General features: G+C 63.3%; 42 protein-coding genes and 1 riboswitch. Of the genes, 23 read left to right on the top strand and 19 right to left on the bottom strand.

All coding sequences use genetic code 11. From position 1 onward, the window contains the following. Positions 1-316: 316 nt before the first annotated feature. Entirely contained in the window at positions 317-1411 is a 1095-nt protein-coding gene (locus AB0N65_RS19335) for an alanine--glyoxylate aminotransferase family protein (RefSeq protein ID WP_364165448.1), read from the bottom strand. A 170-nt stretch (positions 1412-1581) separates the two neighbouring features. Between AB0N65_RS19335 and AB0N65_RS19330 the strand changes: the two genes are divergently transcribed. The 6 genes from AB0N65_RS19330 (at position 1582) to purM (ending at position 6855) form a co-directional block, all read left to right on the top strand. Then, positions 1582-2415, top strand: coding sequence for a phosphatase PAP2 family protein (locus tag AB0N65_RS19330; RefSeq protein WP_364165445.1), 834 nt, complete (start codon positions 1582-1584; stop codon positions 2413-2415). Positions 2416-2610: 195 nt separating this feature from the next. After that, positions 2611-3120: a 2-oxo-4-hydroxy-4-carboxy-5-ureidoimidazoline decarboxylase gene (gene uraD, locus AB0N65_RS19325; RefSeq protein ID WP_364165442.1), complete on the top strand. Its 510-nt coding sequence runs from the start codon at positions 2611-2613 to the stop codon at positions 3118-3120. Beyond that, positions 3117-3458, top strand: a complete 342-nt coding sequence (gene uraH, locus AB0N65_RS19320) for a hydroxyisourate hydrolase (protein ID WP_364165440.1) — start codon at positions 3117-3119, stop codon at positions 3456-3458. Before uraD ends, uraH begins: the two co-directional genes overlap by 4 nt. Positions 3459-3538: 80 nt before the next feature. Then, positions 3539-3904, top strand: coding sequence for a hypothetical protein (locus tag AB0N65_RS19315; RefSeq protein ID WP_364165437.1), 366 nt, complete (start codon positions 3539-3541; stop codon positions 3902-3904). A 147-nt stretch (positions 3905-4051) separates the two neighbouring features. After that, positions 4052-5695 carry an amidophosphoribosyltransferase gene (purF, locus tag AB0N65_RS19310; protein WP_364165434.1) on the top strand — a complete coding sequence of 548 codons (1644 nt, stop codon included), beginning with the start codon at positions 4052-4054 and terminating at the stop codon, positions 5693-5695. Further along, positions 5692-6855 (top strand): phosphoribosylformylglycinamidine cyclo-ligase, encoded by a 1164-nt coding sequence (purM, locus tag AB0N65_RS19305; protein ID WP_364165431.1) that lies wholly within the window; start codon positions 5692-5694, stop codon positions 6853-6855. Before purF ends, purM begins: the two co-directional genes overlap by 4 nt. A 79-nt stretch (positions 6856-6934) precedes the next feature. Here the strand turns inward: purM and AB0N65_RS19300 are convergent, their stop codons facing one another. The 3 genes from AB0N65_RS19300 to AB0N65_RS19290 all read right to left on the bottom strand — a co-directional run bounded on the left by AB0N65_RS19300 (position 6935) and on the right by AB0N65_RS19290 (position 8949). Beyond that, positions 6935-7705, bottom strand: a complete 771-nt coding sequence (locus AB0N65_RS19300) for a VOC family protein (protein WP_364165428.1) — start codon at positions 7703-7705, stop codon at positions 6935-6937. Next, positions 7702-8484, bottom strand: coding sequence for a VOC family protein (locus tag AB0N65_RS19295; RefSeq protein WP_364165425.1), 783 nt, complete (start codon positions 8482-8484; stop codon positions 7702-7704). Before AB0N65_RS19295 ends, AB0N65_RS19300 begins: the two co-directional genes overlap by 4 nt. Positions 8485-8724: 240 nt before the next feature. Beyond that, positions 8725-8949 (bottom strand): DUF3073 domain-containing protein, encoded by a 225-nt coding sequence (locus tag AB0N65_RS19290; RefSeq protein WP_364165422.1) that lies wholly within the window; start codon positions 8947-8949, stop codon positions 8725-8727. Positions 8950-9191: 242 nt separating this feature from the next. Between AB0N65_RS19290 and AB0N65_RS19285 the strand changes: the two genes are divergently transcribed. Further along, entirely contained in the window at positions 9192-9941 is a 750-nt protein-coding gene (locus tag AB0N65_RS19285; RefSeq protein WP_364165419.1) for a septum formation family protein, read from the top strand. A gap of 9 nt (positions 9942-9950) precedes the next feature. On the opposite strand, the gene clpB is transcribed toward AB0N65_RS19285, so the two are convergent. The 5 genes from clpB to AB0N65_RS19260 form a co-directional block, all read right to left on the bottom strand. After that, a complete protein-coding gene (clpB, locus tag AB0N65_RS19280; protein ID WP_364165416.1) occupies positions 9951-12608 on the bottom strand; it encodes an ATP-dependent chaperone ClpB in 2658 nt (885 codons plus the stop codon). Between the two features lie 182 nt (positions 12609-12790). Further along, positions 12791-13885, bottom strand: a complete 1095-nt coding sequence (locus AB0N65_RS19275) for an ATP-binding cassette domain-containing protein (RefSeq protein ID WP_364165413.1) — start codon at positions 13883-13885, stop codon at positions 12791-12793. Continuing rightward, positions 13882-14694, bottom strand: a complete 813-nt coding sequence (locus AB0N65_RS19270; RefSeq protein ID WP_364165410.1) for an ABC transporter permease — start codon at positions 14692-14694, stop codon at positions 13882-13884. The genes AB0N65_RS19275 and AB0N65_RS19270 overlap by 4 nt, the downstream gene beginning before the upstream one ends. 22 nt (positions 14695-14716) lie before the next feature. Next, entirely contained in the window at positions 14717-15535 is an 819-nt protein-coding gene (gene modA / locus AB0N65_RS19265; RefSeq protein WP_364165407.1) for a molybdate ABC transporter substrate-binding protein, read from the bottom strand. Beyond that, positions 15532-15936: a TOBE domain-containing protein gene (locus tag AB0N65_RS19260; RefSeq protein ID WP_364165404.1), complete on the bottom strand. Its 405-nt coding sequence runs from the start codon at positions 15934-15936 to the stop codon at positions 15532-15534. The genes modA and AB0N65_RS19260 overlap by 4 nt, the downstream gene beginning before the upstream one ends. A gap of 233 nt (positions 15937-16169) precedes the next feature. On the opposite strand from AB0N65_RS19260, the gene AB0N65_RS19255 reads away from it, so the two are divergent. From AB0N65_RS19255 to AB0N65_RS19240, 4 genes are all read left to right on the top strand, one after another. Then, positions 16170-17504, top strand: coding sequence for an FAD-binding oxidoreductase (locus tag AB0N65_RS19255; RefSeq protein WP_364165401.1), 1335 nt, complete (start codon positions 16170-16172; stop codon positions 17502-17504). A gap of 175 nt (positions 17505-17679) precedes the next feature. Next, a complete protein-coding gene (locus AB0N65_RS19250; protein ID WP_364165399.1) occupies positions 17680-18549 on the top strand; it encodes a DUF4031 domain-containing protein in 870 nt (289 codons plus the stop codon). Next, positions 18546-19301 carry a 2-phosphosulfolactate phosphatase gene (locus AB0N65_RS19245; protein WP_364165397.1) on the top strand — a complete coding sequence of 252 codons (756 nt, stop codon included), beginning with the start codon at positions 18546-18548 and terminating at the stop codon, positions 19299-19301. Before AB0N65_RS19250 ends, AB0N65_RS19245 begins: the two co-directional genes overlap by 4 nt. An 8-nt stretch (positions 19302-19309) precedes the next feature. After that, on the top strand, positions 19310-21007 hold the full coding sequence (locus AB0N65_RS19240; protein WP_364165394.1) for a sialidase family protein: 1698 nt from the start codon (positions 19310-19312) through the stop codon (positions 21005-21007). A 22-nt stretch (positions 21008-21029) separates the two neighbouring features. Here AB0N65_RS19240 and AB0N65_RS19235 read toward each other — a convergent pair whose 3' ends face one another. The 3 genes from AB0N65_RS19235 to AB0N65_RS19225 all read right to left on the bottom strand — a co-directional run bounded on the left by AB0N65_RS19235 (position 21030) and on the right by AB0N65_RS19225 (position 22719). Continuing rightward, positions 21030-21431 carry a YccF domain-containing protein gene (locus tag AB0N65_RS19235; protein WP_216926600.1) on the bottom strand — a complete coding sequence of 134 codons (402 nt, stop codon included), beginning with the start codon at positions 21429-21431 and terminating at the stop codon, positions 21030-21032. Positions 21432-21514: 83 nt separating this feature from the next. Continuing rightward, positions 21515-21964, bottom strand: a complete 450-nt coding sequence (locus AB0N65_RS19230) for an SRPBCC domain-containing protein (protein ID WP_364165390.1) — start codon at positions 21962-21964, stop codon at positions 21515-21517. A 158-nt stretch (positions 21965-22122) separates the two neighbouring features. Further along, a complete protein-coding gene (locus tag AB0N65_RS19225; protein WP_364165387.1) occupies positions 22123-22719 on the bottom strand; it encodes a phosphoribosylanthranilate isomerase in 597 nt (198 codons plus the stop codon). Positions 22720-22817: 98 nt separating this feature from the next. Between AB0N65_RS19225 and AB0N65_RS19220 the strand changes: the two genes are divergently transcribed. The 5 genes from AB0N65_RS19220 to AB0N65_RS19200 all read left to right on the top strand — a co-directional run bounded on the left by AB0N65_RS19220 (position 22818) and on the right by AB0N65_RS19200 (position 26066). Further along, positions 22818-23465 (top strand): HutD family protein, encoded by a 648-nt coding sequence (locus tag AB0N65_RS19220; RefSeq protein ID WP_364165384.1) that lies wholly within the window; start codon positions 22818-22820, stop codon positions 23463-23465. A gap of 49 nt (positions 23466-23514) precedes the next feature. After that, a riboswitch (guanidine-III (ykkC-III) riboswitch) is annotated at positions 23515-23580 on the top strand. Between the two features lie 9 nt (positions 23581-23589). Further along, positions 23590-23904 carry an SMR family transporter gene (locus AB0N65_RS19215; protein ID WP_364165381.1) on the top strand — a complete coding sequence of 105 codons (315 nt, stop codon included), beginning with the start codon at positions 23590-23592 and terminating at the stop codon, positions 23902-23904. A gap of 14 nt (positions 23905-23918) precedes the next feature. Continuing rightward, positions 23919-24293 (top strand): multidrug efflux SMR transporter, encoded by a 375-nt coding sequence (locus AB0N65_RS19210; RefSeq protein WP_364165379.1) that lies wholly within the window; start codon positions 23919-23921, stop codon positions 24291-24293. Positions 24294-24406: 113 nt separating this feature from the next. Next, on the top strand, positions 24407-25411 hold the full coding sequence (locus AB0N65_RS19205; RefSeq protein WP_364165377.1) for an aldo/keto reductase: 1005 nt from the start codon (positions 24407-24409) through the stop codon (positions 25409-25411). Positions 25412-25415: 4 nt separating this feature from the next. Next, on the top strand, positions 25416-26066 hold the full coding sequence (locus tag AB0N65_RS19200; RefSeq protein WP_364165374.1) for an MBL fold metallo-hydrolase: 651 nt from the start codon (positions 25416-25418) through the stop codon (positions 26064-26066). 66 nt (positions 26067-26132) lie between these two features. Here AB0N65_RS19200 and AB0N65_RS19195 read toward each other — a convergent pair whose 3' ends face one another. Both AB0N65_RS19195 and AB0N65_RS19190 read right to left on the bottom strand, forming a co-directional pair. Further along, entirely contained in the window at positions 26133-27851 is a 1719-nt protein-coding gene (locus tag AB0N65_RS19195) for a DEAD/DEAH box helicase (RefSeq protein WP_364165372.1), read from the bottom strand. A gap of 331 nt (positions 27852-28182) precedes the next feature. Then, positions 28183-29589, bottom strand: coding sequence for an MFS transporter (locus AB0N65_RS19190; protein WP_364165369.1), 1407 nt, complete (start codon positions 29587-29589; stop codon positions 28183-28185). Between the two features lie 68 nt (positions 29590-29657). Between AB0N65_RS19190 and soxR the strand changes: the two genes are divergently transcribed. After that, positions 29658-30113, top strand: coding sequence for a redox-sensitive transcriptional activator SoxR (gene soxR, locus AB0N65_RS19185; protein WP_364165366.1), 456 nt, complete (start codon positions 29658-29660; stop codon positions 30111-30113). A 5-nt stretch (positions 30114-30118) separates the two neighbouring features. On the opposite strand, the gene AB0N65_RS19180 is transcribed toward soxR, so the two are convergent. Next, entirely contained in the window at positions 30119-32083 is a 1965-nt protein-coding gene (locus tag AB0N65_RS19180; protein ID WP_364165364.1) for an FG-GAP-like repeat-containing protein, read from the bottom strand. Positions 32084-32235: 152 nt separating this feature from the next. Here AB0N65_RS19180 and AB0N65_RS19175 point away from each other — a divergent pair, with 152 nt between their 5' ends. After that, positions 32236-32976, top strand: a complete 741-nt coding sequence (locus AB0N65_RS19175) for a class I SAM-dependent methyltransferase (RefSeq protein ID WP_364165361.1) — start codon at positions 32236-32238, stop codon at positions 32974-32976. Between the two features lies 1 nt (position 32977). On the opposite strand, the gene AB0N65_RS19170 is transcribed toward AB0N65_RS19175, so the two are convergent. After that, the gene (locus AB0N65_RS19170) at positions 32978-34015 is read right to left on the bottom strand and encodes an AsnC family transcriptional regulator (protein ID WP_364165359.1); all 1038 of its coding nucleotides are present in this window, start codon (positions 34013-34015) and stop codon (positions 32978-32980) included. A 139-nt stretch (positions 34016-34154) separates the two neighbouring features. Here AB0N65_RS19170 and AB0N65_RS19165 point away from each other — a divergent pair, with 139 nt between their 5' ends. Together AB0N65_RS19165 and AB0N65_RS19160 are read left to right on the top strand one after the other, a co-directional pair. Continuing rightward, a complete protein-coding gene (locus tag AB0N65_RS19165; protein ID WP_364165356.1) occupies positions 34155-35372 on the top strand; it encodes a M20 family metallopeptidase in 1218 nt (405 codons plus the stop codon). Between the two features lie 27 nt (positions 35373-35399). Next, positions 35400-36692 (top strand): MFS transporter, encoded by a 1293-nt coding sequence (locus AB0N65_RS19160; RefSeq protein ID WP_364165353.1) that lies wholly within the window; start codon positions 35400-35402, stop codon positions 36690-36692. 71 nt (positions 36693-36763) lie between these two features. Here AB0N65_RS19160 and AB0N65_RS19155 read toward each other — a convergent pair whose 3' ends face one another. The 3 genes from AB0N65_RS19155 to AB0N65_RS19145 form a co-directional block, all read right to left on the bottom strand. Beyond that, positions 36764-38053, bottom strand: coding sequence for an MFS transporter (locus AB0N65_RS19155; RefSeq protein WP_364165351.1), 1290 nt, complete (start codon positions 38051-38053; stop codon positions 36764-36766). Positions 38054-38115: 62 nt separating this feature from the next. Beyond that, positions 38116-38361 (bottom strand): hypothetical protein, encoded by a 246-nt coding sequence (locus AB0N65_RS19150; RefSeq protein ID WP_364165348.1) that lies wholly within the window; start codon positions 38359-38361, stop codon positions 38116-38118. A 280-nt stretch (positions 38362-38641) separates the two neighbouring features. Next, the gene (locus AB0N65_RS19145) at positions 38642-39232 is read right to left on the bottom strand and encodes a recombinase family protein (protein WP_364165345.1); all 591 of its coding nucleotides are present in this window, start codon (positions 39230-39232) and stop codon (positions 38642-38644) included. 340 nt (positions 39233-39572) lie between these two features. On the opposite strand from AB0N65_RS19145, the gene AB0N65_RS19140 reads away from it, so the two are divergent. The 3 genes from AB0N65_RS19140 to AB0N65_RS19130 all read left to right on the top strand — a co-directional run bounded on the left by AB0N65_RS19140 (position 39573) and on the right by AB0N65_RS19130 (position 41253). Then, positions 39573-40238, top strand: coding sequence for a hypothetical protein (locus tag AB0N65_RS19140; protein WP_364165342.1), 666 nt, complete (start codon positions 39573-39575; stop codon positions 40236-40238). A 92-nt stretch (positions 40239-40330) separates the two neighbouring features. After that, positions 40331-40717: an Imm10 family immunity protein gene (locus AB0N65_RS19135; protein WP_364165450.1), complete on the top strand. Its 387-nt coding sequence runs from the start codon at positions 40331-40333 to the stop codon at positions 40715-40717. 56 nt (positions 40718-40773) lie between these two features. Next, entirely contained in the window at positions 40774-41253 is a 480-nt protein-coding gene (locus tag AB0N65_RS19130; RefSeq protein WP_364165339.1) for a hypothetical protein, read from the top strand. Positions 41254-41433 lie beyond the last annotated feature (180 nt).

The raw sequence follows: 41433 nt of genomic DNA, 5'->3' as shown, positions 1-41433 counted from the left end.
AAGCCCACACCAACCACCAAACCCGCGCCCAGCAACCACTGGCCGCCTAACCAAAACAAACAACGAACCTGTCTCAAAAAGTTGACGACCGCAGTCACGTCACCTTGGGGGTGAGAGAGCGACCGGCCCAAAGGGGCCATCGGTGAGAGAGCGACCGACCCAAGAGGGCCATCGGTGAGAGAGCGACCGACCCAAGAGGGCCATCGGTGAGAGAGGGACCGGCCCAAGGGGGCCATCGGTGAGAGAGCGACCGGCCCAAAGGGGGCCATCGGTGAGAGAGCGTTGGTGGTAGGCGCGGGTGGTGAGGCACGAAGGGTCAGGCGCGGGCGATTGCCTCTTTCAGCGCGCCCAGCACCAGGGTCACGGATGCACTGTTCGCGTTCGGACCCATCATGCCGATGCGCCAAACCGTGTCCGCGAACTCGCCCACACCGGAACCGATTTCCATACTGAAGTGCTCCAAAAGGTAAGCGCGGACGGCGGCCGAGTTGACGCCGTCGGGCACTTTCACGGTGGTGAGGCTGGGCAGCCGCGACCCTTCTGCAGCAAACAGTTCCAGGCCCATCTCCTGCAAGCCGTCCTGGAGCGCGGTTCCGGCGGCCCGGTGGCGAGCCTGAACGGCGTCGAGGCCCTCGGCAAGGATGCGATCGAGCGCCGCTTCGAGGCCGGCGATCATGGTGACCGGCGCAGTATGGTGATATGTGCGCGCTCCGCTGGCCGCGCCGACGTAGCCGCCCAGCAGCCCAATGTCGAGGTACCAGGAGCGCGGATCCTGGACGCGCCGCTCGAAGGCGCGGTCCGAAACTGTGAAAGGCGAAAGTCCCGGAGGCACGCCGAGGCACTTCTGGGTTCCGGCATATCCGACGTCGATGCCCCAGTCATCTGCAAGGAGCTCCAGTCCGCCGATGGACGTCACAGCATCGGTAATCAGCAGGGCGTCACCCTTGCCGGCGCCAAGTGCCCCGATGTCGGATAAGACGCCAACCGATGTTTCAGCGTGTACCGCGGCAATTACTTTGGGATTCGGGTGGGCCGAGAGTACACGATCGGCATCCACAGGCTGACCCCACTCATGATCGACGCGCACCACAGTTGCCCCACAGCGCCGGGCAACCTCGCACATGCGTGCGCCAAACAGCCCGTTCACCGCGATCACCGCGACGTCGCCGTCGCTCACGGTGTTGACGAACGCCGCTTCCATCCCGCCGGAACCCGTTGCGCTCAAAGGCAGCGTCCTGGCGTTGGACGTTCCCCAAACCTTCCGAAGTCCCTCGCAGGTGCGATCCAACCGCTCGATGAAGGCCGGATCGAGGTGGCCCAGCACTGGGTACGCCAAGGCTGCCATCGCTTCGGGGTAGCAATTGCTCGGTCCGGGGCCGAACAGGAACCTGGACGTCAGAATGTCTGGCATGCGCGCAACTCCTTCAGCTGGATGAGGTCATTCTGCCTCAATCAACGCTGTGGGGCCCGCTCTGCGTGCCAAGATCTCCCCATGGGGCGCAGAGCGGGCCACACAACGCAAAGCCTCAAATGCTAAGGTTACTCACCATTGTGGAGGCCCACCCCGAGCAAAGGACGAGAGTGACGACTGAAGGAAAAGAGTCGCCGGAGACGGGTGTCCGCGGCGAGGTCAGCCAGGACAGATTTGTTGCCGGAAAGGATCTGACCCGCTGGAAATCGCCTGTCGGCCGGATCATGGCCAGCGGCGCTCAACGGGTCACAAGACTTCTGGGGCCGTACGCTGCCTTGGTCATCACCCTGGGCGTGGGATTGGTGATCGCCCTCTCCCTGGCGTTGATATTCGGTGAAGTCTACGAATCCGTGGTCGAGGCCAATGGCGTGGCTGGCCTGGATCATCCTTTCCTCGATGCCGCAAAGACAGTCCGCTCCCCCGAACTCGACTCCGCAGTGACGGGTTACACGAACGTTGGCGGAACTGTCGGGATGCCCGTCCTCGCCGTGGGCATCATGGTTGGCTTGGCCACACGCCGCCGGTCCTGGACCCCGGTCATCCTTATGCTCACTGCGGGTCTTGGGTCCCTGCTGATGACCGTGGCCGGCAAGCGCCTTTTCGGGCGGACCCGTCCGGACCTGCTGGATGCCATCCCGCCCTTCGAACACTCGCCTTCCTTCCCCAGCGGACACACCTTGAACGCCACTGTGATCGCCGGGATCGTGGCGTACTTGATCATCCTGCGACTCAAGACGGCGAAAGCCCGGATCATCACGGTGCTCGTGGCCGTAGCCTTCGCAACAACCATGGGCATCAGCCGCGTGTACCTTGGGCATCACTGGTTGACGGACGTTCTGGCTGCGTGGGCCTTGGGTATAGCGTGGCTGTCACTGGTGATCACTGCCCACCGGCTCTACCTCACCGTTCGGACGCGCCGGACCAGCGCAGCCGCTCCGGCGTAGCAGCCGGCATAGCTACTCCAGCAGGGTAATGTCTTGACACCGGGCTCACACCTCGGCTTAACTAATTACGTATGCTGAAATAACAGTTCCATGATGCGGAATGAGATAGAAGCCGCACGCTTCCTCCGGCTCACAGGCCGGAGTTCCGCATAGCCCACACCATGGATGCCAGCATTTGCACGAGGACATACAAGCATGGAGCTTGCAGTATTCAACAGTGTTGACCGGGACGAGGCGATCAAACTCCTGACCCCCTGCCTGGATATCGACCGCTGGGTGGAAACCATCGCAGATGCCCGCCCGTTCAACAGCGTGGACGAGTTGCTGGAGCAGGCAAGCAAAGCCGCCGAGCCGCTCACGCCGGCGGAGGTCGAATCCGCACTCGCCCACCACCCAAGGATCGGCGAACGACCCAAAGCCCAAACCACTGAGGCAGCCATGTCCCGCTCGGAGCAGTCCGGCGTGGACCCGGCAGACCAAACGGTGGCGTCAGCCCTTGCAGAGGGCAACCTGGCCTACGAGGAGAAGTTCGGCCGCGTGTTCCTGATCCGGGCCGCCGGACGCAGCGCCCGGGAAATCCTCGACTCACTCCAGGAACGCCTCACCCACACCCCCGCAGAAGAAGACAAAATCGTGGCTGAACAGCTGCGCGAGATCGCACTGCTGCGCCTCTCGGGCCTGGTCAGCGAAGGAGCCAACGCATGAGTGTTTCACAGGTTACAACCCATATCCTCGACACCGGTTCCGGGCGCCCGGCGGCGGGTGTCGCCGTCGTACTTTACGTCCGCGAAGGTGACAACTGGACACTGGTGGGCAAGGGCGAAACCGACGCCGACGGCCGCATCAAGAACCTGGGCCCGGAGCGGATTCCAGGCGGCGCGTACCGGCTGAACTTCGCCACCGGCGACTACTATGCAGGCCTGGGTACCGAGACGTTCTTCCCCGAAGTGGACCTGAACTTCACGGTCTCGGACGCCGGCGAGCACTACCACGTGCCGCTGCTGCTCAGCCCGTTCGCGTTCTCCACATACCGCGGCAGCTAGCGCGGTTGCTGACAGCACATGCCCCTTAGCCATCGGCCAGGGGGCATTTCCTGTACACCCGGAACGGTAGGCTGGAAGACATGGCTTCTGAGGACACCACCCCCACTTCCGGAAACGAACCTGCAAACACCACCGGCTCACAGGCACGCCGGGACATCACCGTCCGCAGGGCACCCAGGTTCGTCCCGTTCATGATCCTCGGCGCGATCGTGGGGGCGATCGTGGCTGCCATCATCGCGTACGGCCGCCCCGCCGACCCCGCTTTCGACGCCAGCACGGTCTTCGGCTTCTTCCTGGTGGCCTGCGCGGCCGGTGGCGTCATCCTTTTCTCGATTCTCGCCCTCGTCCTGGACCGCCTCAGCGTCAAGCGCGCGCAACGCGCGGTGGTGGAGGCCGTCCCCGATTCGGTTCCGGATGAGGGACCAGAGCACGACGGCGGACGCTGAGTCAGGCGGGATACCCGCCTCTTCGCCGGGGTACTGAGCAGGGCACCAATGTGAGACATGCCGCATTTTCTGCGTGTCGCGCCTGATGTAGGGGTCACAAAGCCGGAGCGGGAACTTACCACGGCCACAACATGAGACAATCGACCAGTGGCACGTGGCGACGGAAAACTTTCTCATGATCTTCTCCCCGGCGAAAAAGGCCCCCAGGACGCTTGTGGCGTCTTCGGGGTATGGGCTCCCGGTGAAGAAGTAGCAAAACTCACCTATTACGGGCTGTATGCGCTACAGCACCGCGGACAAGAGTCGGCTGGTATTGCTACCAGTGACGGCAAGCGCATCAACGTCTACAAGGACATGGGCCTCGTATCCCAGGTCTTTGACGAGACTACCCTCAACACCCTCACCGGACACTTGGCCGTGGGCCACTGCCGGTACTCCACCACCGGTGCAAGCCACTGGGCCAACGCGCAGCCCACCTTGGGTGCAACCGCTACCGGCACGGTTGCCTTGGCTCACAACGGCAACCTGACCAATACCGCTGAGCTCCGCGAGATGATCCTTCAACGGAACGAAGGTCAGCTGACTGGTGAGATGAAGCAGGGAAACACCTCGGACACCGCCCTGGTGACCGCGCTGCTTGAAGGCGAAGAGGGCAAGACCCTGGAGCAGACGGCGCTGGAACTGCTGCCCAAGATCAAGGGTGGCTTCTGCTTTGTCTTCATGGACGAAGGAACGCTTTACGCAGCCCGCGATACCTACGGCATCCGGCCGCTGTGTTTGGGCCGCCTGGACCGCGGCTGGGTTGTTGCCTCCGAGCAGGCCGGCCTGGCGACTGTGGGCGCGAGCTTCATCCGCGAGATCGAGCCCGGCGAGTTCATCGCCATCGACGAAGAGGGCGTCCGCTCGCAGCGCTTCGCCGAGCCGACACCTGCCGGCTGCGTATTCGAATACGTCTACCTCGCCCGCCCGGACGCCGCGATCGCCGGACGCTCCGTGTACGAATCCCGTGTTGAGATGGGTCGCCAATTGGCCCGCGAGAACACCCACGAGGCCGACATCGTCATCCCCGTGCCCGAGTCCGGCACGCCGGCTGCTGTTGGCTACGCCGAACAGTCCGGCATCCCCTTCGCGCACGGCTTCGTCAAGAACGCCTACGTGGGCCGTACGTTCATCCAGCCGTCGCAGACCCTGCGTCAGCTCGGTATCCGCCTCAAGCTCAACGCTCTGGAATCCGTGATCCGTGGCAAGCGCGTTGTGGTGGTGGACGACTCGATCGTTCGCGGCAACACCCAGAGGGCCATCGTCCGGATGCTCCGTGAAGCCGGCGCCAAGGAAGTCCACGTCAAGATTTCCTCGCCGCCCGTCCAGTGGCCCTGCTTCTACGGCATCGACTTCGCCTCCCGCGCCGAGCTCATCGCCAACGGCGCCACCATTGACGAGATCTCCCAGGCCATCGGCGCGGACTCGCTGGCTTACATCTCCGAGGACGGCATGATCGGTGCAACCCAGCAGCCGCGGGAACGTCTCTGCACCGCATGCTTCACGGGCAAGTACCCCATCGAGTTGCCGCATGCGGACAAGTTGGGCAAGAACCTGCTGGAGCGTACGGACCTGGGCGGTCTGGCTCCCATCGAGCCCACCGCTGACGCGGTCTCGGATCCCTCCGACACCCAGGACCCCGCCGAAAAGCCGGGAGCCACAGGCTGCGATCCTGGACCCGACGCCGAATTCGAGAACCTCCTGACCGACGCTGATCGTTTGACCGACGCCGACAAGAAAGAGTCTGTATGACCTCCGCAAACCCAGCCGCTGAGAGCACCCCGAATGCAACAGGCATCACGTACGCCTCAGCGGGTGTCGACGTCGAAGCGGGCGACCGCGCAGTCGAGCTCATGAAGGACGCCGTCAAGGCGACCCACAACACCTCGGTGATCGGCGGCGTCGGCGGTTTCGCCGGCTTGTACGACGTCTCCAAGCTGCTGACCTACAAGAAGCCGTTGCTGGCGACTTCCACGGACGGTGTCGGCACCAAGGTTGCCATCGCGCAGGCCATGGACATCCATGACACCATCGGTTTCGACCTCGTCGGCATGGTGGTGGATGACATCGTCGTGGTGGGCGCTGAGCCGCTCTACATGACCGACTACATCGCCTGCGGCAAGGTCGTCCCGGAGCGCATCGCTGACATCGTCCGCGGTATCGCCGCTGCCTGCTCCGTTGCCGGTACCGCCCTGGTGGGTGGCGAAACCGCAGAGCACCCGGGCCTCCTGGGTGAGCACGAGTACGACGTCGCCGGTGCCGCTACCGGCGTAGTCGAAGCTGACGCTTTGCTCGGTCCGGACCGCGTCCGTGCCGGCGATGTCGTGATCGGCATGGCGTCCTCCGGCCTCCACTCCAACGGCTACTCCCTGGTCCGGCGCGTCATCAACCACGCCGGTTGGGCCTTGGACCGCCAGGTTTCCGAACTCGGCCGCACGCTCGGCGAAGAGCTCCTGGAACCCACCCGCGTTTATGCAGCCGATTGCCTTGACCTGGCGCGCACCTTCCCCGTCACGGCAGGTGCCGCCGTGCACGGCTTCAGCCACGTCACCGGTGGCGGCCTGGCCGCCAACCTGGCACGCGTCCTGCCCCAGGGACTCGTCGCCACCGTTGACCGCGCCACATGGGAACTCCCCGCGATCTTCAAGCTGGTTTCCGAACTCGGCAACGTGCCGCTGGCAGACCTCGAGCGCACACTGAACCTCGGTGTGGGCATGGTCGCAATCGTGTCCCCGGAGGCTGCAGACGCTGCAGTTGCCCGCCTCAACGAGCGCGGCCTGCCGTCCTGGATCATGGGAACGGTAACTGCCGACACTGATTTGGTCTCCATCGACAAGACCGGCCCGGACTACGTCCAGGGTGCCAAGGGCGTCGACGGCGGCGCCGTCCGTCTGGTGAACGCCTACGCCTAAGCGGGTTGTCGCCTCAGCAAACGCGCGGGCGGGCAGTTGATCACCTCAACTGCCCGCCCGCGCTTTTGCTTTGCCCGCCCTAGATTTGAATGAGGCTCAGCACCCCGCCTTGCGGATCCTCAATGGTGGCCAGGGATCCGGCTTCCGGCTGGTCCTCCGGTTCCACCAAAACGTGGCCACCAGCGGAGGTGGCCGTTTCAACGGATTTCCGTACGTCCGCAACACCAAAGTAGATCTGCCAAACGGCCTCCTCGCCTTCATCGGCAGGGACTATGCCGGCCACTTCGTCACCGTTGACGATCAGCGTGCTGTAACTGCCGCCGTCGTCCTGGGCGTATTCGGTGACCTCATGACCGAAAAGCTGCTGGAAGAACGCCACGGCTGATTGTGGTTCAGGAGTCGACAACTCCGCCCACGCCAGGGCACCGGCCTGGTTGTAGAGTCGGCTCCCGACGTGTGTGCCTGCTTGCCAGATTCCCGTGGTTCCACCGGCAGGCGGTGCAATAAACGCCAGTACTCCGGTGTCGGCTACCTGCTCCGGTCCGAACTCGAGCTTCCCTCCTGCGTGCACGGCGTCTTCGGCGATCTCCTCGGCGTCCGTGGCAGCCAGGTAGATATTCCACTGACCCCGCGTCCCCGCGGCCTCCTGCTGCGGATTCTGGGGTGCAATGACCGCCACCAGGTCTTTGCCGATGAACGCCTGGGCATAGGTGCGGCCATCGGGCGTCGGCAAGTCCGTAAACGTCCAGCCGAACAGCTTCCCGTAGAAGTCCTTGGCCGCGGCAACATCCTTGGTCTGCAGGTCCGCCCAGCACGGCTCGCCGCTTGCATACTTGGTCCTCGTGGTCATTCCGGCAGTCCTGACATGATGCTGAAGGCTGCGCCTGCCGGATCCATGAGTACGGCCATCCGACCGATCCCCGGGACGTCGAAAGCCGGTGAAATCACGTGGCCTCCCATCGCGACGGCTTGCTCAACCGTGGCATCAACGTCCACCACGCTGAAGTACGTCATCCAGAACGGCGAAAGACCCTCAATGGGCAGCTTCAGAGCGCCGCCCACCCGGGCGCCGTCGACGACGATGCTGGTGTATTCCTGAAGGTCGCCGGCAGGCGCGGTAGTACTAGTGCAGCCGGTGACTGCCTCATAGAACGCCAGGGCCTTGGGGACGTCGTCCGTTTGGAGTTCGTTCCAGATCATGGTGCCGGGCTCGTTGACGATGCCGGAGCCATGGTGGGACCCTGCCTCCCAAAAACCTATCTGCGCCCCGGTGGGATCTGCGGCAAAAAACATCCGTCCGCCCCCGTTTGGCACGGTGTCAGGAGGGAACAGGATGGTGCCGCCGGCAGCCTCGGCGCGCTGGGCTGCCTCGTCTGCGGAATCCACGGCGATGTAGTTGGCCCAATAGGAAGGCATCCCTTCCGGTGCGTCCGGCATCTGCTGCATCATGCCGGCCACGTAACGGCCCCGGAGTTTGGCCATGAAGTAAGTCATGCCGTTGCCGGCGTCCATGGCGTCCAACTCCCAGCCGAAAAGGTCGCCGTAAAAACGCTTGGAGACGTCAATGTCTGTGGAGGACAGGTCAACCCAACACGGCGTTCCCTGCTTGTAACTCTCGACCTCCGGCATTGGCGTTCCCTTTCGATGAGCTGCGTCCTTCATCAACTTAGTACCGGGTTTTGACAAGGACAACGCACCGGCCCAATTCGCGGGAGAGCTTAAGCGAAAGCAGGCCCGTAGGTACGCCAATGAACGGCGTGCCCTACGGGCCTTCTTCAGAGATTTTCGGCATCCGGAGATGCACGACGACCTTGATGTACGACGGCGGTACGCAACTCAGTGCCCAAGGGCACCTGCTGGCTGCGACAGCTATCCGATACGGCGGGTGTCTACCTCGTCGTCATCGTCTTCCGCGTACTTGTCCTCATAAGCCGAGTAGTCCGGCTCCGGAGGATCTTCTGGGAAGTGGCTCTTTGCACGACTGGATGGGCCCGTGAGCTCACGCTCAAGTGCCGAGTAGTCAGTGTTCGGGGAGTAGTACTTGATATCCCGAGCCTGCTTGGTAGCTTTTGCCTTTTGACGGCCGCGCCCCATGGCGTGACCCCCTTTTGTACTTGGACCGGAGGTGGTCACCTTGGCGATCGGTGAGGCCCCGGAATGTTTGGTCAATTTGTCGTATGTCTAGATTACATGGTTTCGGGAGTGCCTGCGTGCCACCGACGCCCCTCGCACCTGCGAGCCGCGGGCAAAAGCACGGCCAAGCACCTCCGCTGCACCCAAATATTGGGTAGAGTCTGCCTCAATGCGGCTCCGAAGCAGGAAGGCACCCCTGAAACATGAGCGAGGATAAGACTCCCCCACGTGACGGAACACCACGCGATGACGGCGAGGAACGGGTGCCGCCTGCGCCCGATGTGCCACCGGAAACTGCTCCTCCCACCCAGCCGGTGTATCCCAGCCAGCCTGGATACCCTCCCGTGCCGGGCTTCCCCGACCAGCCGGGGCATGGCGACCAGCCGGGGTATGGCGCCCAGCAACCGGACCCTGCCTATCAGGAACAGCCTGCCCCGCACGGAGACCCGGTAAAACGTCAACGATGGGTCATCGGTGGGATTGTAATTGGCGTCCTGATCCTGATTGGCGTGGTCATTTGGGTGCTTTTGAACCTGCTCGGCACCCGGCCGGAGGCGGTTGTCGCTACGCCCAGCCCCACCGTATCGCTCGGACCGCTCCCTCGTGACACGGAGGCGAAGGACTTCCAAGTTGGCGACTGCTTTGCCGACTTCGATCCCAACACCTCGAAGGCCCGTGCAGTAGCGTGCGACACCGAGCATTCAGCCCAGCTCGGCGCCATTCACACGTACGCCCAGGACGACTCGTTCCCCGGCACAAATGCGCTGCGGGAAAAGGGCCGTGAGGTCTGCGGCACGGTGAAGCTGGACAGGGCGGCTGCCGACAAGTACGTCCTGCTGCAACAGAACGTCTACCCGAGCACTACCAGTTGGGACCGGGGCGACCGCAGGGTGGACTGCTTCATCGTGGTGGAGTCAGGCAACACCATCACCGAAGACCTCCTCGAGCGGTAGCCCCGCTGACTACTTCCGGCGAACGGAGAGTCCCGTGCCCACCGAATCGCCGCCGTCGGAATCCGCCAGTGCCTCAAGTCCCGCAATGGTGAGCTCATCGACGTCGGCGGCAGTATCCACCAACACGGTGTCACCGTCGCTGATCTCCCCTGCGAGGATCTCCCTGGCCAGGCGGTCACCGATCTCGCGCTGGACGAGGCGGCGCAGCGGCCGTGCCCCGTAGGCGGGGTCGTAGCCGGACATTGCCAACCAGGCGCGGGCACTGTCCGTGACTTCCAAGCTCAGGCGACGGTCGTGAAGGCGTCGACCAAGTTCGGCCACGTGCAGTTCCACGATCCGCGCAAGCTCCTCCACCGAGAGGGGATCGAACAGCACGATCTCATCCAAGCGGTTGAGGAACTCCGGCTTGAACGATGCCTGCACCACAGCCATCACAGCTTCCCGCTTGGCCTTGGCATCCAGTGATTGATCTACAAGGAACTGGCTTCCGGAGTTGGATGTCAGCACCAGGATGGTGTTGCGGAAATCCACTGTGCGGCCCTGGCCGTCGGTGAGGCGGCCGTCGTCGAGGACCTGCAGAAGGATGTCAAAGACCTCAGGATGGGCCTTTTCCACTTCATCCAGCAGCACCACGGAGTAAGGCCGACGACGGACGGCTTCGGTCAGCTGCCCCCCTTCCTCGTAGCCGACGTATCCCGGAGGTGCACCGACCAGGCGGGCCACAGAGTGCTTCTCGCTGTACTCGGACATGTCGATGCGGATCATGGCGCGCTCGTCGTCAAAGAGGAAGTCCGCAAGGGCCTTGGCCAGCTCGGTTTTGCCGACGCCTGTGGGACCCAGGAACAGGAAGGAGCCCGTGGGGCGGTTGGGATCGCTGATGCCTGCGCGGGCACGGCGAACGGCATCGGATACAGCCTGAACGGCCTTGGTCTGGCCGATGAGCCGCTTCCCGAGTTCCTCTTCCATGTGCAGGAGCTTCTGTGATTCGCCCTGCAGCATGCGACCGGCTGGAATGCCCGTCCATGCCGAGATGACCTCGGCGATATCGTCCGCCGTCACTTCCTCGGCCACCATGAGCTCGGGTTCTCCCTCGCTCCGGGCAGATTCCTCTTCCGCAGCCGCGTTCAGCTCGCGTTCCAGGGCGGGGAGCTCTCCGTAAAGAATCCGCGAGGCCGATTCCAGGTCACCTTCGCGCTGATGTTTTTCCGCGGCGGATCGCAGTTCGTCGATCCTGGCCTTGAGGTCACCAACCCGGTTGAGCCCGGCTTTCTCGGCCTCCCAACGCGCATTCAATGCATTGAGGGCTTCCTTCTTGTCCGCCATGTCGGCCCGGAGAGCGGCCAACCGCTCAACAGATGCGGGGTCGGTCTCGCCCTGCAGGGCAAGCTCCTCCATGGTCAAACGGTCAACGGCGCGGCGAAGCTGGTCAATCTCTTCCGGCGCGGAATCGATCTCCATACGCAGCCGGGACGCCGCTTCATCAACGAGGTCGATAGCCTTGTCCGGCAATTGGCGTCCGGAGATGTAGCGGTTGGACAGTGTTGCTGCTGCCACCAAGGCAGAGTCGGCGATGGCCACTTTGTGGTGTGCCTCGTAACGTTCCTTGAGTCCGCGGAGGATACCGATGGTGTCTTCCACGCTCGGTTCGCCAACATACACCTGCTGGAACCGGCGCTCCAGAGCAGGATCTTTCTCGATGTTTTCACGGTACTCATCCAGTGTGGTGGCACCGATCAACCGGAGTTCACCGCGAGCGAGCATGGGCTTGAGCATGTTGCCGGCGTCCATGGCGCTTTCGCCGGTAGCGCCGGCACCCACCACCGTGTGGATCTCGTCGATGAACGTGACAATCTGGCCGTTCGAGTTCTTGATCTCTTCAAGGACTGCCTTCAGGCGCTCCTCGAATTCACCGCGGTACTTGGCTCCGGCAACCATCGAGGCAAGGTCCAGGGCAATGAGGGTCTTGCCTCGCAGGCTCTCCGGCACGTCCCCCGCCACCATACGCTGGGCGAGGCCTTCGACGACGGCCGTCTTGCCAACGCCCGGCTCACCGATGAGCACCGGGTTGTTCTTGGTGCGACGGCTCAGGACCTGGACTACGCGACGGATCTCGCTGTCCCGCCCGATCACGGGATCCAGCTTGCCGGAACGGGCAACTGCGGTGAGGTCCGTTCCGAACTTTTCCAAAGCCTGGAAAGTGTTCTCGGGATCCGGCGAGTCCACCCTGCGGTCGCCCCGGACACCAGGCAGGGCGGCGAGAAGTGCTTCATGGGAGGCACCGGCGTCGCGCATTAACTTTCCGACGGCGTCACTTCCGGCCGAGAGCCCCAGCAGCAGATGCTCCGTGGAGACAAAGGAATCGCCGAGTTTGTCGGCCTCGTTTTGGGCGGCCTGGATGGCCTGCAGCGATGGCCGGGAGAGCTGGGCCTGCTGGACCGAGCTGCCTGACGAAGATGGCAGCGCCTTGATAGCTGAACTTGCCTGAACGCTCACGGCGTCCGGGTCCGCGCCCGTGGCGCGCAGCAGCGCGACAGCGACACCCTCGCGCTGATCCATGAGGGCCTTGAGCAAGTGCGCCGGCTCCACCTGGGGATTCCCCGCAGTAGAGGCGTTCATGGCGGCCGCAGAAAGGGCCTCCTGGCTCTTGGTGGTGAATTTGACGTCCAAAAGAGTTCCCTTTCTGGAGTAGGTCCAATGCTTTCAAAGTTGAGTCTACTACGCTCAACTTTGATTTTTGGTCCACTGGGTTCCATGTTTGCCCACGGCGAAACTGCTGTCCACACGAAACCATGGGTATGTGGATTCCGGGGTCGCCACGTCTACGAAGCCCTCGACCTTCCCGGCATGAGTCAGCCCGGGTAGATCGACACCAGCGCCGACTTCACCACGAACCTCACCTGCATTCCGGGAGCCAACCCGAGATCGGCCGAAGCCGCCGGGGTGATGTCCGCGGACAACGCCCGCTGCGTGCTACCACCGGCGCGGTCAGCCCCCGCGGCCACTGAACGGACCCGGATCTGGTCGCCGTGCGGCTCCAGGTCCGTGATGGTGACTGGGAAGGAATTGCGGGGGCTTCCGTGCACATCACCCAGGAAGACGGAAACGGCCGACGGCGGGAACGCCGCCACGGCTGCCTGGCCGGGGCGGGGTGACCACTCGGGATCGTGCTGTCCCGCGAAAACCCGGCCATCCGGCGTGGTCACTCCTTCCTCGGTGATGGTTCCGCTGACGAGGTTGAGTCCGGCGAGTCCGGCTGCGAAGTGGCTTCTGGGCCGTTCCAGGACTTCGCGGGTGGGGCCCTCCTCGGCTATGCGGCCGTCCTCCACCACGATGACGCGGTCGGCAAGCATGTAGGCGTCCAGGACGTCGTGCGTGACGATGATGGCTTTGCGGTCCTGGAGCACGCGTTTGAGCACGCGGCGCAGCAAGGGTGCGGCGTGGATATCGAGCGCTGCCATGGGTTCGTCCAGAAGCAGGAGTTCCGGTTCAGCTGCGAGCGCCCGGGCGACAGCCACGCGCTGCGCCTGTCCACCGGAAAGCTGAGCGGGTTTCCTTGCAGCCAAGTCAAGAGCATCGACTTCGGTCAGCCAGTGCCGTGCAACCTCGCGGGCCTTGACGTGCGGTGTTCCCTTGCTTCGCGGCCCGAAGGCCACATTGTCCAGCACGTTCAAGTGGGGGAACAGCAACGCGTCCTGGGCAAGGAGCGCGGTTCCCCGAAGGTGGGGTGCGCTCCAACGGCGCGTGCCGCCGTCGAGGTTGAACAGCTCCCTGTTGCCGATCCGGGCGGAACCTGATTCCGGCCGCAGCAGCCCGGCGATGACTCCGAGCAGCGTGGATTTGCCGGCACCATTGGGACCGAGGATGGCTACGGTTTGGCCCTCTGCGAGGGTGACGGACATGTCGAAGTTGCGCGAGGGAAGGTGCGCTGTCAGTTCGAAGGTCATACCAGCGCCTTCATCGGCTGGCGCTTCCTGCCGTAGCTGAGCCCGACCACCGCCGCCGCGACGGCCACCAGCACCAGGGAAAGAGCGACGGCGGCGTCCGCGTCCGTCTCCCGCTGCAGGTAGATTTCCAACGGAAGCGTCCTGGTCACGCCTTCCAGGCTTCCTGCGAATGTGAGAGTCGCACCGAACTCGCCCAGGCTTCGCGCAAAGGACAACACAGCCCCTGAAGCGAGCCCGGGCAGGACAAGCGGTACAGTCACGCGGCGAAGCACCGTGGTGGGCCGGGCGCCGAGGGTCGCGGCAACCGCTTCGTACTTGCTTCCGGCCGTCCGCAAGGCTCCTTCGAGGCTGACCACAAGGAACGGCAGGGCCACGAAAGTCTGGGCGAGGATCACGGCCGTGGTTGAGAACGCAATCTGGATTCCGGCGAGTTCGAGGGACTTCCCCAGCAGGCCTTGCCGCCCGAACGTGTACAGCAAGGCGATACCCCCGACGACGGGTGGCAGCACCAGCGGCAAGAGGACAAACGCCCTCAGTAACCGCTGACCAGTGAACTCGCTGCGGGCAAGCACGAGCGCCAAAGGAACCCCGAGAACGACGCACAAGAGGGTGCTCGCTGCTGACGTCCGCAGGCTCAGGCCCAGTGCGGCAATCGATGAATCCGAGGTGATGAGCGGAATGAACTGCGCCCAGTTCACCCGCAACAGCATCGCGGCGAGCGGGAGCATCACCAATAATCCCCCGACCGCTGCTATGCCGTAGATCCACCGCGGGACGGACTGGTAGCCGCGCGTTCCGTGTTTTGCCATGGCCGTCACTTCTTCATGGTCGCTACGGTGTCCCGAATCCGGCGTCGTTCAGGACCTTCTTTCCTTCGCTTCCTGTAACGAGGGCAATGAAGGCTTCCGCGAGTTCCTTGTTCGTGCTGGTACTTGTGGTGGCAATCGGGTAGGTATTAACGGCTTTGTCCGACTCCGGGAAAGGTATCCCCTGGACCTTATCCCCGGCAGTTTTGACATCGGTCACGTACACCAGTCCGGCGTCGGCCTCCTGGGACGTCACCTTGCCCAACACGTCCGTCACCGAAGCTTCCTCGCTGACAGGGTTCAACGTAATTCCGGCAGCTTTCCCCACCGTTTCCGCGGCGCTGCCGCAAGGGACCTGCGGCGCACAGACCACCACCTTCACCCCCGGTTTCGCGAGGTCTGAGAAGGAAGAGATCGACGCCGGGTTGCCGGGTGGGACGGCGATCTCCAGGACGTTGGTGGCGAAGTTGGTCGCCGCGCCGTCCAGGAGCTTGGCGTCGGCAAGCTTGGCCATGTTTCTAGCGTCAGCGGACGCGAAGACATCCGCAGGAGCACCTTGCGTAATTTGGGTGACGAGGTCCGAGGAGCCGGCAAAGTTCAAAACCACCTTGGTGCCGGGGTTCGCCGCTTCGAATTCCTCGGCCAACCTGGTGAAGGTTGCCTTGAGGGACGCCGCTGCGAAGACACTGACGGTACCTGCGGGCCGGGTGCCGCCCAAGGTGCCGGCCGTGGCTGTTCCCACGGGGTTCGTTGGTCCTCCGGCACATCCTGCAAGGCCCAGAGCCCCCGCCGCCACTAAAGCTGCGGCCAGGAAAGGGGCCAGGGGTCTGTGAACTCTGCTCATGTGAGGCTCTTTCCTTGGGGTGTTTCGATGATGACGGTGGTTGCCTTGACAACGGCCGTGGCGACGGACCCGAGTTCCAGGCCCAGCTCCCGAACCGCTTCGCTGCTCATGAGCGACACCACGCGGAACGGACCACACTGCAGCTCTACCTGGGCCATGACTTTGTCCGCCGTGATACCCGTGACGAGCCCAACGAAGCGATTCCGGGCTGAGCTTCCCGCATGGTGTTCCTGGAGGTGGGACTGGTTCCGGGCAAGGGTGGCCAGCTCCAGCCCATCCACGGCAAGACGTCCCGCGGAATCCTTCTTCGCGGTGAGTGTACCGTTGTCGGTCCAACGCCTCACGGTATCGTCACTGACACCGAGGAACCGGGCGGCCTCAGAAATTCGCATTTGCGGCATGGGAACAGTTTAGATCCGAAGATGAGGAAATCAGGAAGAAAGTGATCCGTAAACGCAATGTGACTCGAAGCGGCGGCGGAAACGCTCGGCACTGTCGCCGCACGTGCCGAGCGCCGTCGTCGTACGTTCCCCGAAGCAGCCGAAAGCAATCCGTAAGCCCTACCCATGGCCCAGCAGGAGCCGCCGCCGTACCCTGATCTAGGGAGAGAGTCTCAGGCGCGAAGGAGCGTCCCATGGAATGGATCCGACCGGACAGCCCGGATTACGACGAAGCCAGAAAACTCTTCAATGCAATGATTGACCGGCGTCCTGCCGTCATCGCCAAATGTTCCGATCCTGGCGAGGTGGCTGAGGCCCTCAAGTACGCCCGGATCCACAACTTGGACGTGGCGGTGCGTTCGGGCGGGCATTCAGTGGCCGGCATGTCCACGAACGATGACGGGCTGGTCATTGACGTAAGGCCCATGAAGTCGATCAGCGTGGACCCTGAGGCCAAAACCGTCACAGCAGGCGCCGGACTCACGTGGGGCGAGTTCGACCGTGCGACCCAGCAGCATGGGCTCGCCGTCACAGGGGGCCGCGCCTCCACTACGGGCGTTTCAGGGTTCACGCTGGGCGGCGGCTCGGGCTGGCTGGAACGCGCTTACGGCTTCGCCTGCGATAACTTGCTCTCCGTGGACCTGGTGACCGCTGCTGGAGAACGGGTCACGGCCAGTCCCGGTGAGAATCCCGAGCTCTTCTGGGCACTCCATGGCGGCGGAGGAAACTTTGGCGTGGCGACGTCCCTCACCTTCAAATTGCACGATCTTGGTCCCACGGTGATGGCAGGGCTGATGTTGTTCCCCGGCGAGGCTGCACCGGAGTTGTCCCGTGCTTTCCGAGGGCTGGCCCTTGATGCGCCGGACGCTGTCGGGACAGCACTCGTATATCTCACTGCACCGCCGGAAGAGTTTGTCCCGGAAGACATGGTGGGGAAGCTCGCCGTCGGCATGGCCTACGTGTATGCAGGCGATGTGGAAGCCGGCGAGGAACATGCAAAGCCGTTCAAGGAGCTGGGCCCGGCGGTCGACCTCGTGTCTCCCATGGGATACGCCGACTTCCAGTGCATGATCGACGACCCGCCGGACCACTACAACTACTGGAGCGCCGATTATCACAACGAACTTAACGACGACGCCCTGGACCTCCTGATTGATTCGGCACAGCGACTTCCGGGACCGCACTCGCAGCAACTCGTTGCACGTTGGGGCGGAGCCGTGGGTGGGCCCGCAGCAGCCAACACGCCTTTGCAACACCGAGGGGCTGCCTGGGTCAGCCACCCGTTCGGATTGTCCGAGACGCCGGAAGGTGGGCAGGAAGCCAAAGCCTGGGTCAAGCAGTTCCGGCAGGACATTGCCCCGCACACCACCGGCGGGGTTTGGCTGAACTTCATCGGCGACGAAGGCCAGGACAGGATCATGGCCGCCTACGGGGAGCAGAACTACAGGCGGCTCTCCTTGGTCAAACGCGAGTTCGATCCTGACAACGTGTTCCGCGGCAACCAGAACATCCTGCCGGCCGAGCACTGACCCCTGCGCCACCGAGCCTTGCGGCCTGGCCGGACCTGAGCCGGCAGGCCCTGTGCTCCTTCCCGGTTACCGTGAACAGCATTGGCAGAGAAGCCCGTGTTTCCGGGGCGGTAGTTCGGCGGTAGCCGCCCCGACGGCCGGTAACCGGGAAGGATGGCTTGGGTACACTTTGGCCATGGCCGTATATGTTGATCCGCCCCTATGGCCCGCGCACGGCACGGTGTTCTCCCATTTGGTCTCGGACAAATCGCTCGACGAGCTGCACGCCTTCGCGGCCGCGGCGGGAGTTCCCGAGCGGGCTTTCGACGGCGATCACTACGATGTGCCCGAGCGGCGGTACGACGACCTCATCAAGGCAGGTGCCATCCCGGTTGAAGCCCGCGTCCTGGTCCGCAAACTCATCGGCAGCGGCCTGCGGATTCCAGCCCGCGAACGCAGCAAGGCCCTCACAGTGCCCCTGATGGTTCGTTGGAACAGTACGTATCCCGGCCATGAGGAGCTCGGCCTTGAATTGTTGGAGCGTTGGGGCGAAGACGGCCGAAAGTACCATAGCCGCACTCATCTCCTGGCCGTCCTCGAAGCCTTGGATATCCTCACCGAGCCTGCCCTGCCTGCCCGCACTGTGGCTTTGGCCGCCTGGTTCCACGACGCCGTATACGAGGGTGTAGCCGGGCAGGATGAGGAAGAGTCGGCGCGCCTTGCGGAGGACCGGCTGACCGCTGCCCGCCTCGCCCCGGAAGACGTGGCGGAGGTGGCCCGGCTGGTGAGACTCACTGCCAGCCACAACCCTGAGCCCGGGGACCATGCCGGGGCACTCCTCTGCGACGCAGACCTCTCGGTGCTCGGCGGTGACGAACTGTCATACGCACGCTATCTGTCCGCCGTCCGCGAAGACTACGCCCACGTGAGCGACGCCGACTTCGCGAAGGGGCGTGCCGCCGTCGTCCGCCACCTGCTGGCCTTGGACCCGCTGTTCCACGGCGAACGCGCCAAAGCGCTCTGGCTCGACGCCGCGCGCCGCAACCTCGCCGCCGAACTCGCATGAGCGAGCCGGGCGCCCCGCAGCGGCAACTGCCGTCCTCAGTGCGGTTTGAATGGGGGCTCGACGGCGCCCGTGCGGTAGCGCCGCATGCTGACCTTGCGGTGGTGGTTGACGTCCTTTCGTTCACCACGTGCGTGAGCGTTGCAGTTGATCGCGGGGCGCACGTGTTTCCGTTTCCGATGCGGGACGTTGCGGCGAGCGAGTTCGCAGCCCACCACGGGGCAGTACTGGCAGGCCCGCGGGGTTCCGAAGGCCTGAGCCTCTCGCCGCTGAGCCTGCGCCGTGCGTCACACCTGGAGCGCGTGGTGCTGCCCTCCCCCAACGGCTCGGCACTGAGCCACCACCTCGCAAGCACGGCCCGGCAGGTGGCGGCTGTGTGCCTTCGCAATGCAGCTGCCACGGCAGACTGGGTCCACGCCACCCTGCCGGCCGATGCTGTGATTGCCGTGATCGCCGCCGGCGAGAAGTGGACCAACGGAGCTCTCCGACCGGCACTTGAAGACGAGCTTGGCGCAGGGGCCTTCATCGCCGGATTGACCGCTGCGGGGCGTCGTGGCCTTGCTCCGGAGGCCGAGTCGGCGGCCGCGGCTTTCAACGCTGCCGAGCCACGGATCAAAGCCATCCTCCGCGGCTGTTCCAGTGGAAGGGAACTGGTGGATACGGGCTTTGGGGAGGATGTCGGGATTGCGGCTGAGTTGGATGGCAGCTCCATCGTGGCCCTGCTGCAGGATGGCGCATATCGAGCGGCACTATAGTTGGAGGTGTGACCTCCTACCTCCCCCGCCCAGCCAATGCTGTTCCTGACGTGGAGCACGTCCTCGCCGTCCGCGGGTCGGGCGGCTACAGGCAATACCGGATCCCCGCCCTCGCCGTGAGTACGCACGGAACCGTCCTGGCCGCCTACGATGGAAGGCCGAACCTGGACGACCTCCCCAACACGATCGACCTCCTCCTTCGGCGGAGTTTCGACAACGGGGAGACCTGGACCGACCAGCAGGTGGTCCGCAGCGGCAAAGGCCTGGACGGATACGGCGATCCCAGCCTGCTGGTGGATACGGAGACGGGCCGGATCTTCATGTTCCACGCTTCAGGAACGCACGCCGGCTTCTTCGAAGCCGTCGCCGGTCTGGAGCCGGACAGCAAAGTTCAGCATGCGGACGTCAGCTTCTCGGACGACGACGGCGGCACCTGGCAGCATCGTCGGCTCACCAGCCAGCTCAAGCTCGGTAACCGCGGCATTACAGGACTCTTCGCCGCTGCCGGGCAGGGCATCCACGTGCACACAGGCCCCTTTCGGGGGCGGCTCGTGCAGCAATACGTGTTGCTGGTGGAGGGTTCCATCATGGCCGCCTCCGCCTACAGCGATGATCACGGGGAGACATGGACCCTGGGCGAACTCATCGGCACGGGCACTGATGGCATCGGACCCAACGAGAACAAGGTCGCCTGCCTCGACGACGGGCGTTTACTGTTGCACTCCCGGGCCACGCCCTGCCGGTTGTCGGCCATCTCCGAGGATGGGGGCCACACGTGGAGCTCACTGATTCCCGTTCCCGGCCTGCCCGATCCCAGCGACAACGGCTCACTGGCGCGCTTCGATGGCCTGCCCGGTGTCACCTCCTTTGCGTCGCCCGACACCGCAAAGTGGTTGATCGCCACCAACAACCAGGACCCGCACCTGCGTCGGAACACCGTCTTGAGCCTCTCCCCCGACAACGGTGAAACGTGGCCGGCCAAACTGGTGCTCTGCGAAGGCAGCTCCGCATACTCAACCGCAACACGCCTGCCGAACGGGAATATCGGCGTGATGTATGAACGGCAGGGCTACCGTGAGATCGTCTTCGTGTCAGTGCCCGCGGAGCAACTGACAGACCGGCTGGCCGCACTGCCCGGCGATGCTGCGGCTCCAAACGCAACCGGACTGGTCTTTGACATGGAACTCCGTTCCATCACTCCCGGCAGGCCCCGGACGTGGCAGAACGTGGGTGAGTTCCACGTGATCCCGTCCACCAGCAACGGGCAATGGGACGTGCAAACGTGGAAGGAAATCGGCCAAGGCTACGTCGGGCAGGACCAGGTCCTTGGCACCCGCGAAGCCCAGGACCTCAACTACGGCCCCGTAGTCCCGGGCTACAAGGTCGGGGACATCCTGGCCTTCACCGGACGGGTCCGCAACCAAGGCACCCAGCCAATTGCCGGCGTCGTGCTCCGCGGACCGCACCACAACCCCGGCGAATTCCCGCCCGCGGACCTGGCACCGGGTGGGCACGCGCTGTACTTCACGCCAACCTACACCGTCACGGAATCGGACATGCGGGAAGGCGAGTTGGTCCTCACCTTCACTGTGGAGCCCATCCAAGCAGCGGAGACCATCCAAGCAGCAGGGGACGACGGCGGGCGGCTGCGTTCGATGCGGAAGTTCCGATTCGATTTGCGCACCGGCGCCGTGGCTGCCTTTTAGCTACTGGCCAGCGGTAGGTGCCCTAGCGGTAGGTGCTGACGAACGGCTGGTTGGTCGGCACGATCTGCTTGCCCAAGGGCATGAGTGAAACGGGGATCAGTTTCAGGTTGGCGATGGCCAGCGGGATACCGATGATCGTGATAGCCATGGCAAAGGCGGTGACCACGTGCCCGATCGCGATCCAGATGCCGGCAACCAGCAACCAAATCACGTTCCCAAGCAGCGCGAAGACGCCTGTACCTCCCGGCTTCTCCACCACCATCCGACCGAAAGGCCACAGGCAGTAGGCGCCAATCCGGAAGGAAGCGATACCCCATGGAATGGTCACGATCAGCACGCAGCAAATGATGCCTGCCGCAAAGTAACCCAAGGCCAACCAGAACCCGCCGAAGACCAGCCAAATGATGTTGAGCAGCGTTTTCATAGTCCCCATTCTCTCCTGCCGGGCCGACAAAAAGCCTAGGGGTCTGCCCTGAACCAACCCTGACTTGCAGGCGCTTGGATGACCTAGGCCAGTGTTGCATCCAGTTTGTCGAAGGAAGTCCCCCAGCCGTCCCGGGTCATTTCAACCCACTCCTCGGAAGCGAACGGACCCTGCGTCAAGTGCATGCGGGTACGACCGTTCAGGTCTTCGAATTCGAGGCGCATTTCTTCGTACTCATGGTCGGCGTCGGGCGCGGCCTTGGCCTTCGCCACCAGGAGGGCCGGGGGTTCCAAAGCCTCGATGACAGCTTCGATGGGGGCCTCCTGCTGCCCGTTCTCGTCAGTCCAGGCCATGACGACCTGCCGGATGCCGCCGACACGTGGCTCAACGATGATCTTGTCCCGGGGAGCCTCCACCTCAACCGGCCCAAACCACTTGGTGAGCTTGTCCGGGTCCATCCAGGCTTCGAAAATCCGTTCGCGGGAAGCATCGAATTCCCGGGTCATGGTCAGGGTGTGCTGGTCCGTGCTCATACGTGACTCCTGTGTCCATACGTTTCAGGTTGGGCGGCTGATGCCGTTGCAGCGAGTCTATGGTGCCGCGCTGACATTCCAACCCTCACTCACCAAATCCCCCAATTCCCGGAACCCTCACTCACCTTGGCCGCCAGGACCACCGAGTAGGCCGCGCGTCAGGCCTTGGCAGCGTGGACGAACGCGCGGACCTTCTCCAGGTCCTTCACACCCCGCGATGACTCAACGCCGGAGGACACGTCCACACCCCAGGCACCTGCAGCTGCGGAAGCGGAGGAGACGTTTCCAGGTTCAAGTCCGCCGGCCAGCAGCCACTCCCGCCCGCCGAGCCCCCTGGACTGCACCGAGGCGTAGTCCCACGATTCCCCCGACCCCGGAACAGCGGCGTCAATCAGCAGCAGATCTTCGCCCAGGTCACCGAACTCTTCCGGAGCGGCACCCATGGTAACGGCCCTGATGAGCCGCATCCCGGCGTCGTGCACTGCTTTCACGTCCTCGGCAGTGCGGTGACCATGCAGCTGAACCCATGTGAGTCCTGCTGCCCGCGCCACGAGAACGGCATCATTCGCGGGCTCGTGGCGAAAGACGCCAACCGCCTTCACGTCTTGCGGGACCAGAGGCAGCAACTCGCGGGCCCTTTCCGGACTGACCTCCCGAGGGCTCGCAGTCAGGACAAAGCCCACCGCGTCCGCCCCGGCGTCGACGGCTTCACGCACGGATTCGGGCGTGCTCAGACCACACACTTTGACGAACATTCCGTGCCTCCAGCCATCGCCCGCGTTCAAAACCTCCATATGACGTTAGCAAGCCCGGCCAACAACGCAGAACCGGTGTCCACCACTAGGCTGGACGAATGGAGATTATCCGCTTCGCAGACATCCATCCCGAACCCTGGCGTAACGGCGGCGGGGTGACGCGCGAACTCGCGAGCCACCCGAAGGCCGCTTCGGCACAGGACGGCGCGTGGGATTGGCGCGTTAGCATCGCCGACGTTTCCAAAGCCGGTGAGTTTTCCGTTTTCCCCGGCATGGAGCGGGTCATCACCATCATCGACGGCGAACTGCTACTCCTTACCGTTGATGGCTCCGAGCACCCGTTGGAGAAATACCGGCCCTTCCGTTTCTCAGGGGAGGCGGCGTCGTCGGCTACGCTTCCCACCGGCGATATCCGCGACCTCAACGTCATTGCCCGTACAGGCGCGTTCAAGGGATACACGTCGATCGTCGAGATCTCGAAGAAGCGTCCCCACCCGGTTTTCGAGGGCCAGTTGGCTGTCCTTCTGGAGGGCAAGGCGACTGTTGCGCCTGGGGCTGCGGAAGAGTCCGGCGCCGCGGATGGAACTCACGACGGCGGCAGCCCGGCTCCCGCTGCTGGCTCCACTGAGCCTGTTGAACTGTCCCGCTATGACGCCGTGGTCGGTTCCGATGTCCAGAGCCCTGAGATCTCGGGCCGCGGTTTCGTTGCAGTGATCTCCATCGACCGCGTCGACGACCAAAAGTGACCTTTGCCACCGGAAGTGGCCACCCGCAGCGGGAGTTGCTAGCCTGAAATCAAGGTTCCGCTCTGGAACCTCCGGACGACGGTTCAGTACCCGGCACGCGACAAGACTGGCCAAAGGATCTGTCATGTCGTGGTTAATCCTTATTCTCTCCGGAGCGCTCGAGGCCGTCTGGGCGGCAGCACTCCACCGCTCCAAGGGCTTCCGCAAACCGGTCCCTACAGTGGTTTTCCTGGTCTCGGTCATTGCCAGCACCGGCGGACTCGCAATCGCCATGCAATCCATACCCACGGGTACTGCGTACGCAGTGTGGGTTGGCGTTGGCGTCGTTCTGACCTCGGCTTACGCCATGGTCACCAAAGTGGAACGAGCGACGGCGGCCCGGTTGCTGTTATTGGCGGGGATCGGTGCGTGCGTGGTTGGCCTGAAGGTGGTGGCGTAGCCATGGCTGAAAAAATGACGCAGCAAACTGCCGCTGCCCAACACAGCAACGAGGGCTTCAAGAGCGGCCTGTTCTGGCTGATCCTGCTGGCTTCGGCCATCCTCGAGGCCGTCTGGGCAACAGCGCTGGGCCTCTCCGACGGCTTCACGCAACCTGCGCCGACTGTGGTCTTCGCCATCACCGCGACCCTGAGCATGCTCGGACTGGGCGTCGCCGTGAAGCGTATCCCCCTTGGCACGGCCTACGCAGTGTGGGTGGGAATCGGTGCTGCTTTGACCGTCGGTTGGGCGATGCTCACAGGCGTGGAACCTGCAAGCCCGCTGAAGTTGCTGTTCATCGCCGGAATCGTCGGGTGTGCGGCGGGTTTGAAGGCCCTGCCGGCCAAGTAAAGGCTCAGCCGGCCAAGTAGGTTCGGCAAACAGCGGAATACGCAGCTGCACCGTCAGGTTCACGCCATGGAGAGCACTAAGCAGAAGAGCACCAACGGCATTGGAGATGACATATGACTGCAGTTCACCTCGGCGACGGCCTCGCCGTAAGCCCTTTGGGATTCGGCGGAATGGCACTGACTCCTGTCTACGGTGGCATCGATCCAGCCCAAGGCCTTAAGACCCTCCGGCATGCTGTTGACTCAGGAATCACGTTCATCGACACCGCAGATATTTACGGTGCGGGGAGCAACGAGGAACTCGTCGGCAAACTCCTCAAGGAGCGCCGGGACGAGATCCAACTCGCAACGAAGTTCGGGATCGAGGGCAACCCCGCGGACGGCTACACGGGCGTCCGCGGGGATGCTCCCTACGTCAAGCAGGCGGCAGAAGCGAGCCTCCGCCGCCTGGACACTGACGTTATTGACCTCTACTACCTGCACCGCCGCGACCTCCGCGTTCCGATTGTGGAAACCGTGGAAGCAATGGCAGAGCTGGTCCGTGAGGGCAAAGTACGCCACCTCGGGTTGTCGGAAGTAACAGCCGAGGAGCTCAGGCAAGCCAACGCCATCCATCCCATCGCCGCGGTCCAGAGTGAATGGTCCATCTGGAGCCGGGATGTTGAGCGCAACGTTGTTCCTGCAGCCAAGGAACTGGGTGTTGGCTTTGTGCCGTATTCGCCGCTCGGCCGCGGATTCCTCACCGGAACCGTGAGCGCGAGCGACTTGGGTGAGAACGACTTCCGCCACAAGATCCCCCGGTTTGGCGGCGAAGCCCTCGACGCCAACCAGGCCGTGGTGACCGCAGTCCGCGAGGTAGCCAACCAGCTGGACGCAACTCCCGCCCAGGTGGCCTTGGCCTGGCTGTTCACGCAAGGCAGGCGCCTGGGGATTCCGGTGGTCCCGATTCCCGGCACGCGCAAGACGCACCGGATCGACGAAAACCTGGGCGCACTGTCCCTGGACTTGAACGAAGCGCATCTTGACGTGCTCGACCAAGCCGCTGACGCCGTCGTGGGTTCCCGCTCGGCGGACCCCAACTGGGTGTCGCAGGGCCGCGAAGCCAACCACGTAGGCTGAACGCATGGATTCGCTCAAACATTCCTTGCGGGATATCACCATCCGGAGCATCTCCGTCAGCGAGATGAACAACAACGTGTACCTGCTGACCTCGAAGGCCACGGGTGCGCAGTTGTTGATTGATGCTGCCGACGACCTCCCTGCCATTCAGCAACTCCTGAAGGACAGTTCAGCCGATACGGAAGCCACACCGAAGCTCGCCCGGATCGCCACCACCCATCAGCACTGGGATCACGTCCGTGCGTTGGAGGGCTTGGTGGCAGCCACGGGGTCAAGCACCTCTGCGGGAGCGGACGACGCCGATGCGCTGCCGGTTGCGGTGGATGTCCGGCTTTCGCACGGCGACGTCGAGCGGTTCGATGACATCGAGATTTCGGCAGTCCATTTGCGTGGACATACTCCGGGCTCGATCGCTTTTGTGTATCAGGATCCCGAAGGCCTGGCGCACATCTTAAGCGGGGATTCGCTGTTCCCGGGCGGCGTCGGTAACACACAGAACGATCCCGCGCGCTTCACGTCACTGATGAATGACGTCACGGAACGGCTGTTCGATGCCTACCCGGATGACACCGTGGTGCACCCTGGCCATGGACTCCCGACAACCCTCGGCGCCGAGCGCCCCCATCTAGAGGAGTGGCGGGCCCGGGGGTGGTGAATCTCGTTGCGAGGCCCGATCTACACGCCAACCCAGGGGAATAGCGCGCAGAGTGGGCCACACAACTTAGCGGCCGCGGCGCTCGTTCGACGCCGGAGCCGACGCGCGGCGTGGGCCGCTGCGGGCCGGACGACCAGAGCCGGTGCGTCCCGAGTTGCCGCCTGCACCCGAACCGTAGGATCCTCCGGACGTGCCACCGGTATTGGAAGACCAAACGGCCTTGTTTCCGCCGCTGCGTGTGGTCGTTGCCGACGCCGAACGCGGAGCCGACGCCGAGCGCTGGCCCGTAGCTGGCCGACCGCTTCGGCTGTTCTGCCCCTGCGAACCGGGAACGTCATTTCGGTGAGTGGCACCCGACTTGCCGCGACCGCGTGAGCTGCGGGCGACGTCGTCGTTCGCTGCTGCACGGCGTTCAGCGCGGCTGATATCCGTACGCACCGGCTCAGCCGCGACCTTCCCGCGACCGCCGCGTCCGCCACGGCCACCCGCGGTGGGTGCGGCCTGGCCGGAACGGCGCGCGCGTTTACGCTGGGCGTTGGCGCCGGTGGACGTGCCACCACCCTGCTGCGGAAGCTTTGCAGCGAGAAGTGCCGCACGCGTGCGCGGATCAACCTTGTCGGCGACCTCACCCACAAGCTCCGCGACCAAGGGTGAGCCTGCCGTGACGCGCTCGAAGGAAACGTCGACGCCCGCCGCTTTCATGAGCTTCTTGACGTCCTGCTGCTGGTCAGGGAGCGTCAAAGTCACCACAGTGCCTTCGGAACCAGCACGCGCCGTACGTCCGGAGCGGTGGAGGTAGGCCTTGTGCTCTGTGGGCGGGTCCACGTGGATGACGAGTTCGACGTCGTCAACGTGCACGCCGCGGGCCGCGACGTCGGTAGCAACCAGGACGCGGACCTCGCCGCTGGAGAACTCGGCAAGGTTGCGGTCGCGGGCGTTCTGCGACAGGTTGCCGTGAAGGTCGACGGCGGGGATGCCGGCGTCGGTGAGAGTCTTGGCAAGCTTGCGGGCGTGGTGCTTGGTCCGCATGAAGAGGACCCGGCGGCCTGCCCCGGAGGCGAGTTCAACGATGAGCTGCTTCTTGACGGTCTGGTCGTTGACCACCAGGACGTGGTGTTCCATGGTGGTCACCGCAGCCTGGGGGTCGTCCACGGAATGCGTCAGCGGGTTGGACAGGAAACGGTTGACCAGCTTGTCAACACCGTTGTCCAAGGTGGCGGAGAAGAGAAGACGCTGGCCCTGCTTGGGGGTCATGTCCATGAGCTTCCTGACCACGGGCAGGAAGCCAAGGTCGGCCATGTGGTCGGCCTCGTCCAGCACGGTGACCTCTACGGCTTCGAGGGTAAGGATGCGCTGGCGGATCAAGTCTTCGAGGCGCCCGGGGCAGGCAATGACAATATCGACGCCGGCACGCAGCGCCTTCTCCTGGCGCGCCTGGGAGATGCCGCCGTAGATGACCGTGGTGTTCAAGCCCATGGCCTTGGCCAGCGGCTCGACCGTTGCGTTGATCTGCGTGGCCAATTCACGGGTCGGTGCAAGGACCAGGCCCATGGGGCGGCCCGGCTTGCGGAAGTAGGCAGCCTCGCGCTCGGCCAAGCGTGCCACGAGCGGCACGGCGAATGCGATGGTCTTGCCGGAGCCCGTGCGCCCACGGCCCAGGACGTCGCGGCCTGCCAGCGTGTCCGGCAGTGTCTTGACCTGGATGGGGAATGCCTCTTCGATGCCGGATGCAGCGAGGGATTCAGCGATTGCCTTGGGCGTGCCAAGGGCAGCAAAAGAAGTCATGTACTTCGTATCTTTCGGGCGGTGTCCTGAGAGGGACATCGGCCCCCGACACCGGTTGGGCCAGGGGTTCGCCGAGGAAAAGTCAGGTGGTCTACCGATGCGCTGCAGCAGCGCTGGCCGGGACCAAATGGAACGCGTTCATCGACGCAGGATGTGCCTCTCACATGAAAAATGCCCCGCCGCGTAGCCTTTCAGACCACCTGCTTCAGGGCGTCACCGCACATCAAGTGTTCCCATTCTAGCAGCGTTTGAGGGTCGCCCAGTGCATCAGGCACCCAACTGAGTAGCATTTGTGCGCGTTTAGAGAGCTCATAACGTGCACAAATGCGACTCAGTTGGGCCGGGTGAGGGAAAACTCGGGTTCGCCGTCGTGGGTTTCGGAGGCTCGCGCCTTGGCAGCGACCCGGGGCGCCACGAACACCCCGACCACCGCAATCACAGTCGTCAGCGCGAAGACCCCGGCAAACGGGTTCGTCGTCGAGAAAGCAGCAAAGACCAATCCCGTGGCAGCCAGTGCCAGTGCGCCGCCGAGGGAATCGGAGATGGACATGGCGGCGCTATTGAAGCCCTGGTTCTCGGGCGTGGAGTGGGCCAAGGTCATGACGCTCAGCCGCGGATACATCAGGCCCATACCGCCCCCGGCGAGGATCCACCCTCCGATAACAAGCGCTGCCGGCAGTGCCAGAGCAGCCGTGACCAGTGCCGTCGCGATGGCCACCAAAACCAGCACAGCCCCGATTTTGACGGCGAACACGTCAGCCAACCGTGAGCCCATCCGCCCTTGCACAGCAGACGCACCGGCCCAAGCGAGTGCCGCGCCGGTCAGGGTCAGCCCTGCGAAAGTTGGCGTGAACGCGTATCGCTCGGTCAGCAGGTACGGCAGGTACACCTCTGCGCCGAAGAAGGCGGCTGACGCCAAACCACGTGCCAGGATGACGCTCGGAAGCCCGCGTCGCGCCAGAAGGGTTCCGCGCGGCACCAGCGGCTTCACCGCTATGACAGCAAGGACAAGTGCGACGACGGCAATCACCGGACCGAAGCCCGGCACCTCCGTTGACAGGTTCAGCCCCAGGACGGTGAGCGCGGCGAGTGCGGCCCAGCCCAGGCGCCCGAACGCCCACGGAACGGGCTCGGTTTCGGTGCCGTCCGTTGCACTCATCCCCCGCACCGCCGGCACCACCATCAGCAGCGCCGGAATCACCAGTCCAACAACGCCCAGGAACACCCAGTGCCAGCTACTGAGCTGGGCCACGATGCCAGCGGCAAAGGGACCCACCAATGAAGGAATCACCCAAGACGCGGCAAAGGCGGCGAAGATCTTAGGGTGCAGCGCCGCCGGGTAGACGCGCGCCACAAGCACATACAGGGCAACGGTCATCGCGCCCCCGCCCAGCCCTTGCACCAGCCTGCCAAGCACCAGCATCTCCATGGTTCCGGCTGTCCCGGCTATCAGAAGGCCCGCAACAAACAGCGCCACTGACGCATAGAGCGGCGCAGCCGGGCCCCTGCGATCGGACCAGTTACCCGCGCCCACCATTCCCACCACGCCCGTGGCAAGGGGACCGGCGAAGGCCAGCGCATAGAGGCTGGCGCCGTCCAGGTCCCGGCTTACGAGCGGCATAATAGTGGTCACCGCGAGGGATTCGAAGGCGCTAAGGAAAACGAGCGCACAAGCGCCGACGGTGGCCAGCAGGTATGGGCGGCGCAGGATTCCGGCCGTCGAGGTGTCAGAGGTCATGGACGCCAGCCTAAAACCTCAACTAATGTTGAGGTCAATCCAGCATGCCATCCCTTGGGAGCAAACCCGTGCCGCAAGCATCCGCTCATAGGCCGCTCAGCATCGGCGAGCTATCCGACCGCAGCGGAGTATCGCCGTCGGCCCTCCATTTCTACGAACGCAACGGGCTCATCACAGCGGAGCGGACCGCAGGAAACCAGCGGCGGTATGCACGCGAAACGCTGCGGAGGGTGGCATTCATCAAGACATCGCAAAGGGTCGGCCTCCCTCTGAAGGACATCCGGGAAGCGCTGGACTCCTTGCCGGACGGGCGGACGCCCACCAAACGGGACTGGACCAGGTTGTCGTCGCGGTGGCGCAAGGAGCTCGACGAACGGATTGCGGCTTTGGAGCATCTGCGCAATGACCTTGATGGCTGCATCGGTTGTGGCTGCCTGAGCCTGAAGTCGTGCACGCTGCAGAATCCTGCCGACGAGCTCGGCGCCTCCGGGGCAGGTGCGCAGCGCTGGAATCTGCCCGGCTAGCAGCGTTAGAGGATGGCGGTCATGACGTTCCAGCCGGCCCCCACCTGGACGCGCGGTTTGTAGCCGCCTGTCGTGCTGCCCGGGTAGAGCCAAAGCGTGCCTGCGGAGTCCCGTGCCAGGATGTCCGGGACCTCGTCGCCGTCGAAATCGCCTGGCGTAACGATCGCGGACATGACGTTCCATCCGACGCCCACCAGTTGACGCGGAAGCCACTGGCCTGCCGTGTCGCGCTGGTAGAGCCACAGTATTCCGTCCGTATCGCGGGCCAGGAGGTCATTGCCGGGTCCCACGTTATTGCCCGGGCCCAGAATTGCGGTCATCACGTTCCAGCCGCTGCCAATCTTGGTTCTGGGAAGCCAACCTCCGGCCCCGTTCCCCGGATACAGCCACAGATCACCGGCCCCATCCCGAGCCACGATGTCGGCTTTGCCGTCGAAATCAAAGTCCCCGGGACCCACGACGGCGGTCATGGCGTTCCAGCCGACGCCCACCTTGGACCTCGGCAGCCAATCGGAGTCCCCGTCGCCGGGGTAAAGCCACAAGTCACCGCCCGCGTCCCGTGCGAGGACGTCCGATGCGCCGTCCGAATTGAAGTCGCCAGGCGCCACAATCAGGTTCATGACGTTCCATCCCGTACCTACCTGGGAACGTGGAAGCCAGCCCTTGTTTGCGTTGCCCGGGTACAGCCACAGGGCACCCGCCGAGTCCCGGGCCAAAACGTCCGTAGCGCCGTCCGAGTTGTAGTCCTTCCAAGCAGTCTCCACCCGAGGCGTCGGAATGGCCCACAGGTAGGTGCGTTGCTGCCCGGGGAGGAAGTAGCCCTTTGAGGAGTCAGGGAGCATGGTCAACGTTCCCGGAACTATGTCCAGGTCAAGGGAGATATTTCCCACGGCCTTGAGCGAGGGAAGGTTCAGGACCGTGATGCCCCGTCCAGCTGCGAACAACCTGGTGCCGTCCGGACTGATGGTGACGTTGAGGGGTCCCCAGTACGTAGTGGGCCCGCCGTTGGTCAGGCTGATCGGATTCAGCGTGTTTGCCACAAGGTCTATTTCTGCCAGGAATGAGGTGCCGACGATGAGGTTTCGGCCCTCCCACCTGTCCGGTGTCTTGTCTACCGTGAAAGCCCTTCGGCCGTCCGGGGTGAAGACTGGAATGTTCGCTGGGGACTGGGTGGCAATTTCCCCCACCACACTGTTGGTGGAGATGCCCACTATGGCGATGTCGCCGAAGAACCGCGGGTAGTAGATCTTCGTACCATCCGGAGACATGGATCCGCCGTGCGTGGGCTCAGCCAAGGGAATTGTGGCCGCCAAGGCATTGGTGGCCGTGTTGACCACCCAGATGGTATTTACGGAGGTGCTGGTGACGAAGGCTTTTGCCTGGCTGGATGCAAGCAGCACCTGGCCGGGGTCATTTCCAAGAGGGACCACCGCCCGCACAGAAGCCGTGGCGACATCAATCACGGTCAGTGAGCCCGGCGTCGGCCCGGATTCCGTTCTGGGACCCGGAATAGTGGCATACACCGTTGAACCGTCCGGAGAAACCGCGAGGTCCTGAATCTGCCCGTCCACCGCAACATTCGCGGAGAGAGCTGCTGTGGCAGTATCGAGGATTGCCACGTGGCTATCGAACAGGTAGGTGGCAAGGAAAACCTTCGCCCCGTCCGGGCTGACCTTCATGACGGAAACGTTGTCCAGATCGGCCGTTGCCGTGACTTTGTCCGTCAAGGTGTCAATGATTGCCACGTTGCCGCTTTGGGATGCCGTGATCGCCCTGGTGCCATTGGGAGTTACTTGGAGATACCTTGGACTGCCTGCTTCGATCTTCTTTGGAGCCCCGAAGGCCACCGCCATCGGTGCGGGGTTCGCAGGAGCAGCCCCGCTAGGAAATCCCGCCGCGGTTACCGCGAAGATCGCTGCCACAGCCGCGATGCACAACCGCAAGCGCAATAGTGGTGTGTTTGACATCATGGATCCCCCAACGTCATGCGCCGCCCAGCCGAATTTGACGCGTTGGGTCACAGGCTAGCCACTATCGAATGGAAAAACCATACTTCCATCCGAGCTTGCCGAAACAGCAACGGGTATTGCCTGCCGCCCGCGGCTGACGGCAGGCTTGTTTCATGGCTGAACACACTCACGACGCCGGCACTCACCAGCCCGTACAGACTCACGACCGCGGCACTCATCAAAGCGGCACCCACGAGGGTGGACCACGTCCGGGCGGCCTCAACCTCCACGAGGACGCCGAGAACGCAGCCGACATGTGGGATGGGATGTACCGGGAGCGCCCGAAGGTCTGGAGCGGAAACCCGAATCCGCAACTCGTGGCGGAAGCCGCGGACTTAAAGCCCGGCACCGCATTGGACCTTGGCTGTGGCGAGGGAGCCGATGCCATCTGGCTCGCCGAGCACGGCTGGACGGTGACCGGAATGGACGTCTCCGCCGTCGCGCTTGAACGGGCCGCGGCCCATGCGGCAAAAGCCGGCCAGACTGACCGGATCGCGTGGCAGCAGCAGGACCTGTCTCAGTGGACCCCGGAACCGGCCTTTGACCTGGTGTCCGCGCAGTTCCTGCACTCCCCTCTCCTGCCCTGGCGGGATTCCGTTGCCCTGGCAGCAGCGGCGGTGGCTCCCCGCGGTACCTTGCTGGTTGTGGGGCACCACCCGCACGGGCTGCCCTCATGGAGCCACCACCATGACAGCGGCATGTTCTTCACTCCGGAGCAGCTCGCGGGTCACCTTCGGCTGGACCGCGAGCCGTGGTTCGTGAATGTCCTGACCAGCCGCGAACGCACGATCACCGGCCCGGACAACCAGCCTGCTACAATCCTCGACACCGTCCTACGGGCTACGAAGCACTGAACTACACGGTGTCCGGAAGCAACTCGCCGTACGGAACCACCACGGTTCCTGTGGCCGTCGAGTCCGGGTTGAGCATCCACCCGACGCGTTTGGCCGTGTTCAGCATGACGACGCTCTCCACGAGCTCGATGCCCGGTATCCGTTGCTGGACGGCGAGTTCCATTTCCATGACCTCGGCCAACGAGCGCAACCACATGATCATGGTGAAGTTGGTGCGGCCTGTGGTGGACGCAGAGAAGCGGACGTTCCGCACGGAGCGGAGTTCTGTGGCTGCGGCCTCGTGTTGCCCCGCCGGGACGTTCGCGAACCACTGGACCGTGACGGGAAACCCCGAGAATTTCTGGGCGATTTCGCAGCGGAAGGAGAGCATCCTGCTGGCGAGCACGCGCCCCAATTGCCGTTGCACGGTGGCAGGGTGGCGCCCGAGGGCCCTCGCAATCTCCGCGGCGGTGGCGCGACCATCGCGGGCCAGGAAGGGAATGAGCGCGAGGTGGCTTTCCGGCAGGGGCAGCACGATTGCGTCCGCGGCTGAGGGGTTGGCCGACTCGGGTCCGGCGAGCGCCCGGAGCGCCTGTTGTTCGGCCCGCGAAAGCACGTTGAGCCGCCACGCATAACCGCTCGTGTGGATGCGGGTGCAGAGCGCAGTGTGGTACTTGGTCAAGCCGCGGATCTCCTTGAGCCTCGGCAGCAACCGCGTGCTGAACTGATCGAGGTCCCGGGTGATGACCGTGAGCGTGAGGTCGCGGTTGCTGGCGGCTTCCTCTACGGTGATGACTTCGGCGAGCTCGGCAAGAGCTGCAGTCACGTCGGGCCTGAGGTCCATGTCGCAGTCGATGTCCACCATGGCCAGGCACATGTTCTTCGGATCACCCATGAGGTGTGCCGTGGTCCAGGCCGCCCCCGCCGCCCTCAACCGGTCCCATCGGGCGGCCAGCGTGGTGGCGTGGACGCCGAGGACTTCGCCCGCATCGGACCAGCTGATCCGGGGTGAGACCTGGAGTGCGTTGATGAGCCGCAGGTCTTCTTCGCTGAGTTCCACACGCCCATTGTCTCAAGAAGCTGCATGATTCCTGCGTCCAGAAGCCAAGTGTGCATGTTTCCAGATGTTTCGATAAATGTGAGTCGGGTCACCACAGAATGGCAACAGGAACCCATTGCCGAACGAGACAGGAACATTCATGAGCATCGCCGCCGACGCCAAGGAACTGCGGGACGACATCGTCCGGCTCCGCCACGAACTGCACCGCGAACCGGAAATTGGGCTGCAACTCCCCCGCACGCAGGAAAAGGTCCTCAAGGCGCTGGACGGACTCCCGTACGAAATCGCCTTGGGTGAAAGCACGACGTCGGTCACTGCGGTTCTGCGCGGCGGCGCGGCCCACACTTCGGCTGAGAAGCCGGTGGTACTCCTCCGCGCGGACATGGATGGCCTTCCCGTCCAAGAGACCACCGGCGTGGACTACACCTCCCGCATCGATGGCGCCATGCATGCTTGCGGCCACGACCTCCACACCTCCATGCTTGCCGGTGCCGCAACGCTCCTCGCCGAGCGCCGGGACCAACTGGCAGGCGACGTTGTGCTCATGTTCCAGCCCGGCGAAGAGGGCTTCGACGGGGCAAGCTACATGATCAAGGAAGGCGTTCTGGATGCTGCGGGACGACGGGCGGACACCGCTTACGGCATGCACGTGTTCTCCTCGATGGAGCCGCATGGCCAGTTCGTCACCAAGAGCGGTGTCATGCTCAGTTCCTCGGATGGGCTCGTGGTGACGGTCCTCGGAGCGGGAGGCCATGGGTCCGCACCGCATTCAGCCAAGGATCCCGTAACTGCGGCAGCCGAGATGGTCACCGCCCTGCAGGTCATGATCACCCGCCAATTCAACATGTTCGATCCCGTGGTCCTCACCGTTGGCGTCCTTCACGCAGGAACCAAGCGGAACGTCATCCCGGAGACTGCCCGCATCGAAGCCACCATCAGGACCTTCTCTGAAGAGAATCGGCAGAAGATGATGGAGGTAGTACCCAAGCTGCTCCAGGGCATCGCCGCAGCGCATGGGCTGGAGGTGGATGTGGACTACCAGCAGGAATACCCCCTCACCATCAACGATGAGGACGAGACGAACACCGCAGAGAAGGTGATCGCCGGAATGTTCGGCGACTCGCGGCTCACCCGCATGGCAACCCCCTTGGGCGGTTCCGAAGACTTCTCCCGCGTCCTTGCCGAAGTTCCCGGAACCTTCGTGGGGCTAAGTGCCGTCACCCCCGGTGCCGACCACGCGACGTCGCCGTTCAACCACTCGCCATACGCAACTTTCGACGACGGCATCCTCACCGACGGCGCGGCGCTGTACGCCGAACTTGCCGTTTCCCGCATCGCCGCCCTCGCCGGCAACTAACCCCACCCGTCCAGCCTGGAGAATCACATGACCACCACCGTAGGAACGTCTGCTGACGTCAATGTCCATAAGTCCCATATGCGCACGCTCGTGGGCACGGGCATCGGCAACGCCGTTGAATGGTACGACTGGGCCATCTACGCAACGTTCTCGCCCTTCATCGCGAGTGCGCTGTTCAGCCAAGCAGACCCCACGTCAGCTGTGCTGTCCACCTTGGCGATCTTCGCCGTCGGGTTCGTTGCCCGGCCGTTTGGCGGTTTCGTGTTCGGTTGGATCGGAGACCGGATCGGCCGCAAGACCTCCATGACGGTGGCGGTTGCCCTTGGTGCCATCGGTAGCCTGCTGATCGGCATCGCACCCACCTTCCAAGCTGTCGGTGCTTTCGCGTCCGTGATGCTTTTGGTGGCCAGGCTCATTCAGGGCCTTGCCCACGGTGGTGAGTTGCCGTCGTCGCAGACGTACCTGTCCGAGATGGCCCCCAAGGAAAAGCGCGGCTTCTGGGCGACCCTCATCTACACGTCCGGCACCGCCGGCATCCTGGCGGGCACCTTGCTTGGCGCGATCCTGACGGCAGTCCTGAGCAAGGAGGACATGAGCGCCTGGGGTTGGCGAATTCCGTTCCTGATTGGTGGCGCACTGGGCGTGTACGCCTTGGTGATGCGGGCCAAGATGAAGGAAACCGAAGCGTTCGAGGCGGAGACGCCCACGGAAAAGCGCTTGCCAATGTGGCCACAGATCATCAAGTACCGCAAGCAGGCGCTGCAGGTCATCGGCCTCACGGTTGGCCTCACGGTGGTCTACTACATCTGGGGCGTCGTAGCTCCTAGCTATGCCGCAACAGCTTTGAAGATGGATCGCGGGGCCGCGCTGTGGGCCGGTGTTATTGCCAACGTTGTGTTCATTGCCGCCCTGCCGTTCTGGGGCAAGCTGTCCGACCGCATCGGCCGTAAGCCCGTCATCATCATGTCCTCCGCAGGGGCCGCCCTGCTGCACTTCCCCATGACGTGGCTGCTCAAGGATTCGCCGTGGCAGCTGGCCGTATCCATGTCCGTAATGCTCTTCTTCATCGCCGGCAGCGCAGCAATCGTCCCGGCCGTTTACGCTGAACTGTTCCCGACGCACATCCGCACCGTGGGTGTTGGCGTTCCATACTCCATCTGCGTTGCGGCTTTCGGTGGCACGGCGCCGTACCTGCAGACCTGGCTCGGCAGCATCGGCCAGGGTTACCTCTTCAACGTGTATGCAGTGATCCTGCTGGCGGTGGGCATCGTTTTCGCCTTCTCCATCCCGGAGACGAAGGGCAGGGACCTGACCCACTAACCCCTCCCAACTAAGTCGCAGCAGTGCGCGTTTTGAGGCCTCATAACGCGCACAGCTGCGACTCAGTTGGGTTAAACGAAGCGATCCCGGCCGGCGCGGTATCCGAAGAATGCTGCGAGTGTGCCCACTACCAGGAACAGGATTCCCGCGGCGGCGAACCCGCCCGTGGCCTGGTGCAGTTGGCCCACCAGCAGCGTCCCCACCGAGCCCACTCCGTACCCCACGCCCTGCATCATCCCGGACAGGTGCGCGGCTGTGTGGGCATCGCGGGTTCGGACCATGATCATGGTGAGTGCCACCGCCGTCAAAGACCCCTGCCCCAGCCCGTTCAACCCCGTCCACACCCAGATCAGCTCGGTCGGTCCAAAAATGCTGAGGGCAAAACCACCGCCGGTCATGAGCGCCACCACCGTATTAATGGCCCGCTGGTCCCTGAACCGCGTGGCCAACGCCGGAGCAAACAACGAGCCCAGCATCTGCAGCACAATGGACACAGACACCATCAGCCCGGCGGTTCCGCCATCGATCCCCCTGTCCCGCAGGATCGGTGCCATCCACGCGAACACGCTGAACGACATCATCGACTGCAGCACCATGAACGCCGTCACCTGCCACGCCACTGCGGACCGCCATACGTTGACGCCGCCGTGGACGGCTTGGTGCTTGATCGACGGCTGGCGGATTGCCAGCGGCAGGAAAAGCAAAAGCACGACGGCGGCAGGCACCGCCCAGAACCACAGCGCCGAAGTCCAGTGGCCGGTTGCCGTAAAAACCGGATACGTGAAGCCTGCACCCAGGGCTGCCGACGCGCAGATGGCGGTGGTGTAGAGGCCGCCCATGAGGCCAAGCCTGTGGGGAAAGTCGCGCTTCACGACGCCCGGAAGGAGCACGTTACAAAGGGCGATCGCCGCGCCGCACGCTGCCGTGCCCGCAAGGAGCGCCGGGAGGTGCCCGCCTCCTGCGATTTCCGTTGGCCGTAGCAAGAGTCCTGCCGTGAGAACTGCCATCGCTCCGAGGAGGACCCGTTCTGCACCGAATCTTCGCGCCAGCACGGGCGCCAACGGCGCAAACACTCCCAGCAAAGTGACCGGCACGGTGGTGAGCACCACTACCGCCCAGCCCGGTAGACCGGCGTCGGAGGTTATTTCCGGAAGGACGGCTGAGAAGCTTGAGAAGACCGTCCGGAGGTTCAATCCGATCAGGATGAGGCAGGCAGCGAGATAGACCAAGCCGCGTTTGCCGCGCAGCTCTGTGGCTGCCGCAGCCGGGACGTCGTCGATCTCAGCATCTACCGCGATCTCAGGCAAGAGTCGTTCCTGCTCGGACTTTTCGGTGTAGAAGGGCTTCTGGGAGGAGGTCACACGCCCTATTCTGTCAGTCGAGTTATTCGGGCCTCTTCTGGCAGGATGTACGATGCCTTGGGTTATCCGTTGGGCTTCAACAGCACCTCGAGGGACGCGCCCACCATCTTCGGTCGCTTGGAAAGGCCGCCGGATTTCCCGTAACCCATCGCAGGTTCAGCCAAGTTCTCAGTCAGCTCGGCGTCACGCAGGCTGACATCGATGGGTACCAGCGGTCTATCGGCGGAAAGCCTTGGTGAAGCCTCGACGAGCTGCGTCTTAACCGCAATGGGTCGGACGAGCAATGTCACAAAAATTGAGGCGGCCACTCCTGCCATAAGAACAGAAGATTAGACAAGAGAGCCCGACGCGCGGACTTCTTGTTCTCTCCAGTAACTGCTGCCCGGAGCTGAGCTGCCACGGCCTCCGCACCGTCAGGATCGCTGCTGCTTCTCTCACGACTTCGGGAATCTCGTCAACTCGTCGAGCGTGGGCTTCCAGTTCAGGCAATTCGAGCCCGTGCAGATCCAACCTGCCGTCTGTGGCTTTCCTGATCCATGCCGTCAGCCTTACGTTGACCTCCCTGCCGTCGACTGTCAGATTACCCGCTTAGATGCTGGTGTTTTGAGTGGAGCGTCGTTGGAGCTCGCGGTACACCGTTGTCCGGGACACGCCGAACAGTTCCGCCAGCTCAGCCTGCGTGTGCTCGCCGGCGTCGTGCACCGTAAGAAGATGCTTCCGCTGCGCCTTGGAGAGTTTCGGCTGCTTGCCTTTCAGCCGCCCCTTGGCTTTCGCGACCGCCATGCCCTCACGAGTGCGCATGCGGATCAGGTCCGCCTCAAACTCGGCCACCATCCCTAGAACGTTGAACAGCAGCCGGCCTACCGGGTCAGTTGGATCGTGGGTGCTTCCACCGAGACTGAGGACTACCCCTTTAGCAGTCAGCTCATCGGCTATGTCCCTGGCATCGGAAAGGGAACGCGCCAGGCGGTCGAGTTTGGTCACTACGAGCGTATCGCCTTCCCTGCACGCTGCCATCGCTGCGCGGAGCCCTGGGCGCACCCGGTTCGCTCCCGTGAGTCCGTGGTCGACGAAGATCTGCTTCTCTCCTACTCCCAAGGCAAGGAGCGCATTTCTTTGGGCGGTGAGGTCCTGATCGCTCGTTGAGACGCGGGCATAACCGATCTTCATTCCAGTCATAGGAACATAGTTGCAGTTATCCCGCCATCATCGTGCATTTCATCGTGCGGGTCTTACGTACATGCCGGGGTACATGCCGGGTCCGAGATTCGACAGGGTCCCAGCTAGTCCCTCATCGATGCACGATGAGGGACCGGCTTACGGTCGCCTGAACCTGTACTTTCGACCGCGTGTGAACTCTCCGGTGGCGACCACAACCGCCAGGTTAAGTAATCAACAAGATCAGAGGCAGTCCTTGGTGCCAGTTCGTTCTTCAAACCGGATATCATTCGGAATGCCTTCCTGCCAGCTTGTGCAAGACAAGATCGAGTGTCCCCTGCCTCAGTCAGAGGACCGTCTCATGGAAGCGTTTACTGCGCATCGACGGATGGAGGCCGAGTACCACGATCCCCGCGCGTTCAGGTACAACCTCAACGCGTTCCTACCCTCCCTGAGCTCGATTCAGCAGATTCTTCAGAAAGAGATCGAGCAACTCGGTGATGTACAGCGCTGGAACCAAATTCGAGACCCTTTTAAGAACGACCCTTGGCTTAAGGCTCTAGCGCGGGCGCGTAACGTCACTCTTCACCGGCAAGCAATCTTTGACGGAAGCCTCGTACATATCGGGATGTACAAATGGGGTCGACAAAAACTTTCCGTAGCCCGGAAGCTTCCGCACGACGTACCTAGCGAACGTCTCTTAAAGTGGTTTGCAACGACCGACTTGGGCAAAATGTTTCTTGACGAGGAGCACTCCGCTTGGGGCGAGGAATACGGTGTCTGGCGGCAATACAACATCGCTGAGATAAGCACGAGTGAGGACGTCTTGACGATGACTAGACGTGGCTCTATTCGTGCTCATGACATGCTGGCCGCAGCCCACCGTCTATACGGTGTCGAATCCGGAAACATTGACGACAGATACTTGCTCAGCCGAGAGGGTCTTGCTGACGTGACGGTCCTTCTGGAAAGCGATATTGACCCCTCCCTGCCTTCCAAATGGGGATGGCACTACAGCCGTCCGTGACTTCGCTATGCGTGCTCCCGGGTGAGGCACTAATGCCGATCCTCTACAGGACGGGTTTGGCTTGAGAGGGCAAAAGTGATTTCGTGTTGTCCATGCTGACAGTTCGGGCCGTTCGTTACTTTCGTGATGATGAGATGGGCTTCGAAACGGTCGTGCTTGCCGATCAGGATCTTGCCCCGGAATGGCAATTGGAATTCCAGCGTTCGTTGGATCCCGATGAGCAGGATGTTGCCCTGGGAATGGACTCCTACTGCGTAACCTTGACCAACGGCGCTTGTGCCTATGGGTGCCTTTCGTCTGCCCTCGTCGAAGAGGGAAGACTGCGCGTGATCTTCTCGGAGAATGGAGCCCAGAGATTGGGCCTTGAATCACCCAAGATGGAGCTGTTACTTGATCTTGATGCCGATCAAGTACATGAAATGGTGACGGGGCTCCAGTCCGTTCTTGGGCGAGATGGCAATCCGCCGCTGCTCAATTGACGACTTGAGCCCGTTGCAGCGGGCGTAAGCCGATTGGCTAAAGGACAGAGCGAAATATGAAACCAACGATCTCCAGATTCGTGACGGACGGCAGGGTGTTTTCGCTCGAGCAGACACCAACATCTGACATTAGGCGGACGCAACTGAGCATCGGTTTGAGCGGATCCCGTCGTTGGGACTACTTGGTCCCGGGCTGGCGAGATGTATCTGTCGGCATCAGCGGTGAGATCGCCTACGTATGGGCGGCACGAAGCATCATCGTTCTGCCTTCCCATAAGGATGAGGATCCCCAAGTTATCCCCTTTGATGAAGAAGACCTTATTGTCGTTTTCGTGGCTGGCCCATGTTGGTTACTGGTGTGCGAAACCTCCATCCGGCTGATTGGGCCTGACGGGGAAACGGATCAGGTTCACTTCAGAGAAGTAGTTGAGGAAGCATCCTTTGATGGCCACATCGTGATTGTCAGAGACGTCGAGTCGTTGGAATACCGCTTCGAAGTATCCGGGACCAACTTGGTCGAGGTCATCGATTCGTAACGTCCCTGCTATCGCAGTACGGCAGCTTACTCTGAATCCTTAGCGCACGGAGCCCCCCAAAGGCCCAGCGCCCGGAAAAGGATCCTCCAACGGGACGATGCCTGGCGCTGTATTCGGAATGCAAGGATGAGTTATGAGCAATGTCTTCCTCACCGGCCAACTTCTTTGCAGAGACGAAGA

It is taken from the genome of Paenarthrobacter sp. NPDC089322, from assembly GCF_040684895.1.
Lineage (GTDB): Bacteria > Actinomycetota > Actinomycetes > Actinomycetales > Micrococcaceae > Arthrobacter.
The sequence above is the reverse complement of the archived record's forward strand: the minus strand, read 5'-3'. Positions and strand labels throughout refer to the sequence as shown.

Excerpts from the sequence above, each read along its gene's own strand:
- AB0N65_RS19130 (WP_364165339.1), top strand. The coding sequence starts at position 40,774 with ATGAAACCAACGATCTCCAGATTCGTGACGGACGGCAGGGTGTTTTCG.
- AB0N65_RS19145 (WP_364165345.1), bottom strand. The coding sequence starts at position 39,232 with ATGACTGGAATGAAGATCGGTTATGCCCGCGTCTCAACGAGCGATCAG.
- AB0N65_RS19315 (WP_364165437.1), top strand. The coding sequence starts at position 3,539 with ATGGCTTCTGAGGACACCACCCCCACTTCCGGAAACGAACCTGCAAAC.
- AB0N65_RS19215 (WP_364165381.1), top strand. The coding sequence starts at position 23,590 with ATGTCGTGGTTAATCCTTATTCTCTCCGGAGCGCTCGAGGCCGTCTGG.
- AB0N65_RS19180 (WP_364165364.1), bottom strand. The coding sequence starts at position 32,083 with ATGATGTCAAACACACCACTATTGCGCTTGCGGTTGTGCATCGCGGCT.
- uraH (WP_364165440.1), top strand. The coding sequence starts at position 3,117 with ATGAGTGTTTCACAGGTTACAACCCATATCCTCGACACCGGTTCCGGG.
- AB0N65_RS19160 (WP_364165353.1), top strand. The coding sequence starts at position 35,400 with ATGACCACCACCGTAGGAACGTCTGCTGACGTCAATGTCCATAAGTCC.
- AB0N65_RS19295 (WP_364165425.1), bottom strand. The coding sequence starts at position 8,484 with ATGCCGGAGGTCGAGAGTTACAAGCAGGGAACGCCGTGTTGGGTTGAC.
- purM (WP_364165431.1), top strand. The coding sequence starts at position 5,692 with ATGACCTCCGCAAACCCAGCCGCTGAGAGCACCCCGAATGCAACAGGC.
- AB0N65_RS19245 (WP_364165397.1), top strand. The coding sequence starts at position 18,546 with ATGAGCGAGCCGGGCGCCCCGCAGCGGCAACTGCCGTCCTCAGTGCGG.
- AB0N65_RS19235 (WP_216926600.1), bottom strand. The coding sequence starts at position 21,431 with ATGAAAACGCTGCTCAACATCATTTGGCTGGTCTTCGGCGGGTTCTGG.
- AB0N65_RS19140 (WP_364165342.1), top strand. The coding sequence starts at position 39,573 with ATGGAAGCGTTTACTGCGCATCGACGGATGGAGGCCGAGTACCACGAT.
- AB0N65_RS19275 (WP_364165413.1), bottom strand. The coding sequence starts at position 13,885 with ATGACCTTCGAACTGACAGCGCACCTTCCCTCGCGCAACTTCGACATG.
- AB0N65_RS19270 (WP_364165410.1), bottom strand. The coding sequence starts at position 14,694 with ATGGCAAAACACGGAACGCGCGGCTACCAGTCCGTCCCGCGGTGGATC.
- AB0N65_RS19135 (WP_364165450.1), top strand. The coding sequence starts at position 40,331 with ATGCTGACAGTTCGGGCCGTTCGTTACTTTCGTGATGATGAGATGGGC.
- AB0N65_RS19190 (WP_364165369.1), bottom strand. The coding sequence starts at position 29,589 with ATGACCTCTGACACCTCGACGGCCGGAATCCTGCGCCGCCCATACCTG.
- AB0N65_RS19165 (WP_364165356.1), top strand. The coding sequence starts at position 34,155 with ATGAGCATCGCCGCCGACGCCAAGGAACTGCGGGACGACATCGTCCGG.
- AB0N65_RS19195 (WP_364165372.1), bottom strand. The coding sequence starts at position 27,851 with ATGACTTCTTTTGCTGCCCTTGGCACGCCCAAGGCAATCGCTGAATCC.
- AB0N65_RS19290 (WP_364165422.1), bottom strand. The coding sequence starts at position 8,949 with ATGGGGCGCGGCCGTCAAAAGGCAAAAGCTACCAAGCAGGCTCGGGAT.
- AB0N65_RS19230 (WP_364165390.1), bottom strand. The coding sequence starts at position 21,964 with ATGAGCACGGACCAGCACACCCTGACCATGACCCGGGAATTCGATGCT.
- AB0N65_RS19205 (WP_364165377.1), top strand. The coding sequence starts at position 24,407 with ATGACTGCAGTTCACCTCGGCGACGGCCTCGCCGTAAGCCCTTTGGGA.
- AB0N65_RS19210 (WP_364165379.1), top strand. The coding sequence starts at position 23,919 with ATGACGCAGCAAACTGCCGCTGCCCAACACAGCAACGAGGGCTTCAAG.
- AB0N65_RS19250 (WP_364165399.1), top strand. The coding sequence starts at position 17,680 with ATGGCCGTATATGTTGATCCGCCCCTATGGCCCGCGCACGGCACGGTG.
- AB0N65_RS19225 (WP_364165387.1), bottom strand. The coding sequence starts at position 22,719 with ATGTTCGTCAAAGTGTGTGGTCTGAGCACGCCCGAATCCGTGCGTGAA.
- AB0N65_RS19220 (WP_364165384.1), top strand. The coding sequence starts at position 22,818 with ATGGAGATTATCCGCTTCGCAGACATCCATCCCGAACCCTGGCGTAAC.
- modA (WP_364165407.1), bottom strand. The coding sequence starts at position 15,535 with ATGAGCAGAGTTCACAGACCCCTGGCCCCTTTCCTGGCCGCAGCTTTA.
- AB0N65_RS19175 (WP_364165361.1), top strand. The coding sequence starts at position 32,236 with ATGGCTGAACACACTCACGACGCCGGCACTCACCAGCCCGTACAGACT.
- AB0N65_RS19200 (WP_364165374.1), top strand. The coding sequence starts at position 25,416 with ATGGATTCGCTCAAACATTCCTTGCGGGATATCACCATCCGGAGCATC.
- AB0N65_RS19285 (WP_364165419.1), top strand. The coding sequence starts at position 9,192 with ATGAGCGAGGATAAGACTCCCCCACGTGACGGAACACCACGCGATGAC.
- AB0N65_RS19300 (WP_364165428.1), bottom strand. The coding sequence starts at position 7,705 with ATGACCACGAGGACCAAGTATGCAAGCGGCGAGCCGTGCTGGGCGGAC.
- AB0N65_RS19260 (WP_364165404.1), bottom strand. The coding sequence starts at position 15,936 with ATGCCGCAAATGCGAATTTCTGAGGCCGCCCGGTTCCTCGGTGTCAGT.
- AB0N65_RS19255 (WP_364165401.1), top strand. The coding sequence starts at position 16,170 with ATGGAATGGATCCGACCGGACAGCCCGGATTACGACGAAGCCAGAAAA.
- uraD (WP_364165442.1), top strand. The coding sequence starts at position 2,611 with ATGGAGCTTGCAGTATTCAACAGTGTTGACCGGGACGAGGCGATCAAA.
- AB0N65_RS19335 (WP_364165448.1), bottom strand. The coding sequence starts at position 1,411 with ATGCCAGACATTCTGACGTCCAGGTTCCTGTTCGGCCCCGGACCGAGC.